Consider the following 55,367-nt stretch of genomic DNA (forward strand, 5'->3'; position numbering starts at 1 on the left):
CCTTTTCGTCCCTGACAAAAGCGGTTTACAATCCGAAGACCTTCATCCCGCACGCGGCATTGCTGGATCAGGGTTGCCCCCATTGTCCAAAATTCCCCACTGCTGCCTCCCGTAGGAGTCTGGGCCGTGTCTCAGTCCCAATGTGGCTGGTCGTCCTCTCAGACCAGCTACTGATCGTCGCCTTGGTAAGCTTTTACCCCACCAACCAGCTAATCAGATATCAGCCGCTCCTGTCGCGTGAGGCCTTGCGGTCCCCCACTTTCACCCTCGGGTCTTATGCGGTATTAGCTGATCTTTCGACCAGTTATCCCCCACAACAGGACACGTTCCGATACATTACTCACCCGTTCGCCACTCGCCGGCAGGAGCAAGCTCCCCCGCTGCCGTTCGACTTGCATGTGTAAGGCATGCCGCCAGCGTTCAATCTGAGCCAGGATCAAACTCTTGAGTTCAATCACTGCTGTTACTGCTGCCCTGTTTCCAGGGCGTCGCGCTCAAAATCATCGACTGGTGATGCGAAAGCTTCCTGCGAAGCCTTCTATCTTCCATTCGTTTTTTTTCGAGCACCTGATTTCTTTTGAGCGGAACTCCCGAAGGAATTCCTGAGGCTCTCAAAAACCAGATGCCCACGCTTATCGGTTCGTTGTTCAGTTTTTAAAGATCACTGCGCTTTTGATTTGGAACAGATCCGCGTCAATCGCGACAGGATTGTTATCTTACACGTTCAATTTTAAAAATGCAAATATTTTTTTGATGCCCTGCCTAAAGGCGCTCAGCTCTGCTTTAATTAACCAGGAAACAGTAGATAAACAGGAAACCAACCATGACAACGTTATCCATGATTGTGGCCCGATCCAAAAACGGCGTTATCGGCAACCGCGGAAGCATCCCCTGGCACATTTCAGCCGATTTGAAATTTTTCAAAAAAGTAACCTTAGGACACCCCATCATTATGGGGTGGCGCACCTGGGAGTCCATCGGCAGGCCCCTGCCCGGACGCAAGAATATCGTTTTGTCCCGCACCCATACTGAACAGATAGACGGCATTACGATCGTTAGAACCCTTGAAGACGCTCTCCGGCTCATCCCCGAAGAGGAAAAGGCTTTCGTAATAGGGGGAGCCGAAACCTACAGAGCCGCTCTGCCCAGGCTCTCCGAAGCCTACATCACTGAAATCGACCAGGAGTTCGACGGCGACACATATTTCACAATCACGAACCCTGAAAAATGGACCATTGAAAAGCTGGGGTCCTTCACCGACGGCGGATGCACGGGCACCTTCACCCGTTGGACAAAGAAACCCGACACAAAATGAAATAGTTTTCAACGCTCTTTTTCGACGATCAGCACCATAATCAAAAAAGAAGGAACCGGGAGCACCTTCAACGGTCTCATTGCCCGGTCCCCACCAAGGAGCGGATCATGAAACGCCTACTTATCATTACTGCGGTCACGACTCTTGCGGCTGCATTATCAGCCCCTGCAATAGCCGGGCCCGGACCGCACAGGGGTCCGGGATGGGGGGCGCCGCCGCCCGCGTGGACAGCGCCCGCTCCGGGCCATTGGGACAGAGGCTATCGCCCGTACCATCACCATTACTACCATAACGACTGGGGCTGGGCCTGGCCGCTTGGTGTTGGAGCCGCAGTGCTAGCGACCGCCGCTGTGCTTAACATCGGATCTTCAGCAACAAAGTACGTTGAGATCAACACGCCTCAGCCTGCGGCTGCTCTCCCTCCGCCCCCTCCAGCAGCGGACTATTTTTACTGCCCGGCAAGCCATGGCTATTACCCCACAGTACCGCGTTGTCCGACGGGCTGGCTGAAAATCAGCACTCAGTGAAAAGCGTGTCCTTGGGCAACTTCAGACAGGGCCGGAATAATCCGGCTCTGTTTTTTTGCTCTTCCTTATCTTTTACTGCACTCAATCATTCAGGCAAAGCTTAAGAAAAAGGTTCTTCACGGTATACCGGGAAAGGCTGGTACCCACAGCCCTGATTTCAACACAGCGGCATAGTCTGGAAGGCTTCTCCATGGAGACGGGTTCCTTCCGGGGAAAATTGACTTGATTTTCAGTACAAAATACTCAAAGTCTCTGAAGCCGTATGCCATTCGCCTGAGCACTTTGATCGCGTTGTTCGCTCTTTCAAGGGGGCCGGTACCCCGTTTGAACTTCCCGGCATTGACAATGCCTTCTGCGCGGCGGCCGAGCATTTTGGCAAATCTCCGTGCCGGACTGAAATCATGTTTCTCAGCTGCAGCCTCCAGCAGGTTTTTTGTTTTTTGTAATTCCTCACGAGCCGGAACCTCCGAACGGCAGCACCATATTCTTCGGATTAAATCGGCAATCGGGTAGAGGGAAGCCAGTAGCTCGTTGTCGGCCTTCAGACGGTTCAACTGCTCCTGTCTGTCGACCTGCAGATCGTCCGGCCGCCGCGCAAGCACCCATTCCGCGCTTTTCAAATCGGAGAGCTTCCTGACCAGACCGGCTCTGCTTTCCCTCGTTTCCTCGTTCTCCCGGATTTTGCTGTTTTTACGAAGTTCCTTCCGTATCTGCTCACGGATGACGGTCTTGGCCTCAGTCAGGACCTCCTTGATAAAATTGGCCATGACGTGGAAAAGGTCATAGACCGCGACCGCCCCCTTCAGGTGATCCTTCACCATCCGAGGATATGCGGCGTTCATGTCGCAGGATGCGGACTGGATCTGGCCGGAGGCGTGGTGTTGCCGCAGGAGTTCAAAGAAGGGCTCCACGTCTCTGCGGCTTTTTCCCTTTCCTACCCACAGGATGCGCCTTGTGTCCAGATCCATGACGACCGTTGCGTACCGATGTCCCTTATGGACGGCGAATTCGTCAATGGCCAGGTGTTTCACACCGGTGAAATCAACTTTCTGGAATAAAGACTTGAGGAGAACCTTGTCACAAGCCTTGACCGTGTCCCAGCCCAGGCGGTCGTGGGCGGCTGCATCGTTGATGGACACACGGAGCCGGAGCAGGGATGGGATGTTAGCGATCATCAGATTCGTCAGCCTGGATCGCTGGCTGACCCAGGGCAGGCGTTCCGTCCTATGACAGCCGCAGCTGCATTGAACCCGCCGGGCTTCAAAGTGAACGTACACGCGTTCCCGCGTCATCAGAGGCGCGTCTCTCACAATCCGTCGCGTGCTTTCGTGAATTGAGGAACACCGTTTACCGCAAGCGGGGCAGACTGCTTCGCACACAGGTTCCAAGTAGATGTGAATGCTTCCGTCCGCTCCTCGTTTCATGTCTTTGATGAAAGAACCGGGGCAGCGGAGCTGGGAGAGAAAATCGAGTTTGGGCGGCAGGGATGAATTTGTTAAACTGGACAAAGCAGTGGCGTCGTTACATTGACAGTGTGGTGACTTCAATGATCTTAACGGCGTTCACCGCCTTTTGTTTTGGTCCTTTTTCTAGTCCCGAATTCCCTGATCCAGAAAACGCTTCAAATGGCTCGCTGCAGGCTGCTTGCGAGCGAGAGCGATATTCGGATTTGAGGTAGTTCTTCCCGCTATTCCTTGAAGCACCTATATGTCTGTCAAAACCGTTTTTTTAATAGCCGCTGCAGCGCTTCCCCTTACTCTTACGGGCTGCGGCAGCATGGAGTCGTTGGGTTCCGAGCAGGACATCATCGCCTCGGCGACGCAGAGCTGTCAGAAGCTTGACGCCAAAAGTCAGATCACAACGCGATACGACTCCCGCATGCGCGTGATCCGCCAGGGACTGCCTGAAGTGGTGAACGGGCAGACCCTCAACTATAAGGTCTACCAAACCAAGGACATGAACGCCTTCGCAATGCCAAACGGCTGCGTTAGGGTCTACTCCGCCCTGCTGGACCGGCTCAACAACGATGAGGTGCGTGCAGTTTTGGGACACGAGATCGGACACGTCGCGCTCAGGCACAGCGTGCAGCAGTACCGAACCAACAATGGAGTCGCCCTGGGCATGTCGGCCGCCAACGCCATCGGCTCGGTCTTGGGCCTGGGCGGCACGGGCAGCGAACTTCTCGAACGCGTGACCTACTCCGCAATCAGCGCCCAGTACTCCCAGAGGCTTGAGACTGAAGCGGACAACTACAGCGTCGACCTTCTTCTTCACGAGAAGAACGGAAGGCAGAAGGCCCTTGCCATGGCCTCGGCTCTGAGAAAGATCTCGACCGAGGGCCAGGGCTCGACCATGCTTCAAAAAATGTTCGGCGACCACCCGGACACGGCCGAGCGCATCAAAAACGTAGAGGACCGCGTTAAGGCTTCCGGCGTCCGTTAGGACTGTGCCGGATCCGGCTCCTGATTGCTTCAGCCCCGGACGCTACGATCCGGGGCTGATCCCGCTTAAAAAAGCCTCCTCACTAGATTTCGATTTCGCAAAGAATGGCCGCGAGGAGCCGCGCGCGCTCTAGCAGCGAGCTTTCGAGCGCGTACTCCCGGACCGTGTGATTGAACTCCCCTTTCACTCCCAGGGCGCAAACGACCGGAACGCCGGCTTTTACGAGGTAGGCGGAATCCGATCCCCCGCCCACGGCTTTCGCCAGCATCGCAGGAAATCCGTGACGCTGCGCGATGGCGTTGATCTTTTCAAAAAGCGCTTCAGACCCGGCCGTCCGCTCCATCGCAGCGAGCCGGCATGTCAGGGTAAGCGACCCATGGGTGTCCGGCACCAGGCTGCTGGTGGCAATGTCCCGCAGGGCACTTTCCACCCTTTCGAATTCGGCCTCGGTCCGATAGCGCACGTCAATGACGCACCAGGCCTTCTCCGCGATCGCGTTGGCGGCGGTTCCCCCTCCGACCATCCCGGGATTGAGCGTCGTGCCTTTTCCCCAATCGGTGAGCGCGCTGATTTTAAGAATCTTCGAGGCGAGCTCGACGATGGCACTCCGCCCGTCCTGCGGGTTGTTGCCCGCGTGGGCTCCGATGCCTTTCACCTCAAGTCGGAAAAAGGCGGCCCCCTTCCTCTCTACCACCACGGAGTTGTCAGGGTAGCTCGTCTCCAAGTTGAAGCCGCAAAGCGCTCCCTTCGCCTCTCGCACCAGATCTTCCGCCGCGCCTGAGCTGCCGTGTCCTACCTCTTCATCGCCCGGCAGAAGAACTTTCACGGGCAGGCGGTTCCAGCCCGCCTCGATTAGCTCCTTGAGGGCGTAGAGCATCACCGTAACGCCGCCCTTCATGTCCAGGGCCCCGGGGCCGGCCACCCGCCCGTCACGAACCGTGAAGGGTCGGGCCGCGGCCTCACCGTCCGGGAATACGGTATCGAGGTGACCCAACAGCGCGACGAAGGGCTTTGACGTATCGCCCCGCTCAGCGACAAGGAAGTTCCCCGCCTTTTCATATTCATGGAAACGCACGCGAAAGCCCAGCGACTCGAGGAAGACCTGCACGCGCCTCCCGCAAGCATCCACGCCGGCTTTGTTTCTGGACCCGCAGTCACTGTTCACCAGATCTTGCCAGGTGTCCAGCATCAGCTGCTTTTCTGCGGCAAGTGCAGCGAACACCTGCCCCAGGTTCACCGGGACCGGCACAGCTTTTACCTCTGGCGCTTTCATGAGGCGCTCTCCCTGACGCTTTCCCGGGTGAACTCCCAGGTCCGCACAGTGTGGCGTTCGATGACGTCCCAGGCGGGCTCAAACCCCGTGCCGGGACGCTGCGGAACCTGGATCTTCGCATTCCGGTCGATGAAGGTGGAAGGCGTGACGATGTCCTCTGCGTAATAGCGGTCGGAGGACGGGATGTCATTCGGGTAAACGTAGTTCGGGAGCGTCGCCGCGGCGATGTTGTGCCCGCGGGCGACCCCGGCGTCGACCATGCCTCCGCACCAGCAGCCCACCCCGTGCACCGCAGAAAGCGCCTGCAGGCGGCGGGCTTCGGTGAGGCCCCCGACGCGGGCGACCTTAATGTTGATGATCCGGCAGCTGCCGAGTTCGATGGCCCTGCGCGCCGTCTCCGTAGAATCGATGCTTTCGTCCAGGCATACCGGAGTCCTGATCGCGGCCTGCAGCTGCGCGTGATCCACAATGTCGTCGCAGGCGAGAGGCTGCTCTATCATGAGAAGCCCGAGCTCGTCCATTCTGCGGAAAAGGTCCAGATCCTTCAGCGTATAGGCCGAATTGGCGTCCGCCATCAGAACGATGTCCCCAAACTCACGGCGCACAGCCTCGAGATAGGCGATGTCAAAGCCGGGCTTGATCTTGCACTTGACGCGTCTGTAGCCCTCGGCCCGGTACTTTTCGATTTTCCTGAGGAGCTGCTCGGGCGAAGGCTCAATGCCAAGCGACACGCCGGACTCGATTTCGGTACGGACGCCTCCGAGGGCTTTCCATTCCGGGACCCCCTGTTCACGGCTCCAGAGGTCCCAGAGCGCGCAGTCGACCGCGGAGCGTGCCATGCGGTTGCGGCGAATCCAGGACGAAGCGTCGTAAAACTTCTCCGGACTTTCCACCTCCTCAGCGCGAAGGAGAGCCGGCAGCAGGAACTCTCCAATCACATACCGCGCGCCCACCGTGGTTTCCTCGTTGTACCAGGGACGCATGAAAGCCGAGCATTCGCCCCAGCCCGTCCGGCCCTCAGGGTCCGTGAGCTCTACGAGCAAGAAGTCCTTCACCACGCTGTTGCCGAAGCTCGTCCGAAAGCCTGTCTTGAAAATGAGCTTCATCTGCCGAATGACCGCTTTATCGATTCTCATGCCGCCTCTTGCGAAAATTTTTCTCACACAGGAATGAACAAGAATGGCGGACAGGGCAGGATCTTCGCCCGCCCGGCGCCGCCATCTCAGGGTTTGAGGATAACCGCAGACATCCGGTTACCAGGAAGGCACCAGCGCCCCCTTGAAGGTGTCCTCGATGTACTTCTTCACTTCCGGGGACCGGTAGGCCTCGACCGCCTTCTGGTAGGCCGGCGTGTTCTCCGTCCCCTTCCTCGCCGCGATCACGTTGACGTACGGGCTGGTCTCCGTGGATTCTGCGAAAATCGAGTCCTTCTTGCTGTTTAGACCGGCGGAAATGGCGTAACCCGCATTGATCACGGCCACATCCGAGTCATCGAGCGACCGTGGCAGCTGCGGGGCCTCCAGCTCCACGATCTTGATTTTCTTCGGGTTAGCCACGACGTCCTTCGGCGTGAGCTTCGAGGCCGGAACGCCCTCCTTCACCTTGATCCACCCCAGCCTCGAGAGCTCCACGAGGGCGCGGCCCCCGTTCGTGGGATCGTTAGGAATCGTCACGGTGGCGCCGTCGGGCACATCCTTCACGTTCTTGTACCGTTTCGAATATCCCGCGATCGGCGCGAGATAAGTCTTCGCAATCGGCACGAGATCCGTCTTGTTCTTCGCGTTGAAGTTATCAAGATAAGGCTGGTGCTGGAAAGCGTTGAGATCGATGTCGCCTTGAGCAAGTGCCGTGTCGACGGCCACGTAGTCGCCGAAAGTCTTCACGGTGATCTTGAGCCCGTTCTTTTCAGCCACCTTGGCCACCTGTTCGGCGATCTGTTCGGAAGAGCCGGCGGTGACGCCCAGGATAATCTCCTTCTTGTCCGCGGCGGCAGCAGCGGAGGAAGTTGCGCCCTGCTTTTTGCCGCAGGCGGCGAGGAGGACGGAAGCTGCGGCCGCTGTCGCGGCTCTAATGAAGATACGGCGCTTCATGTTTTATTTCTCCCTGAGAATTCAACTGGCTCGGAAAAAGGCCCGAGCGTTTTCCTTTTAAAATAAGAGCAATTTTTTGCCGGGGCCCGCCCTGCCTGCCTTTTCCCCGGACCCTTGGAAAAGATCCGATAAGGCGCCCGGGGCCCGCGGCTGGAGAAATTATGACCCGAAAGGAGGCAGGACGTCGGCGAAGCCCCCGCCGGTATTACAACATGGGTCAAGCCCAAAGAATTTAAGGATCGAGCGATGAACCGGATTGAAGCATTTACGCTCACGGACTGGATTCCCACGAACTGTTATTTTCTGGAAAACGAAAAGGGCGCGGGACTCCTCATTGATCCGGGCGCTGAACCCGGCCGGCTGCTCACTGAACTCGAAAAACGCGGCCTCCGGCCTCATGCGATTGCCATCACCCACGGCCATTTCGACCATATCGGCGCGGTGCCCGAGCTGCTGGAGACGCTTCAAGTCCCGGTTTTCATCAGCGGCAAAGGGCGCCTGTACCTTGAAAACCCGCTTTGGAACCTCTCGGCCGCGGCCGGCTCTCCGATGACCCTCAAAAGCCCCCTGATCCGATATTTTGACCCCGGAACCGAAATCGTCCTGCCGGGAGTGCCCGAGCTCAGCCTCGAGACGATCCCCGCCCCGGGCCACACCGCTGACGGAACGGTTTTCTATTCCAAAAATGACGGAGCGGCCTTCGTCGGGGACACCATTTTCCGCGGGTCCGTCGGGCGGACTGACCTGCCAGGAGGAAGCTCCGCCGACCTTTTGAAAACGCTGAGGCAGCTGCTGAGAAAGCTGCCTCATGACACGCGCCTTTTCTGCGGGCACGGAGAGCCGACGACGCTTTCGCACGAACAGCCGGCGCTCTCCGAGCTGACTCAGTCTTAAAATGCTTTTTTCCGCTTAAACCTTGAAGTCCGCCGCAGTCTTATGCTCCTAACCTTCGCCCCCATGGAGGGCCTCACCGGCGTTGTTTTCAGACGATGCCACCACCGCTATTTCGGAGGGCCCGACCTGTATTACATGCCCTTCGTGACGCCGACGCACGAGCCAAGGTTTACCGAAAGGCAGTTGCGAGACATCGCACCCGAGAACAACAAGGGTGTTCCTGTGGTGCCACAGCTGCTCACCCAGAGCCCTGAAAACTTCCGCTGGGCCGTGCTCAGCCTCGCCTCCATGGGCTACTGCGAGGTGAACCTGAACCTCGGCTGCCCCATGGGCACGGTCACCGCCAAAGGCAAGGGCAGCGGGATGCTGCGCGACCCCTTCGCTCTCGAATCCTTCTTTGAAAAAGCCTTCAGCGAACCTCTGCCGATCGCGGTGTCGGTCAAGACCCGGCTCGGCTGGAGAAACGAGGACGAATTCGAGGACCTTCTGCGCATCTACAATCGCTTTCCCATCTCGGAGCTCATTGTGCACGCGAGAGTCCGCGAGGATTTCTACAAGGGGGATGCCAGGCGCGGAGCCTTCGCCCGGTTCCTCCCCGGGTTCGCGCACAGGGCCGGCTACAACGGGGACATCGTGATGACCAGGGAGCTCGCGGAGCTGCGCGACGCTTTTCCGAATCTTCACAGCGTTATGGTCGGACGCGCCGCGGTGGCGAATCCCGCCTTCTTCCGAATGGCCCGCGGGGGCCCCGCCTGTTCGAGAAAAGAGCTTTTCGCCTTCCACCGGACTTTGTTCGAAGAGCTGACCGAAGCCTTCGGTAGCGTCGGCAACACGGTGGGCCACATGAAGCAGTACTGGTTCTATCTGAGGACACTTTTCGAGGGCGGGGAACGGATCTTTAAAAAGCTCCTCAAGACCCGCAGGGCCGGGGACTACATGGCGGTGGTCTCCGAGATCGAGGAAACGCTCCCCCTGCAGCCCGAGGCAAAGCCCCTGTGGTGGAAGCCCTCGAGCGGTTCTCGCTCCGAGTCCTGAAAGGAAAAACGGCAGGGGCGCCGTTTGTCAGGGTAATCCACACGCCTGCTTGGAGAAGGGCCGCCGGCTTAGCGTTTAGACTAAAGATCGCCGGACCCGCTCCCGAAGTCAAACAGCTTCCCGCAGGGAGTCCTGTTTTAAACTCTTTCTTCGGAAAGCGAGATAAACATGCTTGAATTCATAACTCTTTTTGTCGTCGGCATCGGCGTTGGCTGCTTTGGCGCGCTGGTCGGGCTAGGCGGCGGCCTCATCATGGTGCCTCTTTTCATGCTCACCATGATGCCTCCCCACGGCTCGACCTTCCAGACCGTGCAGCAGGTGATCGGTACGAGCCTCTTCGGCGTCCTTCTGAACTCCGTGTCGGGCACCTGGGCCTACTGGCGTTCAAAGCTCATCATGTTCCGGGCGGCCGTTCCCTTCGCCATTGCGACCATCCCGGGCGCATTTCTCGGCGGGTACCTCTCCGAGTACTTCTCCGGCCCCGGCTTTTCAATCACCTTCGGTCTCACGCTGATGGCTCTTGCCTGCTTCATGTACTGGAAGAGCCGCGCCAAGAGGCCGACGACGCCTCTGGATGAGTTCGATCCCGCCACGGCGAAGTTCAATCTCTGGCTTGGCGTCTTCCTCTCCTTCTTCGTGGGCTTCATCTCCTCGATTCTCGGCATCGGGGGCGGCATCATCCATGTGCCGATGATGATGTTCGTGCTGGGGTTCCCTGCCATCGTAGCCACGGCCACCTCAACCTTCGTGCTCATGGTGAGCGCCTTCATCGGCGTGATCAGCCACGCGAGCCTCGGGCACATTCTCTGGGTCCCGGCGATCGCCGTCGGGGTCGGCGCGATCGTGGGCGCACAGCTGGGCGTGAAGATCGCGAAAAAGAGCAAGCCCAAGTTCATCCTGAAGCTGCTCTGCATTGCGATGATTCTGGTGGGCTGCCAGCTGATCTACCGCGGCGTGGCCTGACTCCGGGCTGGCAAATATGACTCCGGTCCCGCCGTGAGTGGATTTTCGACCGCACTGAGCCCATGTTGAGAAGAGCCCTGGCCCTGCTCTGCTGCTTCGTCCTTGGGAGAGCAGCGCCCGGGCCGGACGAACCGGTCCGCCTGGCGGTCGTAAACAGCTTCGGCGAGGCGATCTCGCTGCGCTACTTTTCAGAACCGGTGGACGCCATCGCCCGGGCCGACTCCCCGGTCCGGACCCTTGCGGATCTGCAGGGCAGGAGCCTTGCCATCGTGACCCGCAGGGCCATCGCGGGCTGGCAGGTACCCGCGGGCGAGCTGATGCGCTCGGGCCAGAACCCCGAGGCGATTTTCTCTTCCATCCGCGAAGTCGGCATGCCGATGGACAACGTCCTGCGCGAGGTGAAATCCGGACGCGCCGACGTGGGCTTCGTGATCACGTGCCTGCTCGAAGAGCTGGAGGAATCGGGCCGGATCGCACGGGGCGAATTCCGCGTGATTGCGGAGAAAAAAGACCCTGACTTTTCCTGCCGGCACTCGAACGCGCTCTATCCGGGCTGGTTCCTTTCGGTGAAGCCCACCCTGCCCGCGGCCGACGCCCGCCGGATACTGAAGGAAGTGCTCGCTCTGCCGCCTTCGCCCGCGCTCGGCGTCTACTGAACCGTCTCGAGCGACATAAAGCCCATGCAGGAGCTTTTTACGCTGATGAACCTCGAGCCGAGGAAGCCGAGCGTCTCGAATTTCATCCAGCGCTACAAGGGCTACTTTTTGGGCGGTCTGCTGGTGCTGCTCGCACTTTTTCTCTACTCGGCCGCGCTCACGCGGATCACGTACCGCCGGACCGCGGCGCTCGCCCGGGCCCGGGAGCGGCAGATCAAGGCCGAGCTCTAGCTCAAGCAGAGCGCACAGACGATCTACTCGCTCGAGAAAGTGAAGGCGGTGGGGCTTATCGCGAGCATGCTCGCCCACGAGCTGCGGCAGCCTCTTGTCGTGATCACCAACTACGCCCAGGGGCTTCGCATCAGACTCTCTCGCAGTCCGGTCGACCGCGGGATCCTTTTGTCGAGCCTTGACGAAATCGAAGCTGCGGGCGAGCGGGCGGACGAAATCGTCGAGCACGTACGAAACTTCGTGAAAGGCCGGCGCAGCAGTCCCGTCGAGCTCGATCTGGGGCAGGAGGTTGAAAAAATGATCCAGACCTTCAAGCGCCACTGCAGCTCCGGCATTGCGGTCAGCTTCGAAGCTTCACCGCGGCTTTCCGTCCGGGACGACCCGGTGGAGCTTGGAATCATCTACATGAATCTGCTGAGAAATTTCAAAGAAGCCTGCCGGAAAATGACCGTGGCGCGCCCGGCCGGATCGCGATGCGGATCGGACGACACGGCGAGCGGGCCGTGTTGCGCGTCCAGGACAACGGCCCGAGGCTCACCGACGAGGCTCTGGAGCGTATGCAAAAGCTCGGCCGCCCTTCTTCCGTCGAAGGTCTTGGGCTGGGGCTCGGCATCACCCGGGAGCTCGCCGAAGGCTGCGGGGGTTCGGTGGGAATCGAGCGCTACGAACCCCGGGGCGCGGCGGGAGACCGTGCCCCTGCCGCTCAGCGCTGCTTATCCGCAAGGGAGGAAGAATTGACAGTCGACCACAGTCTTGCCGTGATTCGCGCCGTGGATGACGAAACCGCCGTGCGGCATTCCTGGCAGTTCATCATTGAAAGCGCGGGCTGGAGCGTGCGCCCCTATGCGTGCGCCCCTATGCGAGCGCCGAGGACTTTCTCAATTTCGACGACGAGCGCGTGCCCGACTGCGTCATCTTCGACATCCATATGCCGGGCATGAGCGAGATCGAGCTGCAGAAAGAGCTCGCCGCGCGAAGCTCGCGCATTCCGGTCATCTTCGCCACTGCGCACGGGGACAACGACACCGCGGTCCAGGCCCTGAAGGACGGTGCCGCCGACTTCCTGCCCAAGCCCGTGAAGGCCGAGCGGCTGCTGCTCGCCATCGAGAAGGCGGTGGAGGCGGACCTCCGCGGGCACGAGTCCCAGTCGCGCCTTGAATCCGCGCTCGCACTCTGGGAGGCTCTGACGCCGCGGGAAAAGGAAGTAGCCCGCGGCATTGTCCGCGGCGAGCTTAACAAACAGGTGGCTGATCGGATGGGCATCACCGAAAAACCGTCCAGGCACACAGAAGCTCACTGCTGCTCAAGCTCATGATCCGGGGTGCGGCCGAGCTCGCCTCCTTTCTGATCAAGATCAGCTAGAGCAAAGGGCTGCACCCGCAGCGCCAACCGGGTCGAAGATAAAAAAACAGCGGGAGAAACCCGGCCTGCCCTCCGGCTCCCTACCGCTGCCACTGCAAAAAAGTCTTTTAAGATGCGTCCGGCTACTTCCAGCCGTAGAACTCCTTCGTCACTTTCCAGGCCACCTGCTGGAGGTACTTCGCATCCTCTGCCTTCAGCGGCTTTTCGCAGGCGCCCAGGAACTTAAAGCCCTCGGGCGACTTGTGAAAGAGCGCCGAGTAGATCACCGAACCGTAGAGATAGGAGCCCGCCGCAGTCGGATGGCGCTTGTCGGGCATATGAAGGATGAGATCCGGGCGGGTCTTCAGGCTTTCCGCGAAGGCCGGGCCAACCGGGATTGTGTAGACGCCCAGCTTGTTTGCCTGAGTAATCGTCGCGTCGGCAAGCTTCTGGTACTGCTCGGGCTTATCCTTCAGGGCCCAGGTGATGATCGCAATCGGCTCGCTGCCGGCCTCGCGAATCGTGGCGACGTGCCTAGCGAACCACTCGTTGAAGTTCGCCTGCTCCTTCGGGTTGATCGGCTCGGTCGACTGGGCCTGCAGGAACACGACGTCGAACTTCGGCTTGTGTTTGTCATAGCCGTCGAACGGGTGCGGCGCCAGGTATTCCTTGACGGAGTGGTAGCTCAGACGCCCGCCGGAGATCGTGATCATGCGGGCGATCCAGTCGCGCTTCTCCTCCTTGGTGAAGCCGCGGACATACCCGTTCACGCCGCAGTTGTAGTAGGTGAAGGAGTTGCCGACGTAAAGTCCGGTCTTCGGAGCCCCGTTCTTGAGCTGCGTGACCTTGGGCTGCACCGTGTTCACGAGCGTGGCGGCGCCGGCCGCCGTGACGGCCGCACCCAGAGCGAGCGCGGCAAGCAAACATATGGCTGCTTTCATCTTTTTCTCTCCTTTTCTCCTTCAGCTTTTCCTTACTTCCAGCCGTACCAGGCCTTCACAGTGTCCCAGGCGACGCGGGCCATGTTCTGCCGCATCGCGGGCTCAAGCGGCTTTTCGCATCCGCCCGCAAAGCCCGCCGCCTCGACAGGATCGCGGTGGTAAAGCGCCGCATAGATGGTCGAGGCCATCAGATAGGAGCCCACAGCCGTCGGATGGGTATTGTCGGGCATAATGAACTTCACGTCTGGATAGGCCTTCTGGGCCGCCTCAAAGGCGAGCCCCACGGGAATCACCATCATGTGGTTGTCGTTGGCGATCTTCGTGACGCTGTCGGCCACAAGCGACTGGGCCGGAGCGCCCTTCTTTCTCTGCACCCAGGTCATCAGCATCACGGGGGTGCCGCCGGCGGCCCGGATGGCCTTCACATGGTTGGGAACGTAAAAGGCGTCGCGCTTCTGGTCCTCAACTCCGCGGTTGCTAGCCTGCATGATCACAAGGTCATAGCTCTCGCGCTTCTTCAGCTCCTTTTTCATGAGCCCCGCGCCGAGCTGTCCGAATTTCTTGTCATAGGAGGCGAGCAGGTTGTTGTCCAGATATTCGGCGATCGGGTACTGGCTCAGGTTTCCGCGGCCGATCGCAGCGATGCGGGTCTTGATCTTCGGGTTCGCTTTTTCGCGGATCAGCCCACCCAAGTAGCCGTTGAGCCCGCAGTTGTAGTACATGTAGGAGTTGCCGACTATGAGAATGCTCTTCGGAGTCATTCCGAGGTCTTTCACTTCGGGCTGCACGCCGGCACCCGAAGCGGCGGCGAAGCCAAGGCAGAAAGCCGTCAGAACGGATAACTTAGCCCATCTGCTGTGAAGCATTGCAGTTTCTCCTTTCGTTTGAAAAAAAGATTCCGGCCGCTGGACCGGCTCACCCTTAAGCGCATGCGGAGCCATGCTCACTCTTTATCCAAAATCCATATATAGGGCGCATGCTTATTTGTCAACATTGTAATAAATAACAGTTTTTTTACCGAATACCAAAAATGAATGTATTATCCATTTATGGCATAGAGCAGCATAGTCCAGAGGGTTGACGTGAGAAAGCCGAAAATTCAGCAGCTCGAGTCGCTGGTCACAGTGGCGAAGTTCGGGTCCATCAACGCGGCGGCCAAGGCGAACAACATTCCGCAGCCCTCGCTGTCGCGCACCATCAAGGAGCTCGAGGAGACGGTGGAGCTGCCGCTGGTGATACGGGGCCGCCAGGGCATCACGCTCACGAAGGCCGGGAGGGTCTTCGCCGAGCACGTGAGCTCCGTGCTCTCCGAGATCGACCGGGCGATCGAGGAGGCGCAGGCCCTCACCGGACGCAGCAACACGAAGCTCTCGATCGGCCTCTCCCCGATCACGGGGAACTCGATTTTTCCGAACGCGCTCGAGCGGATGATGAACAGCTTCCTGGACCTCAGCGTCCACGTTGAGGACAACCCCATCGGGCAGAACATCCAGCATCTGAGGAGCGGTTACCTCGACCTAGCGGTGGGCAACGCCGACGCTGATGCGAGCTTCAGCGAGTTCACCTCCGAGCACCTCTTTGACTGTCCCTTCCGGTTCGTCTGCGCGAAAGGCCACCCGCTCGAGCACGCGACCCGGCTTGAGGAACTCTCGGAGGCGCGCTGGTGGGTCACCGGGGAGCTTCAGATCTGCATGAGGAAGAATTCCCGCTTTGCGCACTTTTCCGTGCGCCAAGGGCTCGACACGAGAAGCCACCTCGTGGGCGTGCCGCTGTTCGAAAAAGGATTCGTGTCGCTACTGTCCTCGGTACAGATCCGCAAGTACCGCGACCGGCTTTCCATCATCCCGATCGACTGCGGGCCGATTGTGGGCCACTACAGCCTCCTCTACCGCAGGGGCGTCCCCCTCACGCGGGCCGCGATGCGTATGGCGGCCACGCTGCACCAGGAGGCCGACGCCTACGACTGGCACACCTTCTGAGGAGCCGCTGCGCGGTCTCCTGGCAAAAAAAGGCCGTCCCCAAAAAAACATCGGGACGGAAGATGCACCACGGAGAAAAAAAGAAACTCAGCCGCTGAAACGGCCTATATTTTTGTTACCAGCCGTTGAAGTCGCAAACCGTCTCCCAGGCGGCGCGCTGCAGGCCCGCTCCCGTTTCCGGATCGACGGACATGTCGTCGTACTTGCCGAAAAAGCCAGCCCCTTCCGGGGTCTGCTTGAGAAGGCTCGCAAAGAACACGCAGGCTTCAAGGTAGGTGCCGGCGACCGTCGGGTGGCGGTTGTCGGTGCGGATGAGCTCAAGCTGCGGCATTTCCCGCAGCGCCCTCGCGAAGGCGAGCCCGCAGGGGGCGACCGGCATGCGGTTTTTGTTCGCCTCCTTTGTGATGGCGTCGGCCAGCTGGCGGGTCATCTCCGGGCGTCCCTTGTAGGCCCAGGTCATCATCAGCATGGGCTCGGCGCCGGTTGCCCTCACGTCCGCGCCGTGGCGGGCCACGGACTGTGCGAAAAGCTTGTTGAGCTCGGGGTGGATCGGCCCCTGGGAGGAGTCCTCAAGCACCACGGCGTCGAAGATCTTCCCGTTTGGGTAGTTGATGAACTGCAGGGTGTTCTTGCCGTCGGAAGAGAACGCGTAGCTGCGAAGCCCGTTGGGCCGCAGGTAGCTCTTCACGTCGTGCCAGTACAGGCTCGAACCGCTGATACCCACCAGCGTGAGAACGAGCTTGATGCCCTTGGAGGCGGCGATACCCACCAGCATCGGGTTCACGCCACAGTTGAAGTACATGAAGGAATTGCCGACGAGCAGAATGTTCTTCACCGGATTCTTCAACTCAGTCACAAGGGGCTTGATGGTGTAATCGTTTCCGTAAGCCTGATAATCCATTTCGTTTCCTCTGGCGGGCCGGCCGGGACGGAGCGTCCCGGCTGGCTTTGTAACATACGAAAGATTACATATTGAAGATGAGGTTAGCAGCGAAGATCACGACAAAGCCGATGCACAGCGGCAGCGCCGTGCGGCGGCAGATGCCCATCGGACTCACGCCGGCGGCAGCGGCAGCGGCGATCACGCAGCCGGCCACAGGGCTCATGGAGCGGAAAACCGAGCTCGCGAGATGCATCGGGACCACCATGGCCGGGAGGTTCCCGCCCAGGCTGTTGTGCACGTCGTTGGCGAGCGAGCCGAAGGAGGCGAAGGCGCCCACGCCGGAACCGGTCAGGGCAGTCACCACGCCCACGATGCCGGTGAGCACGCCGGTCATGCCGGTCACGCCGAAGCCTGTCTGGTAGGCGAGGTTGATGATCGCCTGGATGGCGCCGGAAACGCGCAGCGAGGTGGCGAACACTTCAGCGCAGATCACCAGCGCGACGATGCCGCCGAACATCTGGCCCATCTTCTTGAACATGACCACCGCGTCCTTGAAAACGGCGTTCACGTTGCGCAGGCGGATGAGTTCAATCACCATGACGCCGAGCCAGGTGAGGAACAGCGAGGTGATCACGTTCAGCTTGATCGTGGAGATGCCGAATTTGGAGAACACGAACAGCAGGATGATCGGCACGAACGGGAAGATGGCGTACCAGCTCGGGCAGACGCGCTCGGCCTTGCTGGACTTGGAGTCGTCCATCAGGTTGTCGGTCGAATAGACATCGTCGTTCTTCTTGTCGAAGTACTTTTCAACGAAGTAGAGCGAAATGGCGATCGCAATCACGGCCGGAACCGCGCAGATCAGCTGATACTCGACATAGAAGGCTGTCGGGTCCATGCCGACCAGCTTCGCGGCGAGCTGCTGGGTGCCGAAGAGCGGGCCGGCTGCGATGCCGCACGAACAGACCAGCGCCGAGGCTGCCGCTGCTCGGGATACGCCGATGCGGATCAAAATCGGGTAGAAGCTCACCAGCAGCAGCATGGTGAGGCCTGCCGCGGACACGATCACGATGTTGATGATCTGCCCCAGGATGTAGGCCACGGCCAGCAGAATGTAGGGGCTGCTGATTTTCTTCAGCGGCTCAGCCACAAGCTTGACCAGCGCGTTGGAGGCGCCGATCTGCGACATGTAGCCGGCGAAGCCGCCGGAGACCATGATGATGAGACCCACGCTCGTGAGCTGCTTCTTGGAGATCGCCTCCATCAGAGCGAAGGGGTCAAACCCGATGAAGCCGGTGGGCTTCACACCCTTCGGCAGGAACGAGTCCACACCGCAGAATATCGAAACGTAGATGATGACTAGGCCGGCAACGAGCAGGACCATCTGGGTCTGGTAGCGTTTAATCAGCATCCAGCCCGCGATGACTGTCACGATTGCCGCAACAAGTACTGGAATCATGAGGATTCTCCTTTAGACGCTTATAGACAACCGAACAACCACTGATAAGCTGTTTTTATTTTCACCAATTAACCCTCCCCGGAATAGATAATCAAACTGCATGTGTTATTCAAAGAACATATAACCTGTCGTCTTTTGAACGATCGGGCTCTAGGCTTAGAAACGAAATTTTTTAATGCAATTAAACAGGTGATTAAGCAGGAAACACCTCTGGCAGAGGAAGGAGCCTTCCGAGTCGTGGCACTAATTTTGAGTATCCCATCATAGGTTCAGCCCTGCCCCGGCCTCCGTCTTCCGTCTTAAGCTCAAGGATAAGGGTGCGAGCGGGCTGCGCCTAGGACCGTTTGGTCAAAATAATTTTGCAAAACAGGCAAAGCTCGTACCTAGGAGAGCTACGAGCAAGGCTGGGTCCGAGCGGAATTTTCCCCCGGAAAGACGGGGACGCGCCCCGGGAAACATAGCGGCCCGGGCGAGGTGCCCTGAGCGCGTTTACGGCGAAACCTGCCGAAACTGATATCGTACTGTTTTTATTATGGATTTATCCTTTTCCAAAGGCGATGTCCGCCGCTTCTCAAACTCCTGGACTTTTCCCACGGTCCCAACCCCGGCATTTCTCCAGTACCGGGCTAGGATTAAAGTCCTATTTTATTGTTTTTAAACTAAAAATAAAACGTTTCCAAATATTGGGGCGACCCCGGGCCGGGCAGCAGTAACAGCGGAGAAAACAAAAATACGGTCCTGAAAGCCCCCCTGCTTCAACAACGGGAAAGCAAAATGGAGACAAAAGAAAAAAACGGGAACCGCCCCGCGGTTCTCGCGGCGGCGCGTGCTGGCCGGAGGAGCAGCAGAGCTCGGAGCTACGGCGATTTCCTGGAAAGTCATCGCCAGGCAGATTGAGGAGCTCAAGCAACAGGGCTGAGCCCCTGCGCCTGCAGGGTCTGCGGCGGAGGCTGCGGCCTGCTGATCCTGAAAAAGAAAGGCGAAAAGCCATCGCTCACCACCGTGCGGGTGTTTCCCAATCCCGCACATCCTCAGCGCGGCATGTGCGGCCGCGCGGCCCAGACGGTCATGCTCTGGGCGAGTCCCCTCAGGTTTAAAAAGCCGCTCAAGCGCACGGGCGCGCGCGGAGCGTCTTCTGCTCAAGGAGCGCTGGGGCGGACTCGACGGGCGCCTTCCCCGAGCGCGCGGGGCGTCTGGGCTACACCCGGGAATGCCGCACGAACGCGCAGTTTTACGAGTGGAAGAAGACGCTTACGGCAGGAAAGGGCTACGGCGCGTTCATCCGCGAGCTCGAGGCCACAGATCCGGAAAAAGCAGCGGCCGTGAAGGCCGGCCTCGACAAGGAAGGCTGGGCCGTGACGCGCCCGAAGGCCTTCGGCACCTGCCCGTTCAAAAAGCCTTTCGACACCCCGACAGGAAAAATGGAGATCTACAGTTTCTGGACCTTCCTCAAGCACGCCCGCAGGGCGCTGCCGGCGCTGCCCGTCTGGGAGCCCGTCAAAGCCTACAGGCTCCCCCAGGGCAAGGACGAGTTCTACACCGTCTCCGGCAAGAATCTGCAGGGGAACTCAGGGCTTGCCATGTTCGGCCCTGCCTCCCGCGCCTGGTCCGAGCGCCGGGCTGTGGTGAACCCGGAGGACGCAGCAAGACCTGGGCATCAGGGAAAACGACCTGCTGGCGATTCTGGCCCTCAATACCGGCTTCAGGGAGAAAAGCCAGGTGCACCTCTCGCGCAGAATCCGCCGCTGCCTGTACATGGCGGGCTTCTCCGGTGGGACGCGCTCGAAGCTGCTTCGGGCCATTTCGCCCGAAGACGCCGGCTGGATGGAGGAAGGCGCCAACCCCAACTGGTTTGCAACGGGCTGGGTGAGCCCGGTATTCGGTGCTCTGGCCAACAACGGCTCGGTGTCGGTCAGGAAAATCTCAGGCTAAGGAGTGCAGGCAATGACTCAGCAGAAACATCAAAAACAGTATGCGCATCTCTTCAACGCAACGCGCTGCATCGGCTGCACAGCCTGCATGAGCGCCTGCGCAAACACAAACTACGCGGACGTGCTCGCGCGTGGGCGCCCGCTCCACGGCCGGATCATGCCGGAAAACATCCGCTGCGTCGTCCTGGACGGCAGCCGCCGTCCCTTCCAGGTGATGAGCCAGTGCCAGCAGTGCGCCGATGCCCCGTGCATCAGGGCCTGCCCGTTTCGGGGCCAACTACCGTGGCCCCGAAACGGGGCTCGTGGAGATTGACCCGAAGCGCTGCATCGGCTGCAACTACTGTATCGCAGCCAGCCCCTACGACGCGCGCTGGAGCAATCCGGTCACAGGGCTGCCCGGCAAGTGCATGGGCGAAGGCTGCAGGCGGCTCGTGGCCGAGGAAAAGGACCCGGCCTGCGTCTCGGCCTGCCCGACGCATGTGCGCATTTTCGGGGACATCAACGACCCGGAAAGCGAAATCAGCGCCGAACTTCGGACCGGCCGCATCGCGAAGCTCCTTGAGCACAAGGGAACGAAACCCAATTACTTTGTAGAGGTGTCGAAATGACAGACGCGGGCTTTCTTGAACTCACTCCGCAGCTTGCGGCTGCGCGCTGGGGATGGACGATCGCCTTCTTCCTGTGGTTCATCGGCCTGTCGGGCATGCTGATGGCGCTCTTTTACTTTGTGCGCGACAGGCGCTTTGTTCTGATCGCCTTCGCCGCATCGGTCCTGGGCTGCCCTTTTGTGCTCTCGCACCTCGGGCGCCTCACCAACCTGCCCTTTGCGGTGTTCCACGCACTCGCAGACCTCAGCCTTAACTTCGGCTCCTGGATGCTGATCGGGATCTGCCTGCTCGCGCTGCAGGCCCTGCTCACCTTCTTCGCCTGCCTCGTGCTCAACGGCCGCTTCAAGAAAGAGCTCGCTCCTGCGCTGGTGAAAGGACGGGCCGCGCCGCTTGCGCTCGCGGCCGTGGGAGTAGCGGTCACCGTGTATTCGAGCTTCCTTCTCACCCAGGCCTCAGGCATCGCCTTCTGGCACACGGGCTCATTCCCGTGCTCTGGGTGCTCTCGGGGCTGGCCTGCGCGCTTGCGGTGTGGGAATTCCTGGGAAGCCGCGACAAGGCCGCCCTTCTCCGCTCCGCCCGGACCGCCGGGATCGTCATCGAGGCCGCGGAGCTCTTCGCCCTTTTCGCCCTGCTGCACGTCGCCCTCCAGTACTCGAGCGAAGGGGCCCACGCCGGTACGGAAAACCCGATCCGCGGAAAGTGATCGCTGATGTTCTGGGCGGAGGCAGTCGCCGCAGGCATCGTGCTGCCGCTGCTGCTCAGGCTCTTCGGAGAGAAAATGAAGTTCGCGGCACTGCTTTGCGCGGCGCTCGCCCTGGCCGGAGCGCTTTTTATGCGCGCCTCCATCCTGTTCTCAGGCTATTTTCACCCGCTCGTCTGAGAGACGGGAGCTCCCGATGCTTCAGGCGCCGCAGGTTTTTCCTACGGCGCTTTGCCTGTCCGGGCTTGCCTGACCGCCCGAAGAGCTTTATCAGAAGAGCCTGAAGATCTCGTCGATGCGCTTCAGGTCCGGCCCGAACCGGTTCAGGGCGAGTTGCAGGAGAATGCGGGCCTTCTGGGGCAAAAAATCCCGCGAGGGGATGATTCCGGCCTTCTGCCAGCGCTCCATCCCCTCAATCACGCAGCCCGAGCCTGTGCGGCTCGCGCGCACGACCACCATGTCCTTGGCGATCACCCGCAGCAGCTCCGCCTCCATGGCCTTCGAGATCGTGCCGTGCCCGCAGCCCGCGTGCACAAGGCCCTGATAGCCCGCCTGCAGCGCGGCCTGGGGGATGAAGAGGTCGTCTTCAGCATGCGCATAGATCACGGCCACCTTGGGCAATGGGCGCCCTTCAATAAAATCCCCGGAGGAGAAGAGACTCCCGGTGGTGTGGGGCCTGGAGCTTTCCATGGCATAGGAAACCGTTTCTCCGAGCACGAACCCGAGCGGCCCCGCGCTGCGGCTTTGAAAGGTCTCCACCGCCGTGGGATGGGCTTTCGTCACATCGCGGGCCCCGTGGATCGAGCCGTTTAAAACCACCAGCACGCCCCGCCCCGCCGAAAGCGGGCTGGAGGCCACGCGAACGGCGTTGAGGAGGTTGAGCGGTCCGTCAGCAGACAAAGCCGTGGCAGGCCGCATGGCGCCGGTGAGCACCACGGGTTTGTCGGTCTTCAGCACGAGATTCAGGAAGAAAGCAGTCTCCTCCATCGTGTCGGTGCCATGGGTGATGACAACGCCGCTGAGATCCGACCGGCTGCAGGCCTGCTCGATCCGGCGGGCGAGGTCTATCCAGACCCCGGAGGTGATGCTGCTGGAAGAAACCGAACAAAGGGTGAGGACCTCGATGTCCGCCACCTGATCGATCCCGGGAATGGAGCTGAGAACATCCTCCACGCCTAGTCCCTGGATGCTGTAGCCGGTGAGCTGCATCGGACTGGAGCCCGAACTGACGATGGTGCCGCCTGTTGCAATGATGAGAATTTTAGGTTTCATGATTTTTTCATTCTGGTTGATGGGCCGAGGGTGCCCGCTCTCATTTTTACAGAAATCGGGGGCTGTGTCGGCCGCTTTCTGCCTCCCCCGCCGTCTCCTCCGGGCCCGCCTGCGGGACGCAGCGGAGATGACACCAAAAAGCCTACAATGGATCTCGGAAAATCCCGGGGAAAAGCCGGTGAACGGATCTTCCCGGGACAGCCATCCTTCAGATTTTTTTTCAAGGGGGACTATCAATGTTTGATCTGCTTCTCAAGGGAGCCCGGGTCGTCGACCCGGTCAATCATGTGGATCGCGTGACCGACGTCGCCGTCGAAGGCGGGAAGATCGCCGGGGTGGGCGACAACCTGGGGCCGGCCCGCAGCACCAAAGACCTCACCGGCCTCGTTCTGATGCCGGGCGTGATCGACCCGCACCTTCACCTGGGCCCTGAATTCGGTTCGCACTACGGTCAGAGAATGACGGCGCTTTCCGGCGTCACCACGTGCCTCGACATGGCGGGGCCCGTGAAGGAGATCATCGCTGACAGCCATGAGTACGGCTGCGGCATCAATGTGGCCATGCTCGAGGGCTTTTCGCCCAAGGCGCAGTTCGGCACTGAGTCTCCCACGGGCGAGCAGCTCGACGGCTGGATCGAGAGCTGCCTCGAGGCGGGAGCTCTTGGCGTGAAGGTGATGGGCGGGCACTGGCCGGTCGCCCTTGAAACCGAGGTCGAGGTCATCCGCCGCGCGCCGAAACACGGCGCCTACGCCGCCTGGCACGCCGGTTCCTCCACGGCCGGCTCCAACATCAAGGGCATGATGGAGGTGGTCGCCTCCATCGGGGAGCTGCCGCTGCACCTCGCCCACATCAACGCGTACTGCCGCGGCCGGGTGGGCCCCGTGATCGACGAAGTCACCGAAGCGCTCACGCTGCTCAAGGGCGCGCCGAACATCTGGAGCGAGGCCTATGTGAGCCCAATGAACGGAACGGTGCTCGCCTGCGACCCGAAGGACGGCCACTGCACGGACCACGTCACCTGCAACTGCCTGCGCGGCTTCGGCTTTTCCGAGGACGCGGCCGGCATGGAGGCCGCGATCAGGGCGGGCCGCCTATTCGTCATTTACGACGACGGGCAGACTTCGACCCTGATCGGGGGCGACGAGGCGCTTAAATACTGGAAGTCGAAGAACACGAATACCGCGGGCTCCTTCCCGGTGAACCCCGCGGTGTCGCGCTTCCTCATCGCGCAGGCCAAGCGCGACGACGGCTCCTTCGTGGTCGATTCGATTTCGACCGACGGGGGCTGCATCCCGCGCAACGTCATCATCGACACGGGGCTCTCGCTTGTGCGCTTTGGCGCGCTCACGCTCCCTGAGTTCGTGGTGAAGGCCTCGGTGAACGCGGCCCGCCACCTGCGCCTCGTGAACAAGGGGCACCTCTCCGAGGGCGCCGACGCCGACATCACGGTCTTCAACCTCGAAGAGCAGAAGGCGGTCATGACCTGGGTGGCGGGCCGGCAGGTGCTCGACCACGGCAGGCTCCTGCAGAAAGGCACGAACTTCATCTGCCACCCGAAGGGCAAGGCCGCGATTGAGGCCGCGGGCTTCACCTGCACCACGGTGACGCGCGACACTCCGGATCCGAAGCGCTTCGCCATCTGAGAAAAGCGTGCAGCCCCCTTTGCGAGCAGCCCTTCGGAAAAAAGGACAGGCTGGAAAAAAAGGGCGGCTGCGCAGGGCCGGCAGAGGGCAGACTCTCCTTTGCCGGCCTTTTTGAAGTTTCTTCCATCGCTTTTAAACTTTCCTTAGAGAAGTTTTTGCGGCCGGCGCGGCCGGGCAGGTTCAGCAGAAAAGGCAAGGCTTGCGCAGCCCAGGGAGAAAAAAGATGAAAACCACGTTCGTCGCCACAGGCGACAGCTTTATCACCCGCCACATTCCGGAGGAGGGCTACCCGGGCTATCAGGAGCTTTCCGACCTGATCTGGAACCACGACGTCCGGTTCGCCAACCTCGAAATGACCTTCCACAACTCGGAGGGCTCCCCCGCAGCTGAATCGGGCGGCACCTGGGCCATGACCGACCCCGGCATGCTCGACGACATGCTGGGCTTCGGCTTCAACCTCTTCAACACCGCCAACAACCACTCGGGCGACTTCGGCGAAGGAGGCACCATGGCGACGATCCGCCACCTGCGCGAGCGCGGCATGATTTTCGCAGGCACCGGCCCCACGCTGCAGGAAGCAGCGCACGCCGCCTATCTGGAGACCCCGGGGGCCCGCGTCGCCCTCATCGGCCTGAGCAGCACCTGTTCCAAGTCCTCCATCGCCGGCGGCCAGGGCCTCGACATGAGAGGACGCCCGGGGCTCAACCCGCTTCGCTTCCGCACGGTCCACCACCTGAATGCAAAGCACTTCGCGATGGCAAAGGAGCTCGCCGAAGTCACGCTCGTGAACGCGCAGAAGGAATACTCGATCTCCACGGGCTACACCCCGCCTTTTGCCGAGGGAACCATGCCGCTGGGCAGCATGTCACTGGTGCTCAACGCCAAGGCCTCCGACAAGGAATGGAACGAAACGATTCCGAACGCGGCCGATCTCGAGCGGACGGTTTCCGAAATCCGCGAGGCGAAGCGCCAGGCCGACATCGTGCTCGTTTCCATCCACACGCATGAAATGCGGGCTCGCAAGACGAACGAGCCCCCGCTTTTCCTCGAGCGCTTCGCCCACGCCTGCATCGATGCGGGCGCGACGGCCGTGATCGGGCACGGACCGCATGAAATGCGCGGCATCGAGGTCTACAAGGGCGGACTCATCTTCTACAGCGTCGGAAACTTCATTTTTGAAACCGAAACCGTGGCGAGGCAGCCCTGGGACGCCTATGCGAAGCACGGCCTTCCGGTCGACACCGGGGTCGGCGCCTACATGGACCACAGAAGCTGCAACGGGACGAGGGGCTACGTCGTCCTTGAGAACATCTGGCGGGCCATCGTTCCCGAATGGACGGTCGAAGACGGCCGGGTGAAGGACGTGATTCTGCACCCGATCGAGCTCGGGCAGACCGCTCCGAGGTCGCAGCGCGGCGTGCCGGTCCTTTCCACCGGAGACAAGGCAAAGGCCGCCCTCGAATACCTGCGGGATCTGTCCAAGCCTTACGGCACCAAAATCACCATCCGCGGAGGCGTGGGCCGGGTCGCCATGGGCTGAGCCTTCAGGCTCTCCGTCTCAGTGCGGCCCAGAACCCAAGGGCCGGGCCCTGAAGCTCTCTGGCCCGGCCGGGCCAGGGGCCTCAGTTCCTTTTTCGGGCAGAGCAGAAAAAAAACGGGGCCTGATCCTCAGAGGATCAGCCCCGTATCCTGAAGCGGCTGAGCACTTTAGGCTTTTATTTAAATAAATCTTTCAGATCTTTGATTTAGAAAGATTATCTTCTTGATGAGCGGCCCTGGTAGCGCCCCGTGCGGTCGTAAAAATTCCCCTTCTCGTCCTGCCGGCCCACGTAGCGGCCGGTGCGGTCGTAGTAATTTCCTCTGTTGTCCTGCCGGCCCTCATAGCGGCCCGTGCGGTCGTAGTAATTCCCCCTGTTGTCCTGCCGGCCCTCATAGCGGCCCGTGCGGTCGTAGTAATTTCCCCTCTCGTCCCTGCGGCCCTGGTAGCGGCCGGTGCGGTCGTAGAAGTTTCCTCTGTCGTCCTGCCGGCCCTGATAGCGGCCCGTGCGGTCGTAAAAGTTTGTCGCAGCCTGCGCCGCCGTCACGGCAGCTGCAAGGAGCGCCCCGATGAATGCCCTTCTCGTGCTGCAAACCCTCATCTTTTGATCTCCTCTTGCCGATGCCCGGCTCTTCTGCCGGGCATCAGACGATGATCGAAAAGCATAGTGCCGAAAAGCGTCACCGGAGCGGGGTTCGGCTGCTGCCCACATACCGCCCCTCGGGGCTGCAGACCCTACCGTCCGCATCCGCACGGCCCACATAGCGCCCCCTGCTGTCGTAAGTCCGTCCGTCCCTGTCCGTTCTTCCCACGTATTCGCCCCTCGGGCCGTAGGCGCGGCCTTCGGGCTGGGGCCTGCGCGCGGGCGAGGGCCGGGCGGGTCCGCGCTCCGGAGTGCCCGAAGTGCCGGCCACCGGGAGAGCGGCCCGGGCAGAGGCCGCAGCGCCTAGAAGCATCAAAAGCGCCGTGCGGCGCGTGCACGATCTGATGAAAAGCATGACAAGAGCCCCCATTCGCACAGGCGGGCAGGACCGGCCCGCAGAGACGGCGGAAACCGATCGCCGAGCCGGGCCTCACACCGCCCTTTTCTTCAGGATATGATGGCCTCACCCAAAGCTTTCAGACTACTGCTTTATACATCTTTACATTATGCAGATCATTTCCAATGAAACATTCGGCGGCGAGCGCGCCCTCTACAAGCTGCAGGACGCGACCCTCTCGCACGTCACCATCGAGCCGGGCGAATCCCCGCTCAAGCACGGCCGGCATCTTATCCTGAAGGACTGCGAGATCAACGGGAAATATCCCCTCTGGATCACCGACGACGTCCGCGTTCAGAAGTGCTTGTTCAAGGTGGGCGCCCGCTCGGGCCCCTGGTACGTGCACAATTTTCTCCTTGAGGACTCCGTGCTCGAGTCCCCGAAAGCCTTCCGCGACTCCGACAGCGTCAAGATCCGCCGCACGCAGTTCAAGCTCGCTCAGGAAACGCTCTGGAGCTGCCGCAACGTCGACATTGAGGACACGGTGTTCGACCAGGCTGACTACCTGCTCATCCACTCCGAAGAGCTGCGGATGAAAAACGTCACGGTTTCTGGAAACTATCTCTTCCAGTGGGGCCGCAACGCCCAGATCTTTGACAGCACGCTGCACTCGAAGGACGCCTTCTGGAATTCGGAAAACGTCACCTGCTACAACTGCTTCCTCGACGGCGAGTACCTGGGCTGGCACAGCCGGAACCTCCATCTGGTCAACTGCCGCATCAAGGGCACGCAGCCGCTTTGCTACTGCGACAACCTCGTGCTCGAAAACTGCACCTTCGACCCGGACGCAGACCTCGCCTTCGAATACTGCAGCGTGAAGGCCGACATCAAGGGCGCCGTGACAAGCGTGAAGAACCCGACGACGGGGTCGATCTGCGCCGATTCGATCGGAAAAATCATCATCGACGACAACGTTCTGCCGCCGGCGAACTGCCGGATCACCGAGCGCGGCTGAAAGCGCCGTCGGCTTTCCTCAAGGAAGGAGCCTTCCATGTCACCGGATATTTTTGACGAACCCGTCGAGCGGCGCGGCACCCGCTCGCTCAAATGGGACTCGGATGCCGCCGAAGGCGTGATCGAGCTCTGGGTGGCCGACATGGACTTCCGGACGGCGCCGGTCGTGCGCCGCGCGATCGAGCGCAGGGCCGCCGAAGGAGTTTTCGGTTACGGAATCCCTACCGAGGACTTCTACCGGGCGGTCTGCACGTGGCAGGAGAAGCGCCACGGCCTGCGCTGCAGCCCGGAGAGCATCATTCCGGTCACCGGCGTCGTGCCCGGGATTTCCGCCGTGCTGCAGGCGCTGCTGCAGCCCGGTGAGCAGGTCATCATCCAGACGCCGGCCTACAACTGCTTCTTTTCAAGCATCAGGAACTCAGGGCTCGAGCTTTCGGCCAATGCCCTCAGGCTCGAGGGCGGCCGCTGGAAGATCGACTTCGAAGACCTGGAGCGCCGGGCGGCAGAGCCGCGGGCGAAGGCGCTGCTGCTGTGCAGTCCGCACAACCCCACCGGGCGGGTCTGGAGCCGCGGCGAACTCGAGGCGGCTGCGGCCCTGTGCGAACGCCGCGGGCTCTACCTCATCAGCGACGAGATCCACGAGGAATTCGTCCCCAGGAGCCTTCGGTTCACTCCGGCCGCCGCCGTCTCGGACTGGGCCGCAGAGCACTGCATCACGCTGTCGGCCGCCTCGAAGGCCTTCAATATCGCGGGCCTGCAGGCCGGCTACGTGATCGTCCCGGACCCCGAAGACCGCAGGAGAGTCGACCGGCGCATCAACATCAACGAGATCTGCGATGCAAACCCTCTTGGAGTCGATGCTCTGATCGCCGCCTATTCGAGCGAGGGGCAGGAGTGGCTCGACGCGCTCAACGCCTATATCGCACGAAACCGGGAAGTGCTCCGCTCCTTTGTCTCCGAGAAGCTGCCGGAATGCATTTTGCCGGAAATGGAAGGCACCTACCTCGCGTGGCTTGACATGAGCGCATTCGGGCTGCCGTCGGACGAGATCGAGCGCGAGCTGCTTGAAAAGCACCGCGTGCGCATCGCAGCAGGCTCCCACTACGGGGAAACCTCTGCGGGCTGGATCCGCATCAACCTCGCCACGCAGACCCGGAGGCTGCGCGTGGGGCTCGAGCGGATCGCCGCTTGGGCCGCGGAGCACCGCGGCTCTTGAAAACGGCTCCATGAGACCCCATATCTGATAAAAGAGTATATCTATCGTCAGGCAGCAAACTATGGACGAACACGACGACAATCCGATCAAGGGCATCAACTGGCAGCAGGTCGCCGACCGGGCCATGAAGCTCGAATACGACCGCAGACGCATCAGCGTCTGCGGGTGGTTTGCCGCGTTCTTTTTCAACCCGATCCAGCGCAGCCGCGTGGTCGCGAACTGGAAGCTGCTGTGCCAGTGCGTTTCATTTGCAGAGCAGTTCACCCTGGCCCGCCCGCAGCCCGCTCCGGATGAGACGCTGGGGGATCTCTCCGAGGTGGAGGCAGGCCTGGACCGCGTGAAGCGCGCCGGTCCCAAGGTCTTCTCGGAAACGGAGCTTCTCAAGCCGGAAAGCCTCACGCTCGACCTCGATTCCTACAAAAACCGGCTTCTCGACCATTACAGCCAGAGCGGCATCACCGTGGAGCCCGGACTCGAAAGCCTGGTGGACACGCTGCCCGCCGAATTCGCTTTTCTGCAGGCTCTCATCGCCCAGGGCAGCGATGACAAGGAGCAGGCGCGATTCTTTTACGGGCACCTGCGGCCCCTGGGCTTGGCCTCCGTGAAGGCGCTGTGCCGCAACTCGGAGAGCAGGCCTGTTGAGCGCGTGGCCGACATGATGAAGCGTTATCTCATTACCGAGGAGGCGCTCTTTAAAAACGGCTACAGCGGCGATCCCGCCTCCATGCGCACGCTTAATTGAGACCGCAGTCCGCATCTGTTGCCTGCGGCTTCACGATTTGGTTAAACTTGCGGAATTGTTTTTTTGCGCAGCGGGCTATCCGCCCGCTTTCTTCAGATTAAAAAAGGCACGTGGAAATGGAAAACACGAGCGAAGACAAGAAGACCCCGGAAGCTGCCGCAGCGCAGCAAAGCGCGCCTGAGGCTGTAAAAGCCCCGGCAGCCGCCAAGGCCGAACCCGCCGCCAAGCCCGCTGAGGGAAAGAAAGAGGAGCCCGCAGCGGCTCCAGCCGAAAAGACGGGCGAGAAAAAACACGAAAGGACGGAAGGCCGCCACGGACGCGGCAAGCCCTCCCACGGCCGCAGCAAGCCCCTGCCCCAGGGGGCCTTGCAGGCCGCCTTCAAGAAGTCTTCCGATGACTGGAAGGCTTTCCGCGACGCTCAGATAGCCGCCGGACGCTCCCAGAAGGCTTTCTGGCTCACCGATGACGAAGCCGAGCTCGTGCGCGGCTACATTCACCGGATCCGCAGAATGCCGGCCAAGGAAATAGCCCGTCAGGCCGCGGCCCGCAAGGCTAAGGAAGCTGCCCACAGGTCGGAGGCCAAGGCGCGCAAGCAGGCAAACGCCGCTGCCGCCCCTGCAGCGAAGGCCGCCCCTGCCGCCCAGCCCGCGCCAAAGCCCGCGGCGGAGAAAAGCGCCGCTACGGGCACCGCAAGCGAATCCTGACCGAGAGGGGCCGCCTGGCCCCAGAGAGGATTCTCCATCGCCCGCCGGATGATTTCCCTGAAGTCTCCGGCGGATTTCTTTTGCCCGAAGCGCCCCCGGAGCGAAACCGAGGGGCCGGCGCTGAGCTATCCTTAGACGGTTGCCGCCGCCCCCGGGCGCCTTTCGCGCTTTCCGAAATGGATGAAACGATTACCCGAATTCTGACGCTGCTCGCCGACTCGCTCCTGCCGATCACGCTGGGCTACTTCCTGCACCGCTGGAACCTTGTTTCCCCGCGGTTCACTCAGGCGCTCATTACTTTCAACGTCCGGGTCATGTTCACCATCCTCGCCTTCATTTCCTTTTGGAAGCTGAAGCTCAGCGCCGAGCTGCTCTGGATCCCGGTGATCGGCCTCGTGATCACCTTCGCGCCCTACTTCGCGGGACTTGCCATGAGCCGCGGCCTGAAGGACAGACCGAGAGAGCGGTGCGCTTTTGTCATGTCGGCTATGCTCGGCAACACCGGCACCCTGGGCGGCCTCGTCTCCTACCTCGTGATCGGCCCCGTCGCCTACGCCTACGTCCAGGTGGTGGCGGTTCTCCAGAATGTGCTTCTCATTCTTTTCTGCTTCCCGGTGTGCCAGAAATTTCACGATCTCGCCGATTCGAAGGGCGCGGTCATCAAAAAGCGCTCTTTCCGCGAGCTCTTCTTCACCTGGAATCAGATTTCGGTGCTCGGGATGCTGTTGGGCGGCGTGTTTTCTGCGCTCTCCATTCCCCAGCCCGCGGCCTTCGACCAGGCCTTCTCGGCTTTCATCCACCTGTCGTGCTGGATCAACTTCCTGCCCGTCGGACTGCTGCTCAACTTCGAGGCGGCCGCCCGCTTCATGAAAAAAGCGATGCTGATCATTCCGCTCAAGTTCGTGTTCGTGCCGCTGCTGACCTGGGCGGTGAGCAGCCTCCTTTTCTCCGACCCCACGATCATCCGGACGATGGTGATCGTCGCCTCCACCCCCACGGCGATCAACGCCGTGCTCTCGTGCGCCCTCTACGGACTGGAGAACAACCTCACCCTCGCCTCCTTCATCGGCACGACGCTCATTTTTGCGATCGTGCTCTGCCCGCTCTTTTTCCTGCTCTGGGCCTAGGGGCCTGCGCCCTCTCCTTTCGGTGAAGCACTCCTCCGACCGGCCATCCCCTGTTTCCGCAATGCAAGCGTCCCCTGTTTCCGCAATGCCTGCGGAAGCCGGGCCAGTCCTGCGGGTTTAAGCTTTCGGTCCTGTTTTTTCCCATCAACGCATTCTGCTGAAGGCCGGAATAGCCCGACCTGCCTTTGAGAAAATGGACGATTCACAACTTCGGGTGGTGCTCCTGCTTGTCGACCTCATCGGCCCGATCACGCTAGGCTACATCCTTAAAGTCAAAAACCTGGTCCGTCCGGCTTTTACGGACTTCATGATCAAATTCAACGTTCGCGGGCTCTTCACGGTCCTCGCGTTCGTTTCTTTCTGGAAGCTCAAGTTCACCTCCGAGGTGGCGCTCATCCCGGTGCTGGGGCTGCTGATCCTTTTTCTGCCCTACTTCATCGGCATGGCGATCACGCGCAGGGTAGCGGATCCCCTGGAGCGCGGGGCGCTCGTCGTTTCCTCGATGCTCGGCAACACGAGCACGCTGGGCGGCCTCATCTGCTTTCTGATCCTGGGGGCCACCTCTTACGCCTACGTGCAGGTGATCGGCGTGCTGCAGAGCCTTGTGCTGATCCTGTTCTGCTTCCCGATTTGCCAGAAATTCCGCGACATGGCCCAGACGAACAGGGGCCTCACGCACAAGCGTTCGCTCAAGGACCTGCTGTTCACCTGGAACCAGGTCTCGATCCTCGGCATGCTCGCCGGCGCCGCCCTCTCGCTCAAGGGCGTCCCGCAGCCTGCCTTCTTCGACCCGATCTTCGCCGCGCTCGTGCATGTGTCGGCGTGGATCCAGCTGCTGCCCGTGGGGCTCATGCTCAACATCACCGCGGCCCGCCGGGCGATGAACAAAAACGTGTTCATGATCCTTCCGGTGAAGTTCATCGTGCTGCCGGCCATCATCTGGGGGCTGAGCAGACTGCTGTTCAGCGACCACACCATCACCTCGACGCTGGTGATCCAAGCCGCCTGCCCCGTGGCGATCAACACGGTGTTCTGCTGCGCGATCTACGGACTTAAAACCGACATCGCGATGGCGGCCTTCGCCCTCTCAACCCTGGTTTTCATGGTGACGCTCTGCCCGCTTTTCTTCATACTCCTCTAAGCTTCCTTCAGGCCGGAGGCTTCCGGGGCATCCCCTCCGCACAGCCTCCGGCCCCCTTCAAGGGGCTTCAGGAGAAACAGCAGGCTCCACAGAGGGGCTGCGCCAAAGCATCGCCGGCAGATTTTCACCGCGAGAAAAAAATAAGCGCCCGTTTGGGCGCGCGGGCGGCCTGAGAGCCTTTCAGGCGCTCAGGGAGACCCGCCGGCTATCCCGGCGGGCCTCTTTTTTGGGCTTTAGTCGAACTTCTTCATCTGCCGCAGCGTGTGGAAGGCCGCCTTCATGTCGGTCTTCACCAACTGCTTCTTCTTTTCCAGCAGCTTCCGGTAAAGCTTCGTGTTCTCGGGGTTCGGAGCGTACTCGGCGTCCTTCGTGATCGTCTTCTCAAGGGCGGGCCTCACCGCCTTGACGTCCCCAGCGGCGAGGGCTGCGAAAACGCAGTCCGTCACCACGGCGCCGCCCGCGGTGCGGTAGCGCACGACGTCCGAGGCGAGCATGTCGGCCTTGATCTGGTTCCAGAGCGAATCGCGCGAGCCGCCCTCGGTCACGGTGAGGCGGCGAAGCGGCACGCCGGCGGCGCGGTAGGTGTCGGTGATCTCCATATAGTCGTAGCCGATCGCTTCGAGCACGGAGCGCCACATCACGCCCTGGTTGTCGTCGAGCGTGAGATTGAGGAAGCAGCCGCTCGCCTCATCCTCGTCTCCCATTCCTCCGGTGAGATAGGGCAGGAACAGGACCCCGTTGCAGCCCGCAGGCACCTCGGAGGCCATCTCGGAGAGGTGCGTGTAGTACTTCGGATCGTCATTTTTCAGGGCGACGCTGTCCTTGAACCAGCGCAGCGCGAGGCCGCCGGTGCGGATGTAGCCCCAGTAGAAATAGGTGTCCGGCAGGGACCCCGAATTGAAAATCAGCCCGGAGCCGGGGCGGGAGAGCTCGGGGACGATCCCGTCGGTCGCCACGCAGAACATCGCGCAGGTGCCCGCGACATCGACGCCCTGGCCGGGCTCGAAGACTCCGCAGCCGAGCATCGACTGCATCGTGTCGCCGGCGCCGGCGCACACGGGGGTGCCTTCGGCAAAGCCCGTGGCCGCGGCGCACTCGGGCGAGAGGCCGCCCACGATGTCCCAGGGCTTGAGAATGCGGGGCATGTACTTGCGGTCGATGCCGAGGATGCGAAGCTGCTCGTCGCTCCACTGCTTGTCCATCACCCGGTAGCCGAGTCCCCAGCCGGACATCGCGCCCCAGTCGATGAAGGCGTCGCGGCCCTTGAGGCCGGCCAGGTGCATGAGCACGTAGGGCGCGTTGTGCACGAACTTCACGCCGCGGCTGCGGAAGGCCTCGGAATTCTTGAGGAACCAGCGCGCGAAGAGAGCCGGGAACATGCAGTTCGCCTCAGGGTTGCCCGTTTCGCGTCCCCAGATGTCGAGGCCCTTCGCGTTGATCGCCTCCGCGTCCTCGCGGGTGCGCGAGTCGAGATAGTTCACATAGGGAGTGACCGCGTTGCCGTCCTCGTCGATGCCGGTGATTCCGCAGATGACCCCATCGCCCATGATCGCGGCGACATCGGCCGGATCGTAGCCCTTGCTGCGAATCTCGCGGGCGCACTGCTTCATGCACTCGACCGTGTTGTTGAAATACTCGTTCGGGTCCATCTGCACCCAGCCGGGGTTGGGGTATCCGAGGGTGGTCGGCTTGCTGCAGGAGGCAATGCATTTCCAGCCGGCGTCGTACACGGCGACCTTGACGCTCTGCGTGCCCGCATCAAAACCCAGGTAAAGCTTTCCCATTTCTCCATTCCTTTTCCCCCGAGCTCGTGCACGGGAGGCTGAAATCCAAGACGATGGGCTATTTTACCTAGACCGCTGAAGACAAGTGAAAAGCCGCCCCGGGCCCCCGCCATTTTCCGGGAGCCCGGACGGCCGATCGCCGGCCGCGGCTGGGCTAGAATCCCTCCTGATTCTGGCGGTCTTTCTCCCACTGTCGGAGCTTTTTGCCATGACCTTGTCGACGGCTGTCTCGATCTACATCAAGTTTTTCTTCATCTTCACGCCGTTTTTCATCCTAGCGGTTTTCCTGGCCCTCACGGAAAAAGTAGACTCGCGCAAACAGCGGGCGCTCGCAGCCCGGGTGACGCTGGGCATCGTGCTGATCTCCGTGATTCTTTTCCTCTTCGGATCGGAAATCTTCGGGCTGTTCGGCATCACGGTCGACTCCTTCCGAATCGGCGCGGGGGCCCTGCTTTTCCTTTCCGCGGTCTCGCTCACGCAAGGAAAATTTTCCCTGCCTGAAACCGATCGCTCGCTCATGGACCTTGCCATCGTGCCGCTTGCCATCCCGATCACGATCGGCCCGGGCAGCGTGGGCGCGCTCATCATCGCCGCGGCCGAGACCGATTCCTGGCTGCTCAAGATCGAAACGCTGGTGCCGATCATTCTCGCGTGCCTCACGATCGGGGCCATGCTCTATGCGGCCGACCGCGTGAAGCAGGTGATCGGCAGCAACGGCATCGCGATGCTGTCGAAAATCACGGGGCTGGTCCTTGCCGCCCTGTCCTGCCAGCTGATGTTCACCGGCATCGCCGCTTTTCTCAAGTGAACCGCCTGACAATTGACGGCGCTTGAGTACAATTGAATCAAATGTTTCCTTTCTACGGGTGCCCCTCCGCCCCAGCTGCCCGGCAGTGGCGCCTCCCTTTTTCCGTGGTGCCCGAATGCCTGATACCGACGTTAAGACCAAGCCCCAGGTCGTGCTCCTGCCCGAGCTGCTCGAAGCCTTCTGGAAAGCCCCTTCCGTAATCAGGGACGATCTTTATAAATTCATCATGAGGTTCCGGCTCGACCCCTTCGACAAGGCGCTCAAGCCCCGGCGGGAGCCAGGTGCACCGGAGTGTTTCCGGATCTACGAGGTGAACAGCGCCTGGAGCGCGGTGGCCGCCTTTCCGGAGCCTGAGCTCGCGGTGCTGCTTACCGCAAACTGGAGCAAGTCCGCGCTCGAGTGGGCCCGCAACCACAGCCTCAGACCAGAACCTACGGCCTCCGGCTCGCTGCTGTTCCGCCTGGTCGCCGGGGAATCGGAAAAAACCGCCCAGACGCCTCCGCCGCCCAGGCCCCTTTTCGAGGACATTCCGGACGAAGAGCTTCTCGCGATCGGGCTCGGAAAGGAGAATCTGGCGCTCGTGCGCTCCTTCACCTCCCGCACTTCCTTTGAGAACGCCCGCAGCGCAATTCCGCCTGAAGCCTTCGAGTCGCTCGCCTGGTTCATGAACGGAGCGGCATGGACGGCCGTGAAGCGCGAGCATGCAAAGCTGCACCACACCGCGCAGTCCCAGATGGACAAGATGCGGCTTTACCTCAACCCCGAGCAGGAAAAGATCGTGCGCGGCCCCTGGAAAAACGCGGTCCTCGTCCAGGGCGGAGCCGGCACCGGCAAGTCCGTGGTAGCCATGCACCGCGCCAAGTACCTGGTCGAGCTGCCCGACTGGAAGCCGGAGGACCGGCTTCTCTTCGTCACCGCGACCAAAAACCTCGCGGTCGACATCAAGGAGCAGCTCCAGAGGCTCGTGCGCGCCGACCGGATCGGCCAGATCGAGGTGACCAACCTGGACGGCTGGGCCACTTCCTTCCTTCGCAGAAACGGCTACAAGCCCGCTATCCTCTATCCGCGCAACCCCCTCTACGACACGATCTGGAAGAACACGACCGCCACAATGCCCGAAGGCTGCACGGCGGCCGAAGCCCGCGAGGAATTCGAAAAACACGTCCTGCCCAACAACATCCGCCTGCTCAAATCCTATCTCGCCTCCCGCGACAGCTGCCTGCCCGAGGACAAGCGCCGGACGCTCTGGCCCGTCTTCGAAGCTTTCCGCAGGGAGCTCTTCGCCCGAGGCCGCGTGGCGGCCCCCGACGCCTACTACGCCGCGATCGGCCTGCTCGCCACGGGCATCGAGGAGGGAATGAAGCCACCGTACCGCGCGGTGGTCGCCGACGAAATCCAGGACTTCGGACCTGAGGCGCTTAAGCTGCTTCGCGCGCTCGCCCCGGATCACGACAGACACCCGGAGCTGAGCGGTCAGGAAGGAGACCTTTTCCTCGTGGGCGACATCCGGGAGCGCATCTACGGCGGAGACGTTTCTTTCAAGAACTGCGGCATCAACATCAAGGGGGCGCGCTCGCTCAGGCTTACCGTCTGCTACAGAACGACGGCGGAAATCTCCGCAGCCGCAAACTTCACTCTGACGGGCAAGCAGGAGGAAGAGCCGGCTGGAGCGGCCGGAACCTTGCGGCACGGGCCCGAACCCGCGCTGTACGTGGGGCGAGAGTTCGACGACGAGGTCTCCTGGATCGTGCGTCAGATCCACGCGCTCCTCGAGGAGGAAAAGGACATGCCGCTTTCCTCCATAGTCATCGCGGCCCGCACGGACAGCCTCCTGGACGACTACCAGAGAGCGCTGTCCCAGCGCGGCATCAGGACGCTTCAGATCTCCCGCAACGTGCCTGACGACCCGAACGCCGCAGGCGTGAGAAGCGCGACCCTGCACCGCCTGAAGGGGCTCGAGTTCCGAGCGGTCTTCATTGCCGGCGCGGACGACGGGAACATTCCCGACGCGCAGACGCTTAACGAGGCCTCCACCCCCGAGGAGCGCAGCGAGGCGGAGCTTGCCGAGCGCACCCTGTTTCATGTGGCGCTCACCCGCGCTGTCGACCGGCTCTACGTCTCCTGCAGCGACACCCCCGGCGAATACCTCAAGCGGCTGCTCGACTACGAAAAGGGAAAAACCCGGAGGACCTCCGGCAGACATTGAGCCCCACGCTGCAGGACGCGCGCTCGGAATCCCGCAAAGGCGGGATCCGGCGGTCCTGCAGATCCCTATGGTTGATCTTTGTCAAGCAACGCGCCCCCGTGCGGCAGACAAGAGGCGCGTGAGAATGTAAGTTACCAAAAAGCCTTGAGACAGGGGCAGTACCCCGGAAATCGTCTTGCGGCCGTGTCAGCTTTCCGCGGCCAGTCGAAACAGGCATGTCGTTCCAACTCCTCCGCAGGCCACAATTCCCCTGCGGCGGCTTTAATAAGAAGGCAGGAATGAAGCAAGTATTTATCGACGGCAGCGCCGGCACGACCGGCCTGCGCATACAAGAGCGGCTCGCGGGCCGCACCGATCTCGACGTGAGGACGCTTCCGGAAGCGCTCCGAAAAGACCCCGATGCGAGGCGCGAGGCCCTTAACGCAGCGGATGCCGCAATCCTGTGCCTGCCCGACGAAGCGGCGCGAGAATCGGTCTCCCTCATCACCAATCCGAACACTGTCGTGCTCGACGCGAGCACAGCCCACAGAACGGCTACCGGCTGGGCCTACGGCTTTCCGGAGCTTTCCCCGGAATTCGAGCGACGCGTCCGCACGGGCCGCAGGATTGCGGTCCCGGGCTGCCATGCGAGCGGCTTCATCGCGCTCACCGAACCCCTGGTCGCCGCGGGGCTTCTGCCCCGCTCCGCGCGCCTGTCGTGCTATTCGCTCACGGGCTATTCGGGCGGCGGCCGCAAAATGATCGCCCAGTACGAGTCTAGCCCAAGAAGCGGCCTTCTCGACTCGCCGCGCATCTACGCGCTCGGGCAGCACCACAAGCACCTTCCGGAAATGCAGGCTTATTCCGGCCTCGACTCTGCACCGGTGTTTCTGCCGGTCGTGGGCGACTTCTACTCGGGCATGCTCGTCACCGTGCCGCTTACCGCACAGGACCTCGCGCCCGGCCGGAGCCTTGAAGATGTGCGCTCGGCCTACCGGCAGGCCTACCAGGGACCGGTGGTCCGATACGTCGAGCAGCCCGACGAGGCCGGGTTCATGGCCGCGTCCGCGCTCTCTGGATACGATTCCATGCAGGTGAGCGTCTTCGGCTGCGAGGAGCGCTTCGTGCTCGCGGCCCGCTACGACAACCTCGGCAAGGGAGCCTCCGGGGCCGCCATCGAGTGCCTCAACCTCGTGCTGGGCGAGGACCCGGTGCGAGGCCTGAGGCTCGCAGACTAAACAAGAACGCGGAGAGAACAAGGAGGCGCGCGAGGACTGCGCCTCAGCCTCCGCCCCTTTCCGAACAAACACTGAGGCCGCAGAGACAGCTCTCTGCGGCCCGGAGAACAACACCATGAAGATCATCAGCGGCGGCGTATGCGCCCCAAAGGGCTTCCGTGCGAACGGCATTCACTGCGGCATCCGCAGGAACAAGTTGAAGCGCGACCTCTCATTGATCGTGAGCGAGGCGCCCTGCGCGGGCGCCGCGGTCTACACGCGCAACAAGGTGAAGGGCGCCCCTCTTCTCGTCACCCAAAAGCATCTTGAGGACGGCCGGGCTCAGGCTGTCATCGTGAACAGCGGCAACGCCAACACCTGCAACGCGGACGGCGTTGAAGTGGCGGAGAAAATCGCCTCCCTCGCGGGCCAGGCGCTCGGCATCGCCCCTCAGGACGTACTCGTCGCCTCCACGGGCGTGATCGGCCAGAGGCTCGACCCCTCCCCGATCGAGCAGGGCCTGTCCTCGCTCATCGCGGGGCTCGGGTCCGACGAGGAAGCCTCGACGCGCGCGGCCGAAGGCATCATGACGACCGACACGGTGCGAAAGGAAGCGGCGGTCGAGTTCACCGCGGGCGGCCGCACGTGCCGCATCGGCGCGATCGGCAAGGGCTCCGGGATGATCCACCCGGACCTTGCCACAATGCTCGTCTTCATCACGACCGACTGCGCGATTTCCTCCAAGATGCTGCAGAAGGCGCTTTCGCACGACGTGCAGAAGACCTTCAACATGACCTCGGTGGACGGCGACACCTCCACGAACGATAACGTGGTGCTGCTCGCGAACGGCCTGGCCGGCAACCCCGAGATCACGGCCGAAGGCGAGGACTTCACCGCCTTCATGCAGGCCCTCAACACGATCACGGTTTCGATCTGCCGGCGGATAGCGGGCGACGGCGAGGGCGCGACGAAGATGCTTGAATGCCGTGTTTCGCACGCGAAGACCGAGCGCGACGCCCGCATCTGCGCGAAGTCCGTCATCACCTCCTCGCTCGTGAAGACCGCGATGTTCGGGTCCGACGCCAACTGGGGCCGCGTGCTCTGCGCGATCGGCTACAGCGGGGCCGACGTCAACGTGAACAAGGTCGAGCTTTCCTTCCGCTCGAAGGCGGGAGAGGTTCTCGTCTGCCGCGACGGCTCCGGCGTCGACTTCTCCGAGGAGACCGCCAAAAAGGTCCTCCTTGAAAAGGAAATCGACATCCTGATCGACCTGCACGACGGCGAGGCCGGCGCGACCGCCTGGGGCTGCGACCTCACCTACGACTATGTGAAGATCAACGGCGATTACCGCACATGAGCCGCCCAGAAAGAGGACAGACAGCGATGAACGGGATATTTTCAAATACGGACCGGGCCGAGGTCCTCACGCAGGCCCTGCCCTACATCAAGAAGTTCAACGGCAAGACGATCGTCATCAAGTACGGCGGCAACGCCATGCTCACCGAGGAGCTGCAGCACCAGGTGATGCAGGACATCGTGCTGCTGCACTTGGTCGGGATCAAGGTCGTGCTGGTGCACGGCGGCGGCCCGGAGATCACCGGCATGCTCAAGCGCCTCGGCAAGAAGTCGCAGTTCGTGAACGGGCTGAGGGTCACCGACCGGGAGACGGTCGAAATCGCCCAGATGGTGCTCGCCGGAAAGATCAACAAGAACCTCGTGTCCTTCCTGGAGGCGCTCGGGGGCGATGCGATCGGGCTGTCGGGCATGGACGGCCGGATGCTGATGGCAAAGGTGAAGGACGAGTCGCTGGGGTACGTGGGCGAAATCACCAAGGTGAACCCGGGCCCCATCATCGACATCATGCAGAAGGGCTACATTCCGGTCGTTTCCTCGCTCGGATGCGACAAGGAAGGCAACGTCTACAACATCAACGCGGACACGGCCGCAGCCAAGATCGCTTCGGCGCTGCACGCCCAGCGTCTGATCCTGATGACGAACATCCCGGGGCTGCTGCGCGACAAGGACGATCCCTCCTCGCTTATTCCACAGCTTGACCTTGATGAGACCGAAAGCCTCATCAAGACAGGGATTATTTCCGGAGGGATGATCCCGAAGATCGAGTGTTGCATCAGCGCGCTCAAGAACAATGTCTCCAAAGCGATCATTATGGACGGGAGGATTCCCCACTCGGTGCTGATCGAGCTGTTCACAGACTCCGGCGCCGGCACAATGATCACCAAGAAGAAAAAGGCCGCCAAGTCCGCCGCCCTGAAAGGAAACGAAAACCATGACTAAAAAGAACACGAAAAAGCTTGACCAGCAGTACATCGCCCATACCTACTCACGCTATCCCGTTGAGATCATCGACGGGAAGGGCGCCGAGCTTGTGGGCTCGGACGGCCGCCGCTACATCGACCTCGGCGCCGGCATAGGCGTGAATATCTTCGGTCAGAAGGACAAAAAATGGGTGAAGGCCGTGACCGAGCAGCTGGACTGCTTCCAGCACACCTCGAACCTTTACTACAGCGCCCCGGATGCGCGGCTTGCCGAGCTGATCTGCAAAAAAACGGGCCTGAAGCGCGTCTTCTTCTGCAATTCCGGCGCTGAGGCCAACGAGTGCGCGATCAAGGCTGCCCGCGCTTACGCCGCGCAGCGCCGCGGCCGCGACTGCTACACGATCGTGACGCTGAAGGACTCTTTCCACGGCCGCACGCTCACGACGCTTGCCGCGACCGGCCAGGACATGTTCCACAAGGACTTCACGCCGCTCACCCCAGGGTTTGAATACGCCGAGCCCGACAACCTGAAGGACGTCGAGCGGATCTGCCGCGAAAAGAAGGTCGCGGGCATCCTGATCGAATGCGTCCAGGGCGAGGGAGGCGTGCGCGCGCTCTCCAAGGACTTCGTTCAGGGCGTGGCGAAGCTCTGCAAGGAAAAAGACATCGTCTTCATGACCGACGAGGTGCAGTGCGGAAACGGCCGCACCGGGCGCCTTTACGCCTATGAGAACTACGGGGTGTTGCCCGATGTGGTCACCACCGCCAAGGGCCTGGGCGGCGGGCTGCCGATAGGGGCCACCTTCCTCGGCGAGCGCGTGAAGGATGTCTTCACCCCCGGCATGAACGGCTCAACCTTCGGCGGGAACCCGGTGGTGTGCGCCGGCGCGATCAGCATCCTCAACCGGCTCAACGACAAGCTGCTCTCAGAGGTGGCCCGCAAGGGCGAGTACGTCCGCAGCAGGCTGGAAGGACAGCCCGGCATCGAGCACGTGACGGGCCTGGGCCTCATGATCGGCGTGAAGACGAGGAAAAACGAAAATGAGGTCGTCGCCGAGATGATGAAGCACGGCGTGCTGGCCCTCACCGCCCACGGCGGAATGGTGCGGCTACTGCCGCCGCTCACGATCACCAACCGGCAGCTCAAAAAAGCGATGGACGTGCTGCTGAAGGCCGCGGCCTGAAAGCCCAGTCCCCGCTGAAGAAGAGCGCCCGCAGAACTCTGATTTTCTGCGGGCGCGTTTTTTTGGGGGGCACATTTAGCCCCCTAAGTCAATTTGTTTCTTTTCGACAACAAAAATCCATGGCTGTTTTAACCAGCCATTGTGATTCTCAATAACCAGAAGTTCCTAACCTGAATATGGGCTGAAGAACAAAGAAAAGGCAGCCGGCAGGGGCTCAATTGAAAAAAACGTGAGAATTTTTCGCCGGGATGTGATCTGCGTGACAGCGAAGATTGCCATCTCATCCCGCCGGCTGATTCTGACGCTGCCGGTCCATCTGCACGATGAAGCCGCCTTCCGAGTCATGTTTGAAATCCTTATCCCTATGTAGTGTCCTGAAAGTCTCCGGCCTGGTGTTTCACAGCCGGGGGAAAGGGGGAATTGTGCCTGGCGCGGCGTTTTGACTCGCCGTTACGCGGTAAAAAAGAAACAGCTTCCTTTGAGAAACTGAGCGCGAATGTTTTTGCCTGGTTCCCGGGTTCCCAATAAGGAACTTTCAATATTCAGGCCAGGGCCTCAGCAACATGCTGCAGCCCTGGCTCCAACGGGATTTTCCTCTTATAGATGGCACGGCAGCCCAGCTGACCAGATTGGGGATCGATTGTGTTGACCAGGACGCAGACGAAGATATTGTTGGAATGAAGATCGATGCCAATGAAATTGGTGCGGTCGATGGTGGAACAGGAATCTGTGGTAGTCTTAGTCACGACGAAACTCCCTTTTTAAGCTATTGAGAACACTTAAAATTTAACGGAGCTTTTCGTCGCTGACAACGCTTCAGAACTTATCTTCTGAGACGTTGTCTTTTTTGACTTTTCTCCCGTTAGCCCTGCAAGGGGCTATATGAGTATCGGGGCGAGCAGCCGCTTTTTTCCTGAAAGCGGCGCCTGGGAGGCTCTCCCCGCAGGAGCCGGTCAGGGAAGCGGCTCAGGCCGATTTTTTCCCGGCCGGGCTTTTGCTTTTCCTCCTCTTTTTGGGAGCCTTGTCCGCCACGCCGTTTCCTTCCGGGCGATCCTGCAGCACCGCCCGGTCGAACTCCTGCAGCACATCCTCAAGTTCGGCAAACCTCCGGCGGGCCTCCGGCGGCATGGAGTCCCTGCGGGCTGCAGCCGCCGGAGCTTCCGCCGCTCGTTCGGGCCTGGCTTCCGGAATCGGTTTTTCGCCGAAGCCCGAAAGGCTGCCGAAACTCTCAGCTGCTCGGTCTAGGAGCGAGGCCAGCGTTTTGGGTCTGGATCTTCGAGGCATTCTCTGTTGTTCCTGAATGGAAGCCCTCCCCTCTTCGGCTCAAGGGGAAAGCCGCCAAAATGATTGGAGCCTCCGATTGTATCCGCAAAGGAGGCCTCCGAACGGCGCGCGGGACGATCGAACAGGAAAGAGAACCTGCGGCCTCGGAAAGCTGACCTGAGGCCCGGCACCTTTCAAATAAACAGGAAAACGGGGCGAAGCGCTCCAAAGGCAGGGCCCGATCACGCCGGAATCAGGCCCCTGCGCCCGCCCCGCGCGCCTTAAATCAGAAGGCCGGAACCACGGCGCCCTTCAGATTGTCCTCGATGTATTTCTTCACCTCGGGGGACTGCAGCGCCCGCACGAGTTTTTGCAGCTCGGGCCGGTTTTCATCGCCCTGGCGGACGACGACGTCGTTCGCATAGGGCGAATCCTTCTCAATGAACAGCGAGTCCTTGACAGGATTCAGGTTCACCGTGAGGGCGAAGTTCGAATTGATCACGGCAAAATCCACATCCTTCAGGCTGCGGGGCACCTGCGCGGCCTCAAGCTCCTGCAGCTTGATCGAATGCGGATTCTCGACAATGTCGGCTGGAGTCGAGGCGATCGAACCTCCGTTCTTCAGCTTCAGGACGCCCGCGGACTGAAGGAGCAGCAGCGCCCTGCCGCCGTTGGTCGGGTCGTTCGGAATCGCGATCTTCGCTCCCTTCGGAATCGCCTTCAGATCTTTGGACTTGCCGCCGTAAATGCCCATCGGCTCGATGTGGATGGGAGCAAGCGCTGCAAGGTGCGTCTTGTGATTTTTCTGGAAGTCATCCAGGTAGGGCTTGTGCTGGAAGAAATTCGCGTCGAGATCCTTGGACTCGAGAGCCATATTGGGCTGCACGTAGTCGTTGAACTCGACGATCTGAAGCTTGACGCCCTGCTTCTCAAGCAGCGGGGCGGCCACTTTCAGCAGGTCACCGTGCGGCACAGGCGTCGCGCCCACCTTGATCGTCACCGTGCCGGCGGCAGCGGCGGCGCCTGAGGAGGCAGCGGCCGAGCCGTCTTTTTTGCCGCAGGCGGAAAGTACTGCCGTGAACGCCGCTGCGGCGGCCGCGCTGAATAACTGACGTCTTTGCATCTCTAGATCCCCTGAAACAAAGTGGATTGAGGAAATTTGAAGCGTATCAAAGTTTACCCCGCCGATGCGAAGCATCGGTCATATTATGGGTAAAAGATTTATACTTTCAATTTGAAATAACTTTCATTTTATAATTTCATAAGGTCTCGCTATAATATCAATAAGTGCAGTCGCATAACAGCTGCCTGTCTGCAGTTGCTTTTTAAGGAATCAACTGTGACTATGAATGAAAAGCCTTATCAATATGTTCAGGCGCTGCTGAGTGCAGGCAGCTTTTCGAAGGCTGCCAAGCGGCTCAACATCTCCCAGCCCTCCCTCTCGCAGTTCATCATGAGGCTGGAAAAAGACGCTGGCGCGGTGCTCATAGACCGGCTCGCCAGGCCGCTGAAGCTCACGCCCGCCGGCATGTGCTGGTGCGAAGCGGAGAAAAACGTGAGCAAGATCCGCGAGCTCTGCAGAATCCAGATCCGGGACATGGGCGAAGGGATCGTGGGCAAGCTCAGCGTGGGCACGCCCTACTACTTCGAGAGCTACTTCCTTTCAAACGTCCTGCCCTCCTTCCTCGAGTCCTATCCCGAGGTCGAAATCTCCATCGAGGAGAAAGACGACCAGAAGCTCGAGGAGCTCGTGGCAGCCTCGAGGCTCGACCTCGCGATCGTTCCCGCTCCCCGCGAGGATCCCGGGATCGCCTCGGAGCTTCTGTTCTGCGAGCCGTGCCTGGTCGCCGTACGAAAGGACGACCCGGTCTGCGCCGAGGCGAATTCCGACGGTTCGATCGACTTCGAAAAATTCGACCGCAGGCCCTTTGTCGCCGTGAAGCCCACGGTGAGACTCCGCGGCGTGTACAACAGCCTGTGCGCGAGGACCAAAACCCAGCCGCGCATCGCCGTGGAGTGCGGAGACCTCACGACCGCCCTCTCGCATACGATCTCAGGGCTCGGTCCGTCGCTTGTGACGGAAATGATGGCGAGGCAGTTCCGGGACAAGGCGCCCCTCGAGTTCTTCATCCTCAGGCCCATCGTCGACCCGATCCGGATCTGCGCCATTTACAGCGACACCCGGTATCTCTCGAAAGCGGGGCATTCGTTCATCGAGGCCATGAAGCGGGCAGCCGACAAGATGAACGCCCAAGAAGCCAAAGCCTGAGAGCCGCGCCGCCTGCCGTTTCCTTTTTTCAGGAGCGGAATTTCAGCTCCGCAGTGCCGGGGTCGCGCACATAGGGGGCGAGCAGCGGCCGGAAGCGCGCCGGTATCTCCACGGGTTCGAAGCTCCCGTCGCTCCTGGGCCGGCAGAACACGAGCGTCTCCGCAATCCAGACCAGAGGGCGGCCTTCCTTGGTGAGCTCGAAGGCGAAGCGAATTGAAGTGCGGCCGAGCCGCTCGATCCAGAGCCTGAAGACAAGCCTGTCACCCGGGCGCACCGGCGCCGCGAACTCCGCCTTCGCCCCGGCCATGGGCGTAAAAAGTCCGTCGGTCACCCCCGGCCCGAAGACCGGCTCATGCAGCACGCGGCGAAAGAACGCCTCCTCCGTGTCGACCGCCCAGCCGAAAAAATAAGGATGGAAGGCGAGCCCCGTGGAGTCGCTGTGAGAGAAATGCACCTCGAAAGGCACCTCGAAAACACGCCCCATGGCTAGTGCTCCTTTTCCGCCTCGCTCGCCACCCGGGCTGCCAGCCCGGTGATCACGAGGTTGTCGTCGAAAACCGCCCGCGGGAACCTTTCCCTGATCTCAAACTCGAAAAAACGGGCCGCGCCGCCCGTGACCACGAGCTTCACTGAGGCGTCCTCGCCGAGAGAGGCGAGCCCCCCGCGCATGAACCCCTCGATGCAGTCGAAGATGCCGGTGGTCACGGCGTCGTTCGTATTGAGCGGAAAGCGGCTGAGGGTGCCGGGCGCAATCGACTTGAGGCGCGCCGCCCCGCCCATGAGCATCGTGTACATCATGGTGGGCCCGGGAGCGATGCGCCCTCCGAGATACTCGTAGCGGGACTCGCCCAGGCAGTGGATGGAGTCGGCGGTGAGCGCCGTGCCCATCTGGATCACGAGAAGGCCTGTGCCCGGATGCTTAGCCACGGCACCGATCGCCGCATACCAGCGGTCCGCCCCGAGCTTGGAGTAGTCCTCGTAGCGGTTTTCAAGCGTTAAGCGGCCGCGGAAAATCCGCTGGCTGCCCAGCCACTCGACCCGCGTCCGGCGGCACACGGCGTTGAGGGTTTCTGCAACCCTGGCGTCTGCGACGGTGCAGGCGTAGATGAGCTCGGGGCGCTGCTTCTGGTAGAAGTCGCGCACCTGCTCGGCGAGCTCGATGGGGTCGCTGTAGACCATGACCCCGGTGTTCTGGGGCGTTGAAATCGCAGCCCACTTGAGAGCCGAGTTGCCGATGTCTATTAAGAATGTTCCGCTCAAAGTTCCAAGCTCCTGCCTGCGTGGGCCTGTTCGAAGCACTCTATCCTAGCACCCGGCGAAAAAAAAGCCGGACTGCTTGTTAGTCCGGCTTTGAAAAAGGAGAGTTCTCAGCAACTCAACTCATCTGTTATGTATATTGCACCTCGAGCCTTAAAGCGAGCTTAAACAGGGCCGGGCCGCAGGCCCCTTCGGACAGCTTTGCCGGAGCCTTAGCTGATAAAATAAAGAAAACAATCCTATGGACAGCGCTTAATTATGGCTGCTGTCCTATCCATAAGGAGCTGAACGTGCGCAACAATACCAGTATCTTTCTGCTGAAAGCGACCATCGGGATTCTCCTTCTCGTCGTGGTCGGCCTGCTGGCCGGGCCCTTCTTTGTGTCTGACCCCAGCATCCAGAAATCCATCGCCAAGGACCTCACCTTCATAGCCGCGGGCCTCATCGTGCTCGCGGTCATCGCGTTCCTGGTGAACATGATCGAGGTCAAAAGAGAAATCAACAAAGCTGCGAATTCCGGGGCAACGGACCGCCCGTTCTCTGAAAACAGCCTGTTTGACGCCAAGGTGCACGCCATGCACGACCGCGCGAGAAAAGGCATGCACATGTATCCGGAGGGACATGTCTGCAAGGTGAAAATCCACCCGATGGACATGGTGATGAAAGCGGTAGACCCCGACGACATCATCGTCGACTGCTACGGCTCCGACAAGGAGGGGTTCCGCACCCGCTTCTACGGCTCGCTCGACGGCGGGCTCAACTGGTACGAGCTCACGCAGCCCTCCTCGCCCAGCGACCGGAAGGCCATCCTGAAGGTCGCCCTGGGGCTGAGCTCCATCCACGACTATGCCAACCGCATGCGCTCCAACGGCGTGGCAAAAACGCTGGGCAGCAAGGCCGAGATCAGCGGCCAGCCCACCCTCGCCGATGGCGTGCGCAACAGCAGCCTGGAGCAGAAGAACCTGAAGCTTTAAGGAACGGGCTGGGATATACTCCCTGGCCTCTGGCTTCGCCCAACCCCGGAAGGCGGCACGCTTTCCGGGGATTTTCTTTTTCGGGAGAAGAGCCTGCGCGGCCAGGTCTTAGAAATCCGTCACGCGGCGGCGGCTCTGCTTGATCGCGCTGCGCGCGGCCTTGGCGCGGCGGCGGCGCACGCGGCTTGCTTTGGTGGGCCGGGTCGGAATGCGGGGCTCGGGCACGAGAGAGGCTTCCTCGACCAGCGCACTGAGCCTCTCCAGGGCGTCCTCGAGGTTCTGCTCCTGGGTCCGGTGAACCTCGCTTTTGATGGCGATCACGCCCTCGGAGCTGATTCTGCGGTCGCGAAGCGCGAGCAGCCTCTGCTTGATCCGCTCGGGCAGGGAGCTTGCACGGATATCAAACACAAGCCTCACCGCCGTGGCCACCTTGTTCACGTTCTGGCCGCCCGCGCCCTGGCTGCGGACCGCGCTCCAGCTGGCTTCAGATTTCTCGAACCTGTAGGGTATTCTCCTCATGATTGCCTTTCCAAGCCACCGGCCTGCCCCCTTAAAGGGCGCTGTGTGCCACAATGAACAGGTCTTTCTTCCAACTAAGAATTATGACAGCCACGAAAATTTTTGTCGCAGCCATCGCCGCCACGGTTCTTCTCAGCGGATGCGACCGCGCCGTCACCCGGATCTTCTCGCCTTATGAAAACGACAGCCGCAACGTAAAGCGCATCGGAACCGCCGTGGGGTCTCCCATTTACCGCATCACTGACGGAGACCTCACCTGCATTGCTGTTTTCACGCCTCAGGGAGACAGCACCGCTATTTCCTGCGTCCGCTCGGACGGGACTCCTGCTGCGGCCCCCGATGCCGCCAGGAGCCAGAAGGGATCCTTCTGAGGGAGCGCGGAAAAAAACGCACCGGCCCGGGGCTGCGGGCCCGCTCCCCTGCGCTTTTTTCTCCCGGCCTAAGAGCGGCGCCTGTTCCAAAGGGGCCCCATGAAGCCCACCTGAATGGTCGAGGCCCAGCAGACCAGAGAGCCCGCAACCACAACGAGGACTCCGCCCCAGAATCCCGTTGGCAGCGACGCATCGAGCAGGACCGCGCCGAACAGACAGGAGAGCACGGGCGTGAAGTAGGACGCAATCGCAAGAATGGTGATGCTGCCTTTCTGAACGCCCACGGTCCACACTGCGTAGGAGCCTCCCATGACGCAGCCGGCGGCCAGGCAGATGAGCAGCCCCGAGGCCGTGAAAGACGCCGGAGCCGGGACTCCTCCTGCGAGAGCGAGCAGGCCGAAAATGGCGGCGTCGATCGTGAAAATCAGGGCCGTGGGATTCTCTCCGCCGCCCCAGGCCCTGGTGGCCGAGCTGTAGAGCGCCCAGGCAATGGCTCCGCACAGCGCGAGCAGGTAGCTCAGGGGATTGTCCCTCATGTGCCGGAGCATCTCCGCCGGGTGAAAGCCCGCCGAACCCGAAATCACCTCGCCCAGCCCGTAAAGAGCGAGCAGAAAGCCGATTACGACGTACCACCGCGCGCGCTGCCCGTTGAACAGGATCGCAGCGATGATGGTGAGGCTCGGCCAGAGGTAGTTCACCATGCCCACCTCGAGCGTCTGGCGGCCGCCGTCAGAGATCTGGAGAGAAAAGGTAAAGCAGACGGAACAGGCAATCGCGCAGGGAATGCCGCACAGAAGATACCTGAGCGGCATCCGGCCGATCCTCGGCCAGCCGAAAATGACGAGGGCGAAAATCGCCCCGATCAAGTAACAGAGCGCGAGCCCCCGGGCCATGCCCGCCATCTCCTCGACAAGCCGTATCATGCCGACGGAGAGCCCCCACAGCACCGGGGCCAGCAGCCCCACAAGCGTTGCTCGTTTTTTTTCAGAAAACACAGCCCTCCTCCTGAGACAGGCCGCGGGCACTGTCCCTCTGCGGCGAAGTCTAAACCTTCCAGAAAAGCGCGGCTCGGGCGATAATTAGCTGGTTGCGCCCTTAAAAAGGGGCGCCGCAGGCTCCAAAAGCAAACCAACGCTCCCGTTTTCCCTACTGAGGAACAACATGAACTTATCTGCTGTCATGAAACCTCGGGCCATCGCCCTGATCGGGGCCTCCGCCCGTGAACACACGATCGGCCACGACCTGTTCTGCCGTCTTACCGACTATGGCTACAAGGGCGAACTCTATCTTGTCAATCCCAAGGGAGGAGAAATCGGCGGACGCCACGTCTACAAAAGCGTGCCGGAGCTTCCTCAGGGAATAGACCTCGCGATCATTGCTATCAACGCGAAGTTTGTGCTGGATACGGTGGATCAGTGCCATGAGAAGGGCATTCAAGGGCTGGTCGTGATTTCCGCAGGCTTCAAGGAGACGGGGCCCGCTGGCCGCGAGCTCGAGGCGGCCCTCGCCGCAAAGGTGAGGGAATACGGCATGACCCTCGTCGGCCCGAACTGCCTGGGCGTTGTGAACACGCATCCTTCGGTTCGGATGGACGGCTGCTTTGCCGAATCGCTGCCGCGGCGCGGCGACATCGGCTTTGTGTCGCAGTCCGGCGCCCTGGGCGGGGGCATCCTCAACATCCTGAAGGACCTGGGGATCGGCTTCGCCCAGTTCATCTCAATCGGCAACCAGGCCGACGTGAACGCCGCCTCGGCCATCGCCTACTGGGAAAATGAGGACGACGTCCGGCAGATCCTCCTTTATATGGAGTCGATCCTGCAGCCTCAGGAGTTCAGGAGGCTCGCGACTCGCACGAGCCGCCGCAAGCCCATCCTCGCGCTCAAGGCAGGCCGTTCCGCGGCCGGGGCGAGCGCCGCCTCTTCGCACACCGGGTCTCTCGCCGGCGCCGACCGGGCGGCCGACGCCCTCCTGCATCAGTCCGGCGTGATCCGCGAGCGCTCGCTCAAGGACCTCTTCTCCTCTGCGAAGGCGTTCTCCCTGTGCCCGATTCCGAAGGGCGACCGCATCGCCATCGTGACCAACTCCGGCGGCCCCGCCATCATGGCGACCGATGCCGTGGAAGATTACGGGATGCAGATGGCGAAGCTCTCCGAGGAGACCAAGGAGCAGCTGCGCTCGTTTCTTCCGCCGGCCGCGTCCGTCAAGAACCCTGTCGACATGATCGCCTCGGCCCCGCTCGAGCACTACAGGCGCACGCTCGAGACGGTGCTTGCCGACCCCGGCGTGGACATGGTGCTCGTGATCTACCTGCCGTTCCTCGGCCTGAAGGACACGGACGTTGCCCAGGCCGTCATGGACATCCGGGCCAAGCACCCCGAAAAGCCCATTGCCGGGGTGTTCATGACAACGCAGGAGTTCTTCACCTCACTTTCCGGGCGCGACGTCACCGTGCCCTTCTACATGTACTCCGAAGAGGGCATTGCGGCGTTTGACCGCCTCAACCGCCAGAGAAAGTGGCTCGCAAGGCCCGAAGGGAAGATTCCTTCCTATGAAACGGACCGCGGCGCGGCGCGCGCGCTGCTCGATGCCGCGCGCGGAGAATCCCGCGACACCCTCACCACGCGCGAGAGCATCGCGCTGCTCGATGCCTACGGCATACGCACCTGCCGCTCGAAGCTCGCCCGCAGCGAAGACGAGGCGGCTGAGTTCGCAAACCAGATCGGCTACCCGGTCGTGATGAAGATGACTTCGAAGACCACCTCCCACAAGACCGATGTGGGCGGCGTGCGCGTCGGCATCCGCTCCGAAGAGGATCTGCGCGCGCAGTACAGGGACCTTCTTGCGAAGCTCACCGAGCGCGGCCTCGAAAAAGGGCTCGAGGGCGTACTCATCCAGGAGATGGTCAGCGGCAAGCGCGAGATGGTCTGCGGACTCGCCACGGATCCCCAGTACGGGCCGATGATCATGTTCGGCCTCGGCGGCGTGTTCGTGGAAGTGATGAAAGACGTCTGCTTCAGGCTTGCTCCTCTCACCGACCAGGACGCCGCGGAAATGATCCGCTCGGTGAAGGCCTGGAAGCTGCTGGAGGGCGCCCGCGGCCTCAAGCCCGCCCAGACCGGCCGGATCGAAGAGACGCTGCTGAGGATCTCGCAGCTTGTCGCGGACTTCCCGGAGATCTCCGAGCTTGACATCAACCCACTCATCGTCTCAGACCGCGACGGCGAGCCCATCGCCGTCGACGCCCGCGTGAAGCTGAAGGCCTGAGGCCCGCGCGGCTTTAAAAGGAGAGCCCCGGGCGGGGCGCGGCCCAAGCGCTTCGCCCGGGACTGAACAAAAAGCGATGCTTGCCTTCATCATCCGTCATCTGCAGTTCATCACCTGCTTCTTCCTGCTCGGAGCCGGCATAGCCGGCGGGCTCACGGGCGAAGCCTGGGTCTGCCTGGCCATCGCTATTCCCGTGATCCTGATGTACGCCTGGCTGTCCGGCCGCTACAGCTATCTCATCGCGCGGCGCTTCACAGCGGACACTTCAAGGCCTTTTCTAGAGGCCGAGCCCGCGATCGTCGATGCGCCCTACGCCCTTGCGCACGTGAAGCCCGGCGACGAGCTCACGCTGCGGCCCATGGGACGCGAAAAAAAGAGCCGGGGCTCGGTGATTTCGCTCATGCACGGACACTACCACGCCGCGGCGCTCCTGAACGTCGAAGAGGACGGCCAGCTCGCGGCAGCGCTGCGGAAAGCCGCTCTGCGGGCTGAAGTCCTCGTCTGCGAGCCTAAGGACGGCGGCTGCAGGCTCAGGGTTCGAATCCAGGCCGCCTCCCCTTCCGACGACAGGCTACTCGCCTGAGCCATGAAACTTCCGGCGTCCCCCCGGGAGCCCCTCCTTTTCCCCGTTTTTAAATTTTTTTACAAATTAGCCGCCACAAATTCACAATCCAGAGGTGCGGCTGGGTCGTATTTTCCCCTAGAAGCCGTTAAAATAGGCGGGTTATGTCATCCCGAATCCCTTTCGTTCTCCCGGGTTTCCGCCGGGTTCTGCTTCGCGCCGCGCTGCTTTTGGCTGCGGGAGCCGCTGCCTGCTCCCCTGCGGCCTTTGCCGAGCCCGCAGAGCCGGACCCTCTGGCCGCTGTTTTCTCAGGCGGTGATGACAGTCTCGCGGATGCCCCCCAGGAGCCCGCGCTGGAGCTCGGCCCCGTCGGCACCGAACGCCACCGCTTCGGGCTTCGGCTCGCCGACTCCGCCCGATCCCAGATCGGCACGCCCTACCGCGTCGGCCGCAGCAACCCCGGCGAGGGGTTCGACTGCTCGGGCCTTGTCTGGTGGGTGTACCGCCAGTACGGCATCGAGCTGCCCCGCGTCTCCACCCTGCAGGCAAAGGTGGGCGACGAAGTGGATCTATCGCAGGCCCATCCCGGCGACATTGTGGTCTTTAAAACCGGCCGGGGCCCGAACGGTTTCCACAGCGGCATCATCACCACTCCGGGCCACTTCATCCATGCGCCGCGCAGCGGCAAGCTCGTCCAGGAGACCGAAATCAAGGGCTACTGGAGCAACCGCCTCTACACCGTCCGCCATGTGCGCGGGCTGAAGCTGCGCGAGAACCTCCTCAACGCCGATGAGATCAGCCGGACGCTCGAGTCGATGAGCGGAGAGGAAAAGGCGACCTACGGCATAGCATCCTCTTCAGATGGCTACGATCAGACCGACCCGCTTTTTTCAGTGGTTCAGGAAAGCGAAGCCGCGCCTCTCAGGCTTAACGCCATGGAGCCCACGCAGACTGCCCGCAGAAGGGTGACGCTCGGAAGCGAGCGGGCGCTGCCTGCCGCCTCCGGCAAAAAGCTGAAGGACCGTGAAACGGCTTCCGTCCGCAGGGCTCACGACAAGGCAAAGGCGAAAACAGGCGCCGCTGCGAAGTCTGCGCCGCGGGTGAAGACCGCCTCGGTGCGAAGCCGCTCGGCCAAGAGCGTTCGCTCCTCCGCCCGAAAATCCGCTGTCAAGCAGACCGCGGGACACTCCGGCGGCAGAAAGCACAAAGCCGTAGCCTGAAGGCGCCCCCCGCAAGGCGCCTCATTGTCATCTTTCCCTTTAGGAGGAAACGCATGGTCCGCCCCGTTCCTTATGAGCTGTACGAGCGCAAAACGCCCCTTCTGGACCGCTTCATCCGTTACGCCCTCATTCCCACGGCCTCCGATCCCGACAGCAGCGCCTCGCCCAGCACGGCCAAGCAGCTGCGGCTGGCTGAGCTTCTGCGCGGCGAGCTGCTGGAGCTCGGGCTGTCCGACGCAGCCCTCTCGCCCTTCGGTGTCGTCTCGGCCACTCTTCCTGCCTCGCCGGGAGCGCAGTCGGCTCCCGTCCTCGCCCTCATTGCCCACATGGACACCTCCCCCGAGGCATCGGACGAGGGCATCCGCCCCCAGGTTGCGGAGCACTGGAGCGGAGAGCCGATCGAGCTCGACCCGCAGGGCCGCATCGTGCTTTCGTCCGCGCTCTTTCCGGAGCTTGACGCCCACAGGGGCGAGGACATCATCTGCACGGACGGGACGACTCTGCTGGGTGCCGACGACAAGGCCGGCATCGCCGCCATCATGGACGCCCTGGACTGGTTCAGGCGGCACCCGCAGCAGCCCCACGCAGCGGTCCGCGTTTTCTTCACCCCCGATGAGGAAATCGGCCGCGGAACCGAACATCTCTCAGTGCCTGACATCGGCGCGTCCTACGGCTTCACGGTCGACGGCGGCGAAGTGGGAGGACTCGACAGCGAGACCTTCAACGCGGCCGAGGCCGAAATCTCCTTCACGGGGATCTCCGTCCACCCGGGAAGCGCTTTCGGGAAGATGGTGAACGCCGTGAAGCTCGCCTCGCGCTTCGTGCTCGAGCTGCCCCAGGCCGAGTCGCCCGAGCGCACGAAGGGACGCGAGGGGTTCTTCCACCCCGTTTCGATCTCCGGAACCGTGGAGAAGGCGAAGCTGCGGATCATCATCCGCGACCATGACGACCAGGCCTTTGAAGAGCGAAAGAGCCGCCTCAGGCAGCTCGCCTCAGGGTTTGACTGCGGCCGGGCCCCCCGGCCGGAAGTCACGATCCGGGATCAGTACTACAACATGAAGCGCTACATCGAGGACCGCGGCGATGTCCTCGAGCGGGCCCGGGAAGCCATCCGAAGCACCGGAATCGAACCGGTCGAGCAGCCCGTGAGAGGCGGCACGGACGGTGCGTTTCTCAGCCGCGCGGGACTGCCCTGCCCGAACCTGTTCACCGGCGGTCTCAACTACCACGGCATTTACGAGTGCCTGCCGGTCCCGTCGCTCGAGAAAGCCGCGGCCGCGGTGCGCAGCCTCATCGCCCGCAGCGCCCTCTGAAAGGGCCTGCGCGAAGCGCTGCGGCCCGCAGGGAAGGCAAAATAAATTTAAAATATAAAAGATTTAAATATAAATTTAAAAACAAGCCGCCTTACCTCCCTCGGACGGCACGGCGGCCTTTTCATGGATGTTCGCTATGGATACCGTACTGCAGATTTTCGGGCTGCTGGTCCTTATCCTTCTTTCAGCGTTTTTTTCAATTTCTGAAATTTCACTGGCCGCTTCGAAGAAGATGCGGCTTCAGGCGTTGGCGGAAG

General features: G+C 61.4%; 55 protein-coding genes, 1 rRNA gene and 1 pseudogene (1 of these 57 running past the window's edge). 37 read left to right on the plus strand and 20 right to left on the minus strand.

Annotation, left to right across the window (positions count from 1 at the left end):
* Positions 1-452 (minus strand): 16S ribosomal RNA (locus MAF45_RS00005); the annotation flags it as partial.
* 371 nt (positions 453-823) lie between these two features.
* Between MAF45_RS00005 and MAF45_RS00010 the strand changes: the two genes are divergently transcribed.
* Complete coding sequence (locus MAF45_RS00010) at positions 824-1,315, plus strand: dihydrofolate reductase (protein ID WP_237977499.1); 492 nt, start codon at positions 824-826, stop codon at positions 1,313-1,315.
* Between the two features lie 643 nt (positions 1,316-1,958).
* Here the strand turns inward: MAF45_RS00010 and MAF45_RS00015 are convergent.
* Complete coding sequence (locus MAF45_RS00015; protein ID WP_237977805.1) at positions 1,959-3,266, minus strand: ISL3 family transposase; 1,308 nt, start codon at positions 3,264-3,266, stop codon at positions 1,959-1,961.
* 283 nt (positions 3,267-3,549) lie between these two features.
* On the opposite strand from MAF45_RS00015, the gene MAF45_RS00020 reads away from it, so the two are divergent.
* The gene (locus MAF45_RS00020) at positions 3,550-4,284 is read left to right on the plus strand and encodes a M48 family metalloprotease (RefSeq protein WP_237977500.1); all 735 of its coding nucleotides are present in this window, start codon (positions 3,550-3,552) and stop codon (positions 4,282-4,284) included.
* Positions 4,285-4,366: 82 nt separating this feature from the next.
* Here MAF45_RS00020 and MAF45_RS00025 read toward each other — a convergent pair whose 3' ends face one another.
* From MAF45_RS00025 to MAF45_RS00035, 3 genes are all read right to left on the minus strand, one after another.
* The gene (locus tag MAF45_RS00025; RefSeq protein ID WP_237977501.1) at positions 4,367-5,557 is read right to left on the minus strand and encodes a M20 family metallopeptidase; all 1,191 of its coding nucleotides are present in this window, start codon (positions 5,555-5,557) and stop codon (positions 4,367-4,369) included.
* Positions 5,554-6,693 carry an o-succinylbenzoate synthase gene (gene menC, locus MAF45_RS00030; protein WP_237977502.1) on the minus strand — a complete coding sequence of 380 codons (1,140 nt, stop codon included), beginning with the start codon at positions 6,691-6,693 and terminating at the stop codon, positions 5,554-5,556. The genes MAF45_RS00025 and menC overlap by 4 nt, the downstream gene beginning before the upstream one ends.
* A gap of 117 nt (positions 6,694-6,810) precedes the next feature.
* Positions 6,811-7,647: a MetQ/NlpA family ABC transporter substrate-binding protein gene (locus MAF45_RS00035; RefSeq protein ID WP_237977503.1), complete on the minus strand. Its 837-nt coding sequence runs from the start codon at positions 7,645-7,647 to the stop codon at positions 6,811-6,813.
* Positions 7,648-7,893: 246 nt separating this feature from the next.
* Here MAF45_RS00035 and MAF45_RS00040 point away from each other — a divergent pair, with 246 nt between their 5' ends.
* The 8 genes and pseudogenes from MAF45_RS00040 (at position 7,894) to MAF45_RS00070 (ending at position 12,741) form a co-directional block, all read left to right on the plus strand.
* The gene (locus tag MAF45_RS00040) at positions 7,894-8,541 is read left to right on the plus strand and encodes an MBL fold metallo-hydrolase (RefSeq protein ID WP_237977504.1); all 648 of its coding nucleotides are present in this window, start codon (positions 7,894-7,896) and stop codon (positions 8,539-8,541) included.
* A gap of 42 nt (positions 8,542-8,583) precedes the next feature.
* Positions 8,584-9,576, plus strand: coding sequence for a tRNA dihydrouridine synthase (locus tag MAF45_RS00045; RefSeq protein ID WP_237977505.1), 993 nt, complete (start codon positions 8,584-8,586; stop codon positions 9,574-9,576).
* A 168-nt stretch (positions 9,577-9,744) separates the two neighbouring features.
* Positions 9,745-10,539 (plus strand): sulfite exporter TauE/SafE family protein, encoded by a 795-nt coding sequence (locus tag MAF45_RS00050; RefSeq protein ID WP_237977506.1) that lies wholly within the window; start codon positions 9,745-9,747, stop codon positions 10,537-10,539.
* 62 nt (positions 10,540-10,601) lie between these two features.
* The gene (locus MAF45_RS00055; RefSeq protein WP_237977507.1) at positions 10,602-11,195 is read left to right on the plus strand and encodes a phosphate/phosphite/phosphonate ABC transporter substrate-binding protein; all 594 of its coding nucleotides are present in this window, start codon (positions 10,602-10,604) and stop codon (positions 11,193-11,195) included.
* A gap of 24 nt (positions 11,196-11,219) precedes the next feature.
* Positions 11,220-11,426 carry a hypothetical protein gene (locus tag MAF45_RS00060; RefSeq protein ID WP_237977508.1) on the plus strand — a complete coding sequence of 69 codons (207 nt, stop codon included), beginning with the start codon at positions 11,220-11,222 and terminating at the stop codon, positions 11,424-11,426.
* A gap of 66 nt (positions 11,427-11,492) precedes the next feature.
* Positions 11,493-11,663 (plus strand): annotated as a pseudogene (locus tag MAF45_RS11425) (histidine kinase dimerization/phospho-acceptor domain-containing protein); the annotation flags it as partial.
* Positions 11,664-11,899: 236 nt separating this feature from the next.
* Entirely contained in the window at positions 11,900-12,367 is a 468-nt protein-coding gene (locus tag MAF45_RS11430) for an ATP-binding protein (protein ID WP_370659298.1), read from the plus strand.
* Positions 12,253-12,741, plus strand: coding sequence for a response regulator transcription factor (locus MAF45_RS00070; RefSeq protein ID WP_283206952.1), 489 nt, complete (start codon positions 12,253-12,255; stop codon positions 12,739-12,741). The genes MAF45_RS11430 and MAF45_RS00070 overlap by 115 nt, the downstream gene beginning before the upstream one ends.
* Before the next feature lie 169 nt (positions 12,742-12,910).
* Here MAF45_RS00070 and MAF45_RS00075 read toward each other — a convergent pair whose 3' ends face one another.
* Both MAF45_RS00075 and MAF45_RS00080 read right to left on the minus strand, forming a co-directional pair.
* Complete coding sequence (locus MAF45_RS00075) at positions 12,911-13,708, minus strand: SGNH/GDSL hydrolase family protein (protein WP_237977511.1); 798 nt, start codon at positions 13,706-13,708, stop codon at positions 12,911-12,913.
* A 32-nt stretch (positions 13,709-13,740) separates the two neighbouring features.
* Entirely contained in the window at positions 13,741-14,574 is an 834-nt protein-coding gene (locus MAF45_RS00080; protein ID WP_237977512.1) for an SGNH/GDSL hydrolase family protein, read from the minus strand.
* 216 nt (positions 14,575-14,790) lie between these two features.
* On the opposite strand from MAF45_RS00080, the gene MAF45_RS00085 reads away from it, so the two are divergent.
* Positions 14,791-15,687, plus strand: a complete 897-nt coding sequence (locus MAF45_RS00085) for a LysR family transcriptional regulator (RefSeq protein ID WP_237977513.1) — start codon at positions 14,791-14,793, stop codon at positions 15,685-15,687.
* A gap of 115 nt (positions 15,688-15,802) precedes the next feature.
* Here the strand turns inward: MAF45_RS00085 and MAF45_RS00090 are convergent, their stop codons facing one another.
* Both MAF45_RS00090 and dcuC read right to left on the minus strand, forming a co-directional pair.
* Positions 15,803-16,588 (minus strand): DUF4886 domain-containing protein, encoded by a 786-nt coding sequence (locus tag MAF45_RS00090; RefSeq protein ID WP_237977514.1) that lies wholly within the window; start codon positions 16,586-16,588, stop codon positions 15,803-15,805.
* A gap of 64 nt (positions 16,589-16,652) precedes the next feature.
* Positions 16,653-18,029 carry a C4-dicarboxylate transporter DcuC gene (gene dcuC / locus MAF45_RS00095; RefSeq protein ID WP_237977515.1) on the minus strand — a complete coding sequence of 459 codons (1,377 nt, stop codon included), beginning with the start codon at positions 18,027-18,029 and terminating at the stop codon, positions 16,653-16,655.
* Between the two features lie 1,719 nt (positions 18,030-19,748).
* Here dcuC and MAF45_RS00100 point away from each other — a divergent pair.
* The 4 genes from MAF45_RS00100 to MAF45_RS00115 all read left to right on the plus strand — a co-directional run bounded on the left by MAF45_RS00100 (position 19,749) and on the right by MAF45_RS00115 (position 21,448).
* Positions 19,749-19,961 (plus strand): hypothetical protein, encoded by a 213-nt coding sequence (locus MAF45_RS00100; RefSeq protein WP_237977516.1) that lies wholly within the window; start codon positions 19,749-19,751, stop codon positions 19,959-19,961.
* 238 nt (positions 19,962-20,199) lie between these two features.
* Entirely contained in the window at positions 20,200-20,568 is a 369-nt protein-coding gene (locus MAF45_RS00105) for a 4Fe-4S dicluster domain-containing protein (RefSeq protein WP_237977517.1), read from the plus strand.
* Positions 20,565-21,278 carry a hypothetical protein gene (locus MAF45_RS00110; protein WP_237977518.1) on the plus strand — a complete coding sequence of 238 codons (714 nt, stop codon included), beginning with the start codon at positions 20,565-20,567 and terminating at the stop codon, positions 21,276-21,278. Before MAF45_RS00105 ends, MAF45_RS00110 begins: the two co-directional genes overlap by 4 nt.
* Positions 21,278-21,448, plus strand: a complete 171-nt coding sequence (locus MAF45_RS00115) for a hypothetical protein (protein ID WP_237977519.1) — start codon at positions 21,278-21,280, stop codon at positions 21,446-21,448. The genes MAF45_RS00110 and MAF45_RS00115 overlap by 1 nt, the downstream gene beginning before the upstream one ends.
* A 90-nt stretch (positions 21,449-21,538) precedes the next feature.
* On the opposite strand, the gene MAF45_RS00120 is transcribed toward MAF45_RS00115, so the two are convergent.
* On the minus strand, positions 21,539-22,540 hold the full coding sequence (locus tag MAF45_RS00120) for an asparaginase (RefSeq protein ID WP_237977520.1): 1,002 nt from the start codon (positions 22,538-22,540) through the stop codon (positions 21,539-21,541).
* 236 nt (positions 22,541-22,776) lie between these two features.
* Between MAF45_RS00120 and MAF45_RS00125 the strand changes: the two genes are divergently transcribed.
* A complete protein-coding gene (locus MAF45_RS00125; RefSeq protein ID WP_237977521.1) occupies positions 22,777-24,183 on the plus strand; it encodes an amidohydrolase family protein in 1,407 nt (468 codons plus the stop codon).
* 223 nt (positions 24,184-24,406) lie between these two features.
* Positions 24,407-25,723 carry a CapA family protein gene (locus tag MAF45_RS00130; RefSeq protein WP_237977522.1) on the plus strand — a complete coding sequence of 439 codons (1,317 nt, stop codon included), beginning with the start codon at positions 24,407-24,409 and terminating at the stop codon, positions 25,721-25,723.
* Positions 25,724-25,937: 214 nt separating this feature from the next.
* Here the strand turns inward: MAF45_RS00130 and MAF45_RS00135 are convergent, their stop codons facing one another.
* Both MAF45_RS00135 and MAF45_RS00140 read right to left on the minus strand, forming a co-directional pair.
* Entirely contained in the window at positions 25,938-26,321 is a 384-nt protein-coding gene (locus tag MAF45_RS00135) for a transcriptional initiation protein Tat (RefSeq protein WP_237977523.1), read from the minus strand.
* A 79-nt stretch (positions 26,322-26,400) separates the two neighbouring features.
* Positions 26,401-26,718, minus strand: coding sequence for a hypothetical protein (locus MAF45_RS00140; RefSeq protein WP_237977524.1), 318 nt, complete (start codon positions 26,716-26,718; stop codon positions 26,401-26,403).
* 151 nt (positions 26,719-26,869) lie between these two features.
* Here MAF45_RS00140 and MAF45_RS00145 point away from each other — a divergent pair, with 151 nt between their 5' ends.
* The 6 genes from MAF45_RS00145 (at position 26,870) to MAF45_RS00170 (ending at position 32,644) form a co-directional block, all read left to right on the plus strand.
* Positions 26,870-27,715, plus strand: coding sequence for a DUF3737 family protein (locus tag MAF45_RS00145; RefSeq protein WP_237977525.1), 846 nt, complete (start codon positions 26,870-26,872; stop codon positions 27,713-27,715).
* A gap of 36 nt (positions 27,716-27,751) precedes the next feature.
* Positions 27,752-28,930, plus strand: coding sequence for a MalY/PatB family protein (locus MAF45_RS00150; protein WP_237977526.1), 1,179 nt, complete (start codon positions 27,752-27,754; stop codon positions 28,928-28,930).
* 61 nt (positions 28,931-28,991) lie between these two features.
* Complete coding sequence (locus MAF45_RS00155) at positions 28,992-29,672, plus strand: hypothetical protein (RefSeq protein WP_237977527.1); 681 nt, start codon at positions 28,992-28,994, stop codon at positions 29,670-29,672.
* Positions 29,673-29,788: 116 nt separating this feature from the next.
* A complete protein-coding gene (locus MAF45_RS00160) occupies positions 29,789-30,376 on the plus strand; it encodes a hypothetical protein (protein ID WP_237977528.1) in 588 nt (195 codons plus the stop codon).
* Between the two features lie 176 nt (positions 30,377-30,552).
* Positions 30,553-31,503, plus strand: a complete 951-nt coding sequence (locus MAF45_RS00165) for an AEC family transporter (RefSeq protein ID WP_237977529.1) — start codon at positions 30,553-30,555, stop codon at positions 31,501-31,503.
* Between the two features lie 193 nt (positions 31,504-31,696).
* The gene (locus tag MAF45_RS00170; protein ID WP_237977530.1) at positions 31,697-32,644 is read left to right on the plus strand and encodes an AEC family transporter; all 948 of its coding nucleotides are present in this window, start codon (positions 31,697-31,699) and stop codon (positions 32,642-32,644) included.
* A 233-nt stretch (positions 32,645-32,877) separates the two neighbouring features.
* On the opposite strand, the gene MAF45_RS00175 is transcribed toward MAF45_RS00170, so the two are convergent.
* On the minus strand, positions 32,878-34,428 hold the full coding sequence (locus MAF45_RS00175; protein WP_237977531.1) for an FGGY-family carbohydrate kinase: 1,551 nt from the start codon (positions 34,426-34,428) through the stop codon (positions 32,878-32,880).
* A 208-nt stretch (positions 34,429-34,636) separates the two neighbouring features.
* On the opposite strand from MAF45_RS00175, the gene MAF45_RS00180 reads away from it, so the two are divergent.
* The 6 genes from MAF45_RS00180 to MAF45_RS00205 all read left to right on the plus strand — a co-directional run bounded on the left by MAF45_RS00180 (position 34,637) and on the right by MAF45_RS00205 (position 42,098).
* Positions 34,637-35,236, plus strand: coding sequence for a MarC family protein (locus tag MAF45_RS00180; protein WP_237977532.1), 600 nt, complete (start codon positions 34,637-34,639; stop codon positions 35,234-35,236).
* Positions 35,237-35,351: 115 nt separating this feature from the next.
* Positions 35,352-37,442 carry a 3'-5' exonuclease gene (locus MAF45_RS00185; protein ID WP_237977533.1) on the plus strand — a complete coding sequence of 697 codons (2,091 nt, stop codon included), beginning with the start codon at positions 35,352-35,354 and terminating at the stop codon, positions 37,440-37,442.
* Positions 37,443-37,720: 278 nt separating this feature from the next.
* Positions 37,721-38,659, plus strand: coding sequence for an N-acetyl-gamma-glutamyl-phosphate reductase (gene argC / locus MAF45_RS00190; protein ID WP_237977534.1), 939 nt, complete (start codon positions 37,721-37,723; stop codon positions 38,657-38,659).
* Between the two features lie 115 nt (positions 38,660-38,774).
* Positions 38,775-39,995 carry a bifunctional ornithine acetyltransferase/N-acetylglutamate synthase gene (argJ, locus tag MAF45_RS00195; protein ID WP_237977535.1) on the plus strand — a complete coding sequence of 407 codons (1,221 nt, stop codon included), beginning with the start codon at positions 38,775-38,777 and terminating at the stop codon, positions 39,993-39,995.
* A 26-nt stretch (positions 39,996-40,021) separates the two neighbouring features.
* A complete protein-coding gene (gene argB, locus MAF45_RS00200) occupies positions 40,022-40,933 on the plus strand; it encodes an acetylglutamate kinase (RefSeq protein ID WP_237977536.1) in 912 nt (303 codons plus the stop codon).
* The gene (locus MAF45_RS00205; protein ID WP_237977537.1) at positions 40,926-42,098 is read left to right on the plus strand and encodes an acetylornithine/succinylornithine family transaminase; all 1,173 of its coding nucleotides are present in this window, start codon (positions 40,926-40,928) and stop codon (positions 42,096-42,098) included. The genes argB and MAF45_RS00205 overlap by 8 nt, the downstream gene beginning before the upstream one ends.
* A 542-nt stretch (positions 42,099-42,640) precedes the next feature.
* Here MAF45_RS00205 and MAF45_RS00210 read toward each other — a convergent pair.
* The 3 genes from MAF45_RS00210 to MAF45_RS00220 all read right to left on the minus strand — a co-directional run bounded on the left by MAF45_RS00210 (position 42,641) and on the right by MAF45_RS00220 (position 44,484).
* The gene (locus tag MAF45_RS00210; protein WP_237977538.1) at positions 42,641-42,844 is read right to left on the minus strand and encodes a hypothetical protein; all 204 of its coding nucleotides are present in this window, start codon (positions 42,842-42,844) and stop codon (positions 42,641-42,643) included.
* A gap of 220 nt (positions 42,845-43,064) precedes the next feature.
* Positions 43,065-43,382, minus strand: a complete 318-nt coding sequence (locus MAF45_RS00215; RefSeq protein ID WP_237977539.1) for a hypothetical protein — start codon at positions 43,380-43,382, stop codon at positions 43,065-43,067.
* Between the two features lie 265 nt (positions 43,383-43,647).
* Complete coding sequence (locus tag MAF45_RS00220) at positions 43,648-44,484, minus strand: MetQ/NlpA family ABC transporter substrate-binding protein (protein ID WP_237977540.1); 837 nt, start codon at positions 44,482-44,484, stop codon at positions 43,648-43,650.
* A gap of 222 nt (positions 44,485-44,706) precedes the next feature.
* Here MAF45_RS00220 and MAF45_RS00225 point away from each other — a divergent pair, with 222 nt between their 5' ends.
* Positions 44,707-45,630 carry a LysR family transcriptional regulator gene (locus tag MAF45_RS00225; protein WP_237977806.1) on the plus strand — a complete coding sequence of 308 codons (924 nt, stop codon included), beginning with the start codon at positions 44,707-44,709 and terminating at the stop codon, positions 45,628-45,630.
* A 28-nt stretch (positions 45,631-45,658) separates the two neighbouring features.
* On the opposite strand, the gene MAF45_RS00230 is transcribed toward MAF45_RS00225, so the two are convergent.
* Both MAF45_RS00230 and MAF45_RS00235 read right to left on the minus strand, forming a co-directional pair.
* Positions 45,659-46,114: an acyl-CoA thioesterase gene (locus MAF45_RS00230; RefSeq protein ID WP_237977541.1), complete on the minus strand. Its 456-nt coding sequence runs from the start codon at positions 46,112-46,114 to the stop codon at positions 45,659-45,661.
* Positions 46,115-46,116: 2 nt separating this feature from the next.
* A complete protein-coding gene (locus tag MAF45_RS00235; RefSeq protein ID WP_237977542.1) occupies positions 46,117-46,890 on the minus strand; it encodes a type III pantothenate kinase in 774 nt (257 codons plus the stop codon).
* A gap of 287 nt (positions 46,891-47,177) precedes the next feature.
* Here MAF45_RS00235 and MAF45_RS00240 point away from each other — a divergent pair, with 287 nt between their 5' ends.
* A complete protein-coding gene (locus tag MAF45_RS00240; RefSeq protein ID WP_237977543.1) occupies positions 47,178-47,861 on the plus strand; it encodes a hypothetical protein in 684 nt (227 codons plus the stop codon).
* Positions 47,862-47,969: 108 nt separating this feature from the next.
* Here the strand turns inward: MAF45_RS00240 and arfB are convergent, their stop codons facing one another.
* Entirely contained in the window at positions 47,970-48,380 is a 411-nt protein-coding gene (gene arfB / locus MAF45_RS00245) for an alternative ribosome rescue aminoacyl-tRNA hydrolase ArfB (RefSeq protein WP_237977544.1), read from the minus strand.
* Between the two features lie 83 nt (positions 48,381-48,463).
* On the opposite strand from arfB, the gene MAF45_RS00250 reads away from it, so the two are divergent.
* Positions 48,464-48,751: a hypothetical protein gene (locus MAF45_RS00250; protein WP_237977545.1), complete on the plus strand. Its 288-nt coding sequence runs from the start codon at positions 48,464-48,466 to the stop codon at positions 48,749-48,751.
* A gap of 68 nt (positions 48,752-48,819) precedes the next feature.
* Here MAF45_RS00250 and yddG read toward each other — a convergent pair whose 3' ends face one another.
* The gene (yddG, locus tag MAF45_RS00255; protein ID WP_237977546.1) at positions 48,820-49,746 is read right to left on the minus strand and encodes an aromatic amino acid DMT transporter YddG; all 927 of its coding nucleotides are present in this window, start codon (positions 49,744-49,746) and stop codon (positions 48,820-48,822) included.
* Positions 49,747-49,912: 166 nt separating this feature from the next.
* Here yddG and MAF45_RS00260 point away from each other — a divergent pair, with 166 nt between their 5' ends.
* The 5 genes from MAF45_RS00260 to paeA form a co-directional block, all read left to right on the plus strand.
* Positions 49,913-52,015, plus strand: a complete 2,103-nt coding sequence (locus tag MAF45_RS00260) for an acetate--CoA ligase family protein (RefSeq protein ID WP_237977547.1) — start codon at positions 49,913-49,915, stop codon at positions 52,013-52,015.
* A gap of 76 nt (positions 52,016-52,091) precedes the next feature.
* On the plus strand, positions 52,092-52,598 hold the full coding sequence (locus MAF45_RS00265; protein WP_237977548.1) for a hypothetical protein: 507 nt from the start codon (positions 52,092-52,094) through the stop codon (positions 52,596-52,598).
* Between the two features lie 143 nt (positions 52,599-52,741).
* Positions 52,742-53,797: a C40 family peptidase gene (locus MAF45_RS00270; protein WP_237977549.1), complete on the plus strand. Its 1,056-nt coding sequence runs from the start codon at positions 52,742-52,744 to the stop codon at positions 53,795-53,797.
* 53 nt (positions 53,798-53,850) lie between these two features.
* Positions 53,851-55,110, plus strand: a complete 1,260-nt coding sequence (pepT, locus tag MAF45_RS00275; RefSeq protein WP_237977550.1) for a peptidase T — start codon at positions 53,851-53,853, stop codon at positions 55,108-55,110.
* Between the two features lie 136 nt (positions 55,111-55,246).
* A protein-coding gene (paeA, locus tag MAF45_RS00280) for a polyamine export protein PaeA (RefSeq protein WP_237977551.1) crosses the window boundary here: on the plus strand, positions 55,247-55,367 show its beginning. Its footprint extends 1,223 nt past the window's final position; only the first 121 of its 1,344 coding nucleotides appear in the window; it begins with the start codon at positions 55,247-55,249; the stop codon falls past the right edge of the window.

It is taken from the genome of Mesosutterella porci, assembly GCF_022134585.1.
Taxonomy (GTDB): domain Bacteria; phylum Pseudomonadota; class Gammaproteobacteria; order Burkholderiales; family Burkholderiaceae_F; genus Mesosutterella; species Mesosutterella porci.

Excerpts from the sequence above, each read along its gene's own strand:
- MAF45_RS00010 (WP_237977499.1), top strand. The coding sequence starts at position 824 with ATGACAACGTTATCCATGATTGTGGCCCGATCCAAAAACGGCGTTATC.
- MAF45_RS00015 (WP_237977805.1), bottom strand. The coding sequence starts at position 3,266 with ATGAAACGAGGAGCGGACGGAAGCATTCACATCTACTTGGAACCTGTG.
- MAF45_RS00020 (WP_237977500.1), top strand. The coding sequence starts at position 3,550 with ATGTCTGTCAAAACCGTTTTTTTAATAGCCGCTGCAGCGCTTCCCCTT.
- MAF45_RS00025 (WP_237977501.1), bottom strand. The coding sequence starts at position 5,557 with ATGAAAGCGCCAGAGGTAAAAGCTGTGCCGGTCCCGGTGAACCTGGGG.
- menC (WP_237977502.1), bottom strand. The coding sequence starts at position 6,693 with ATGAGAATCGATAAAGCGGTCATTCGGCAGATGAAGCTCATTTTCAAG.
- MAF45_RS00035 (WP_237977503.1), bottom strand. The coding sequence starts at position 7,647 with ATGAAGCGCCGTATCTTCATTAGAGCCGCGACAGCGGCCGCAGCTTCC.
- MAF45_RS00040 (WP_237977504.1), top strand. The coding sequence starts at position 7,894 with ATGAACCGGATTGAAGCATTTACGCTCACGGACTGGATTCCCACGAAC.
- MAF45_RS00045 (WP_237977505.1), top strand. The coding sequence starts at position 8,584 with ATGCTCCTAACCTTCGCCCCCATGGAGGGCCTCACCGGCGTTGTTTTC.
- MAF45_RS00050 (WP_237977506.1), top strand. The coding sequence starts at position 9,745 with ATGCTTGAATTCATAACTCTTTTTGTCGTCGGCATCGGCGTTGGCTGC.
- MAF45_RS00055 (WP_237977507.1), top strand. The coding sequence starts at position 10,602 with ATGTTGAGAAGAGCCCTGGCCCTGCTCTGCTGCTTCGTCCTTGGGAGA.
- MAF45_RS00060 (WP_237977508.1), top strand. The coding sequence starts at position 11,220 with ATGCAGGAGCTTTTTACGCTGATGAACCTCGAGCCGAGGAAGCCGAGC.
- MAF45_RS11430 (WP_370659298.1), top strand. The coding sequence starts at position 11,900 with ATGCGGATCGGACGACACGGCGAGCGGGCCGTGTTGCGCGTCCAGGAC.
- MAF45_RS00075 (WP_237977511.1), bottom strand. The coding sequence starts at position 13,708 with ATGAAAGCAGCCATATGTTTGCTTGCCGCGCTCGCTCTGGGTGCGGCC.
- MAF45_RS00080 (WP_237977512.1), bottom strand. The coding sequence starts at position 14,574 with ATGCTTCACAGCAGATGGGCTAAGTTATCCGTTCTGACGGCTTTCTGC.
- MAF45_RS00090 (WP_237977514.1), bottom strand. The coding sequence starts at position 16,588 with ATGGATTATCAGGCTTACGGAAACGATTACACCATCAAGCCCCTTGTG.
- dcuC (WP_237977515.1), bottom strand. The coding sequence starts at position 18,029 with ATGATTCCAGTACTTGTTGCGGCAATCGTGACAGTCATCGCGGGCTGG.
- MAF45_RS00105 (WP_237977517.1), top strand. The coding sequence starts at position 20,200 with ATGCCCCGTGCATCAGGGCCTGCCCGTTTCGGGGCCAACTACCGTGGC.
- MAF45_RS00110 (WP_237977518.1), top strand. The coding sequence starts at position 20,565 with ATGACAGACGCGGGCTTTCTTGAACTCACTCCGCAGCTTGCGGCTGCG.
- MAF45_RS00115 (WP_237977519.1), top strand. The coding sequence starts at position 21,278 with ATGTTCTGGGCGGAGGCAGTCGCCGCAGGCATCGTGCTGCCGCTGCTG.
- MAF45_RS00120 (WP_237977520.1), bottom strand. The coding sequence starts at position 22,540 with ATGAAACCTAAAATTCTCATCATTGCAACAGGCGGCACCATCGTCAGT.
- MAF45_RS00125 (WP_237977521.1), top strand. The coding sequence starts at position 22,777 with ATGTTTGATCTGCTTCTCAAGGGAGCCCGGGTCGTCGACCCGGTCAAT.
- MAF45_RS00130 (WP_237977522.1), top strand. The coding sequence starts at position 24,407 with ATGAAAACCACGTTCGTCGCCACAGGCGACAGCTTTATCACCCGCCAC.
- MAF45_RS00135 (WP_237977523.1), bottom strand. The coding sequence starts at position 26,321 with ATGAGGGTTTGCAGCACGAGAAGGGCATTCATCGGGGCGCTCCTTGCA.
- MAF45_RS00140 (WP_237977524.1), bottom strand. The coding sequence starts at position 26,718 with ATGCTTTTCATCAGATCGTGCACGCGCCGCACGGCGCTTTTGATGCTT.
- MAF45_RS00145 (WP_237977525.1), top strand. The coding sequence starts at position 26,870 with ATGCAGATCATTTCCAATGAAACATTCGGCGGCGAGCGCGCCCTCTAC.
- MAF45_RS00150 (WP_237977526.1), top strand. The coding sequence starts at position 27,752 with ATGTCACCGGATATTTTTGACGAACCCGTCGAGCGGCGCGGCACCCGC.
- MAF45_RS00155 (WP_237977527.1), top strand. The coding sequence starts at position 28,992 with ATGGACGAACACGACGACAATCCGATCAAGGGCATCAACTGGCAGCAG.
- MAF45_RS00160 (WP_237977528.1), top strand. The coding sequence starts at position 29,789 with ATGGAAAACACGAGCGAAGACAAGAAGACCCCGGAAGCTGCCGCAGCG.
- MAF45_RS00165 (WP_237977529.1), top strand. The coding sequence starts at position 30,553 with ATGGATGAAACGATTACCCGAATTCTGACGCTGCTCGCCGACTCGCTC.
- MAF45_RS00170 (WP_237977530.1), top strand. The coding sequence starts at position 31,697 with ATGGACGATTCACAACTTCGGGTGGTGCTCCTGCTTGTCGACCTCATC.
- MAF45_RS00175 (WP_237977531.1), bottom strand. The coding sequence starts at position 34,428 with ATGGGAAAGCTTTACCTGGGTTTTGATGCGGGCACGCAGAGCGTCAAG.
- MAF45_RS00180 (WP_237977532.1), top strand. The coding sequence starts at position 34,637 with ATGACCTTGTCGACGGCTGTCTCGATCTACATCAAGTTTTTCTTCATC.
- MAF45_RS00185 (WP_237977533.1), top strand. The coding sequence starts at position 35,352 with ATGCCTGATACCGACGTTAAGACCAAGCCCCAGGTCGTGCTCCTGCCC.
- argC (WP_237977534.1), top strand. The coding sequence starts at position 37,721 with ATGAAGCAAGTATTTATCGACGGCAGCGCCGGCACGACCGGCCTGCGC.
- argJ (WP_237977535.1), top strand. The coding sequence starts at position 38,775 with ATGAAGATCATCAGCGGCGGCGTATGCGCCCCAAAGGGCTTCCGTGCG.
- argB (WP_237977536.1), top strand. The coding sequence starts at position 40,022 with ATGAACGGGATATTTTCAAATACGGACCGGGCCGAGGTCCTCACGCAG.
- MAF45_RS00205 (WP_237977537.1), top strand. The coding sequence starts at position 40,926 with ATGACTAAAAAGAACACGAAAAAGCTTGACCAGCAGTACATCGCCCAT.
- MAF45_RS00215 (WP_237977539.1), bottom strand. The coding sequence starts at position 43,382 with ATGCCTCGAAGATCCAGACCCAAAACGCTGGCCTCGCTCCTAGACCGA.
- MAF45_RS00220 (WP_237977540.1), bottom strand. The coding sequence starts at position 44,484 with ATGCAAAGACGTCAGTTATTCAGCGCGGCCGCCGCAGCGGCGTTCACG.
- MAF45_RS00225 (WP_237977806.1), top strand. The coding sequence starts at position 44,707 with ATGAATGAAAAGCCTTATCAATATGTTCAGGCGCTGCTGAGTGCAGGC.
- MAF45_RS00230 (WP_237977541.1), bottom strand. The coding sequence starts at position 46,114 with ATGGGGCGTGTTTTCGAGGTGCCTTTCGAGGTGCATTTCTCTCACAGC.
- arfB (WP_237977544.1), bottom strand. The coding sequence starts at position 48,380 with ATGAGGAGAATACCCTACAGGTTCGAGAAATCTGAAGCCAGCTGGAGC.
- MAF45_RS00250 (WP_237977545.1), top strand. The coding sequence starts at position 48,464 with ATGACAGCCACGAAAATTTTTGTCGCAGCCATCGCCGCCACGGTTCTT.
- MAF45_RS00260 (WP_237977547.1), top strand. The coding sequence starts at position 49,913 with ATGAACTTATCTGCTGTCATGAAACCTCGGGCCATCGCCCTGATCGGG.
- MAF45_RS00265 (WP_237977548.1), top strand. The coding sequence starts at position 52,092 with ATGCTTGCCTTCATCATCCGTCATCTGCAGTTCATCACCTGCTTCTTC.
- MAF45_RS00270 (WP_237977549.1), top strand. The coding sequence starts at position 52,742 with ATGTCATCCCGAATCCCTTTCGTTCTCCCGGGTTTCCGCCGGGTTCTG.
- pepT (WP_237977550.1), top strand. The coding sequence starts at position 53,851 with ATGGTCCGCCCCGTTCCTTATGAGCTGTACGAGCGCAAAACGCCCCTT.